Origin of the sequence: Streptomyces sp. NPDC057682 (assembly GCF_042799575.1) — a bacterium.
GTDB lineage: Bacteria > Actinomycetota > Actinomycetes > Streptomycetales > Streptomycetaceae > Streptomyces.
Genome location: NZ_JBHVIN010000012.1, coordinates 53,976 through 108,884 on the forward strand (window position 1 = coordinate 53,976; position 54,909 = coordinate 108,884).

At 72.5% G+C, this 54,909-nt stretch carries 56 protein-coding genes (2 of these 56 running past the window's edge); 32 read left to right on the forward strand and 24 right to left on the reverse strand.

What is annotated here, in order from left to right; translation table 11 throughout:
- Together ACFVDM_RS22245 and ACFVDM_RS22250 are read left to right on the forward strand one after the other, a co-directional pair.
- On the forward strand, nt 1–306 hold the final stretch of the coding sequence (locus ACFVDM_RS22245) for a WD40 repeat domain-containing protein (RefSeq protein ID WP_383642613.1). The gene continues 696 nt to the left of window position 1, outside the view; only the last 306 of its 1,002 coding nucleotides appear in the window; the start codon falls outside the window, past its left edge; its stop codon occupies nt 304–306.
- A gap of 28 nt (nt 307–334) precedes the next feature.
- Nucleotides 335–853, forward strand: a complete 519-nt coding sequence (locus ACFVDM_RS22250) for a GNAT family N-acetyltransferase (protein ID WP_383642616.1) — start codon at nt 335–337, stop codon at nt 851–853.
- Nucleotides 854–937: 84 nt separating this feature from the next.
- Here the strand turns inward: ACFVDM_RS22250 and ACFVDM_RS22255 are convergent, their stop codons facing one another.
- A complete protein-coding gene (locus ACFVDM_RS22255) occupies nt 938–1,819 on the reverse strand; it encodes a helix-turn-helix domain-containing protein (protein WP_383642619.1) in 882 nt (293 codons plus the stop codon).
- Between the two features lie 177 nt (nt 1,820–1,996).
- Here ACFVDM_RS22255 and ACFVDM_RS22260 point away from each other — a divergent pair, with 177 nt between their 5' ends.
- From ACFVDM_RS22260 to ACFVDM_RS22270, 3 genes are all read left to right on the forward strand, one after another.
- On the forward strand, nt 1,997–2,935 hold the full coding sequence (locus ACFVDM_RS22260) for an alpha/beta hydrolase (RefSeq protein WP_383642622.1): 939 nt from the start codon (nt 1,997–1,999) through the stop codon (nt 2,933–2,935).
- 50 nt (nt 2,936–2,985) lie between these two features.
- Complete coding sequence (locus ACFVDM_RS22265; protein ID WP_383642625.1) at nt 2,986–3,900, forward strand: alpha/beta hydrolase; 915 nt, start codon at nt 2,986–2,988, stop codon at nt 3,898–3,900.
- Nucleotides 3,901–3,973: 73 nt separating this feature from the next.
- Complete coding sequence (locus ACFVDM_RS22270; protein ID WP_383642628.1) at nt 3,974–4,354, forward strand: DUF2255 family protein; 381 nt, start codon at nt 3,974–3,976, stop codon at nt 4,352–4,354.
- A gap of 58 nt (nt 4,355–4,412) precedes the next feature.
- Here the strand turns inward: ACFVDM_RS22270 and ACFVDM_RS22275 are convergent, their stop codons facing one another.
- From ACFVDM_RS22275 to ACFVDM_RS22315, 9 genes are all read right to left on the reverse strand, one after another.
- Nucleotides 4,413–4,931 carry a DinB family protein gene (locus ACFVDM_RS22275; protein WP_383642631.1) on the reverse strand — a complete coding sequence of 173 codons (519 nt, stop codon included), beginning with the start codon at nt 4,929–4,931 and terminating at the stop codon, nt 4,413–4,415.
- A 47-nt stretch (nt 4,932–4,978) separates the two neighbouring features.
- Nucleotides 4,979–5,590 carry a Uma2 family endonuclease gene (locus tag ACFVDM_RS22280; RefSeq protein WP_383642634.1) on the reverse strand — a complete coding sequence of 204 codons (612 nt, stop codon included), beginning with the start codon at nt 5,588–5,590 and terminating at the stop codon, nt 4,979–4,981.
- 154 nt (nt 5,591–5,744) lie between these two features.
- Entirely contained in the window at nt 5,745–6,863 is a 1,119-nt protein-coding gene (gene serC, locus ACFVDM_RS22285) for a phosphoserine transaminase (protein WP_383642637.1), read from the reverse strand.
- 119 nt (nt 6,864–6,982) lie between these two features.
- A complete protein-coding gene (locus tag ACFVDM_RS22290; RefSeq protein WP_383642639.1) occupies nt 6,983–8,191 on the reverse strand; it encodes a cytochrome P450 in 1,209 nt (402 codons plus the stop codon).
- Nucleotides 8,188–9,429, reverse strand: a complete 1,242-nt coding sequence (locus ACFVDM_RS22295) for a cytochrome P450 (RefSeq protein ID WP_383642642.1) — start codon at nt 9,427–9,429, stop codon at nt 8,188–8,190. Before ACFVDM_RS22295 ends, ACFVDM_RS22290 begins: the two co-directional genes overlap by 4 nt.
- A complete protein-coding gene (locus ACFVDM_RS22300; RefSeq protein ID WP_383642644.1) occupies nt 9,426–10,070 on the reverse strand; it encodes an ATP/GTP-binding protein in 645 nt (214 codons plus the stop codon). The genes ACFVDM_RS22295 and ACFVDM_RS22300 overlap by 4 nt, the downstream gene beginning before the upstream one ends.
- Nucleotides 10,051–10,416 (reverse strand): DUF742 domain-containing protein, encoded by a 366-nt coding sequence (locus tag ACFVDM_RS22305; RefSeq protein ID WP_383642646.1) that lies wholly within the window; start codon nt 10,414–10,416, stop codon nt 10,051–10,053. Before ACFVDM_RS22305 ends, ACFVDM_RS22300 begins: the two co-directional genes overlap by 20 nt.
- On the reverse strand, nt 10,413–10,841 hold the full coding sequence (locus ACFVDM_RS22310) for a roadblock/LC7 domain-containing protein (protein ID WP_383642649.1): 429 nt from the start codon (nt 10,839–10,841) through the stop codon (nt 10,413–10,415). Before ACFVDM_RS22310 ends, ACFVDM_RS22305 begins: the two co-directional genes overlap by 4 nt.
- Nucleotides 10,838–12,349 (reverse strand): ATP-binding protein, encoded by a 1,512-nt coding sequence (locus tag ACFVDM_RS22315; RefSeq protein ID WP_383642652.1) that lies wholly within the window; start codon nt 12,347–12,349, stop codon nt 10,838–10,840. Before ACFVDM_RS22315 ends, ACFVDM_RS22310 begins: the two co-directional genes overlap by 4 nt.
- Before the next feature lie 284 nt (nt 12,350–12,633).
- Between ACFVDM_RS22315 and ACFVDM_RS22320 the strand changes: the two genes are divergently transcribed.
- Nucleotides 12,634–15,516, forward strand: coding sequence for an FAD-binding and (Fe-S)-binding domain-containing protein (locus ACFVDM_RS22320; RefSeq protein WP_383642655.1), 2,883 nt, complete (start codon nt 12,634–12,636; stop codon nt 15,514–15,516).
- Here ACFVDM_RS22320 and ACFVDM_RS22325 read toward each other — a convergent pair.
- Together ACFVDM_RS22325 and ACFVDM_RS22330 are read right to left on the reverse strand one after the other, a co-directional pair.
- The gene (locus ACFVDM_RS22325; protein WP_383642658.1) at nt 15,485–16,636 is read right to left on the reverse strand and encodes a serine hydrolase domain-containing protein; all 1,152 of its coding nucleotides are present in this window, start codon (nt 16,634–16,636) and stop codon (nt 15,485–15,487) included. The genes ACFVDM_RS22320 and ACFVDM_RS22325 overlap by 32 nt on opposite strands.
- 105 nt (nt 16,637–16,741) lie before the next feature.
- Nucleotides 16,742–17,698, reverse strand: a complete 957-nt coding sequence (locus tag ACFVDM_RS22330) for a LysR family transcriptional regulator (RefSeq protein WP_383642661.1) — start codon at nt 17,696–17,698, stop codon at nt 16,742–16,744.
- Between the two features lie 131 nt (nt 17,699–17,829).
- Between ACFVDM_RS22330 and ACFVDM_RS22335 the strand changes: the two genes are divergently transcribed.
- The gene (locus ACFVDM_RS22335) at nt 17,830–18,798 is read left to right on the forward strand and encodes a DMT family transporter (RefSeq protein ID WP_383642664.1); all 969 of its coding nucleotides are present in this window, start codon (nt 17,830–17,832) and stop codon (nt 18,796–18,798) included.
- A gap of 16 nt (nt 18,799–18,814) precedes the next feature.
- Here ACFVDM_RS22335 and ACFVDM_RS22340 read toward each other — a convergent pair whose 3' ends face one another.
- Complete coding sequence (locus ACFVDM_RS22340; RefSeq protein WP_383642667.1) at nt 18,815–19,243, reverse strand: nuclear transport factor 2 family protein; 429 nt, start codon at nt 19,241–19,243, stop codon at nt 18,815–18,817.
- Between the two features lie 88 nt (nt 19,244–19,331).
- Here ACFVDM_RS22340 and ACFVDM_RS22345 point away from each other — a divergent pair, with 88 nt between their 5' ends.
- On the forward strand, nt 19,332–20,105 hold the full coding sequence (locus tag ACFVDM_RS22345; RefSeq protein ID WP_383642669.1) for a helix-turn-helix domain-containing protein: 774 nt from the start codon (nt 19,332–19,334) through the stop codon (nt 20,103–20,105).
- A gap of 54 nt (nt 20,106–20,159) precedes the next feature.
- Here the strand turns inward: ACFVDM_RS22345 and ACFVDM_RS22350 are convergent, their stop codons facing one another.
- Entirely contained in the window at nt 20,160–20,801 is a 642-nt protein-coding gene (locus ACFVDM_RS22350) for a TetR/AcrR family transcriptional regulator (RefSeq protein WP_383642672.1), read from the reverse strand.
- 106 nt (nt 20,802–20,907) lie between these two features.
- Here ACFVDM_RS22350 and ACFVDM_RS22355 point away from each other — a divergent pair, with 106 nt between their 5' ends.
- The 9 genes from ACFVDM_RS22355 to ACFVDM_RS22395 all read left to right on the forward strand — a co-directional run bounded on the left by ACFVDM_RS22355 (nt 20,908) and on the right by ACFVDM_RS22395 (nt 33,661).
- Nucleotides 20,908–21,789, forward strand: coding sequence for an NmrA family NAD(P)-binding protein (locus ACFVDM_RS22355; protein WP_383642675.1), 882 nt, complete (start codon nt 20,908–20,910; stop codon nt 21,787–21,789).
- A gap of 141 nt (nt 21,790–21,930) precedes the next feature.
- Entirely contained in the window at nt 21,931–23,094 is a 1,164-nt protein-coding gene (locus tag ACFVDM_RS22360) for a DUF3103 family protein (RefSeq protein ID WP_383642678.1), read from the forward strand.
- Nucleotides 23,095–23,383: 289 nt separating this feature from the next.
- Nucleotides 23,384–23,902, forward strand: a complete 519-nt coding sequence (locus tag ACFVDM_RS22365; RefSeq protein ID WP_383642681.1) for a DinB family protein — start codon at nt 23,384–23,386, stop codon at nt 23,900–23,902.
- A gap of 197 nt (nt 23,903–24,099) precedes the next feature.
- Entirely contained in the window at nt 24,100–24,912 is an 813-nt protein-coding gene (locus ACFVDM_RS22370) for a TIGR03084 family metal-binding protein (protein ID WP_383642682.1), read from the forward strand.
- Nucleotides 24,913–25,034: 122 nt separating this feature from the next.
- Nucleotides 25,035–26,777: an acyclic terpene utilization AtuA family protein gene (locus ACFVDM_RS22375; RefSeq protein ID WP_383643229.1), complete on the forward strand. Its 1,743-nt coding sequence runs from the start codon at nt 25,035–25,037 to the stop codon at nt 26,775–26,777.
- Nucleotides 26,774–28,372, forward strand: coding sequence for an acyl-CoA carboxylase subunit beta (locus ACFVDM_RS22380; RefSeq protein WP_383642685.1), 1,599 nt, complete (start codon nt 26,774–26,776; stop codon nt 28,370–28,372). Before ACFVDM_RS22375 ends, ACFVDM_RS22380 begins: the two co-directional genes overlap by 4 nt.
- A 6-nt stretch (nt 28,373–28,378) precedes the next feature.
- Nucleotides 28,379–30,412 carry a biotin carboxylase N-terminal domain-containing protein gene (locus ACFVDM_RS22385; protein ID WP_383642688.1) on the forward strand — a complete coding sequence of 678 codons (2,034 nt, stop codon included), beginning with the start codon at nt 28,379–28,381 and terminating at the stop codon, nt 30,410–30,412.
- A 34-nt stretch (nt 30,413–30,446) separates the two neighbouring features.
- Nucleotides 30,447–31,643, forward strand: coding sequence for an acyl-CoA dehydrogenase family protein (locus ACFVDM_RS22390; protein WP_383642691.1), 1,197 nt, complete (start codon nt 30,447–30,449; stop codon nt 31,641–31,643).
- A gap of 425 nt (nt 31,644–32,068) precedes the next feature.
- Complete coding sequence (locus tag ACFVDM_RS22395; protein WP_383642694.1) at nt 32,069–33,661, forward strand: AMP-binding protein; 1,593 nt, start codon at nt 32,069–32,071, stop codon at nt 33,659–33,661.
- 58 nt (nt 33,662–33,719) lie between these two features.
- On the opposite strand, the gene ACFVDM_RS22400 is transcribed toward ACFVDM_RS22395, so the two are convergent.
- Entirely contained in the window at nt 33,720–34,094 is a 375-nt protein-coding gene (locus ACFVDM_RS22400) for a VOC family protein (protein ID WP_383642697.1), read from the reverse strand.
- 318 nt (nt 34,095–34,412) lie between these two features.
- Between ACFVDM_RS22400 and ACFVDM_RS22405 the strand changes: the two genes are divergently transcribed.
- From ACFVDM_RS22405 to ACFVDM_RS22435, 7 genes are all read left to right on the forward strand, one after another.
- Nucleotides 34,413–34,862, forward strand: coding sequence for a universal stress protein (locus ACFVDM_RS22405; protein ID WP_383642700.1), 450 nt, complete (start codon nt 34,413–34,415; stop codon nt 34,860–34,862).
- Nucleotides 34,859–35,947, forward strand: coding sequence for an adenylate cyclase regulatory domain-containing protein (locus tag ACFVDM_RS22410; protein WP_383642703.1), 1,089 nt, complete (start codon nt 34,859–34,861; stop codon nt 35,945–35,947). Before ACFVDM_RS22405 ends, ACFVDM_RS22410 begins: the two co-directional genes overlap by 4 nt.
- A gap of 152 nt (nt 35,948–36,099) precedes the next feature.
- Nucleotides 36,100–36,669 (forward strand): GNAT family N-acetyltransferase, encoded by a 570-nt coding sequence (locus ACFVDM_RS22415; RefSeq protein ID WP_383642706.1) that lies wholly within the window; start codon nt 36,100–36,102, stop codon nt 36,667–36,669.
- Nucleotides 36,670–36,766: 97 nt separating this feature from the next.
- Complete coding sequence (locus tag ACFVDM_RS22420) at nt 36,767–38,464, forward strand: hypothetical protein (protein WP_383642709.1); 1,698 nt, start codon at nt 36,767–36,769, stop codon at nt 38,462–38,464.
- A 159-nt stretch (nt 38,465–38,623) separates the two neighbouring features.
- Nucleotides 38,624–39,361, forward strand: coding sequence for an enoyl-CoA hydratase family protein (locus ACFVDM_RS22425; protein WP_383642712.1), 738 nt, complete (start codon nt 38,624–38,626; stop codon nt 39,359–39,361).
- Nucleotides 39,349–39,969, forward strand: coding sequence for a TetR/AcrR family transcriptional regulator (locus ACFVDM_RS22430; RefSeq protein WP_383642715.1), 621 nt, complete (start codon nt 39,349–39,351; stop codon nt 39,967–39,969). The genes ACFVDM_RS22425 and ACFVDM_RS22430 overlap by 13 nt, the downstream gene beginning before the upstream one ends.
- A gap of 63 nt (nt 39,970–40,032) precedes the next feature.
- Nucleotides 40,033–40,926: a DUF1963 domain-containing protein gene (locus ACFVDM_RS22435; protein ID WP_383642718.1), complete on the forward strand. Its 894-nt coding sequence runs from the start codon at nt 40,033–40,035 to the stop codon at nt 40,924–40,926.
- 37 nt (nt 40,927–40,963) lie between these two features.
- Here ACFVDM_RS22435 and ACFVDM_RS22440 read toward each other — a convergent pair whose 3' ends face one another.
- The 3 genes from ACFVDM_RS22440 to ACFVDM_RS22450 form a co-directional block, all read right to left on the reverse strand.
- Nucleotides 40,964–41,287, reverse strand: a complete 324-nt coding sequence (locus tag ACFVDM_RS22440) for a hypothetical protein (protein WP_383642721.1) — start codon at nt 41,285–41,287, stop codon at nt 40,964–40,966.
- Nucleotides 41,288–41,470: 183 nt separating this feature from the next.
- A complete protein-coding gene (locus tag ACFVDM_RS22445; RefSeq protein ID WP_383642723.1) occupies nt 41,471–42,754 on the reverse strand; it encodes a PQQ-binding-like beta-propeller repeat protein in 1,284 nt (427 codons plus the stop codon).
- A gap of 118 nt (nt 42,755–42,872) precedes the next feature.
- Nucleotides 42,873–43,871 carry a MarR family transcriptional regulator gene (locus ACFVDM_RS22450; protein WP_383642726.1) on the reverse strand — a complete coding sequence of 333 codons (999 nt, stop codon included), beginning with the start codon at nt 43,869–43,871 and terminating at the stop codon, nt 42,873–42,875.
- A 496-nt stretch (nt 43,872–44,367) separates the two neighbouring features.
- Between ACFVDM_RS22450 and ACFVDM_RS22455 the strand changes: the two genes are divergently transcribed.
- The 4 genes from ACFVDM_RS22455 to ACFVDM_RS22470 all read left to right on the forward strand — a co-directional run bounded on the left by ACFVDM_RS22455 (nt 44,368) and on the right by ACFVDM_RS22470 (nt 47,432).
- Nucleotides 44,368–45,153, forward strand: a complete 786-nt coding sequence (locus tag ACFVDM_RS22455) for a Scr1 family TA system antitoxin-like transcriptional regulator (RefSeq protein ID WP_383643232.1) — start codon at nt 44,368–44,370, stop codon at nt 45,151–45,153.
- Nucleotides 45,150–45,389, forward strand: coding sequence for a DUF397 domain-containing protein (locus tag ACFVDM_RS22460; protein ID WP_383642729.1), 240 nt, complete (start codon nt 45,150–45,152; stop codon nt 45,387–45,389). Before ACFVDM_RS22455 ends, ACFVDM_RS22460 begins: the two co-directional genes overlap by 4 nt.
- An 18-nt stretch (nt 45,390–45,407) precedes the next feature.
- Nucleotides 45,408–45,995, forward strand: coding sequence for a hypothetical protein (locus ACFVDM_RS22465; protein WP_383642732.1), 588 nt, complete (start codon nt 45,408–45,410; stop codon nt 45,993–45,995).
- Between the two features lie 75 nt (nt 45,996–46,070).
- The gene (locus ACFVDM_RS22470) at nt 46,071–47,432 is read left to right on the forward strand and encodes a tetratricopeptide repeat protein (protein WP_383642735.1); all 1,362 of its coding nucleotides are present in this window, start codon (nt 46,071–46,073) and stop codon (nt 47,430–47,432) included.
- A 112-nt stretch (nt 47,433–47,544) separates the two neighbouring features.
- Here the strand turns inward: ACFVDM_RS22470 and ACFVDM_RS22475 are convergent, their stop codons facing one another.
- Nucleotides 47,545–48,141: an RBBP9/YdeN family alpha/beta hydrolase gene (locus ACFVDM_RS22475; RefSeq protein WP_383642738.1), complete on the reverse strand. Its 597-nt coding sequence runs from the start codon at nt 48,139–48,141 to the stop codon at nt 47,545–47,547.
- A gap of 56 nt (nt 48,142–48,197) precedes the next feature.
- On the opposite strand from ACFVDM_RS22475, the gene ACFVDM_RS22480 reads away from it, so the two are divergent.
- The gene (locus ACFVDM_RS22480; protein ID WP_383642741.1) at nt 48,198–48,590 is read left to right on the forward strand and encodes a MerR family transcriptional regulator; all 393 of its coding nucleotides are present in this window, start codon (nt 48,198–48,200) and stop codon (nt 48,588–48,590) included.
- On the opposite strand, the gene ACFVDM_RS22485 is transcribed toward ACFVDM_RS22480, so the two are convergent.
- Nucleotides 48,550–49,146, reverse strand: coding sequence for a TIGR03086 family metal-binding protein (locus ACFVDM_RS22485; RefSeq protein ID WP_383642744.1), 597 nt, complete (start codon nt 49,144–49,146; stop codon nt 48,550–48,552). The genes ACFVDM_RS22480 and ACFVDM_RS22485 overlap by 41 nt on opposite strands.
- 72 nt (nt 49,147–49,218) lie before the next feature.
- A complete protein-coding gene (locus ACFVDM_RS22490; protein ID WP_383642747.1) occupies nt 49,219–50,022 on the reverse strand; it encodes a 2-phosphosulfolactate phosphatase in 804 nt (267 codons plus the stop codon).
- An 80-nt stretch (nt 50,023–50,102) separates the two neighbouring features.
- On the opposite strand from ACFVDM_RS22490, the gene ACFVDM_RS22495 reads away from it, so the two are divergent.
- Nucleotides 50,103–50,669 carry a GNAT family N-acetyltransferase gene (locus tag ACFVDM_RS22495; RefSeq protein WP_383642750.1) on the forward strand — a complete coding sequence of 189 codons (567 nt, stop codon included), beginning with the start codon at nt 50,103–50,105 and terminating at the stop codon, nt 50,667–50,669.
- 21 nt (nt 50,670–50,690) lie between these two features.
- Here ACFVDM_RS22495 and ACFVDM_RS22500 read toward each other — a convergent pair whose 3' ends face one another.
- The 3 genes from ACFVDM_RS22500 to ACFVDM_RS22510 form a co-directional block, all read right to left on the reverse strand.
- On the reverse strand, nt 50,691–51,005 hold the full coding sequence (locus tag ACFVDM_RS22500; protein WP_383642753.1) for a beta-Ig-H3/fasciclin: 315 nt from the start codon (nt 51,003–51,005) through the stop codon (nt 50,691–50,693).
- A gap of 223 nt (nt 51,006–51,228) precedes the next feature.
- Nucleotides 51,229–51,873, reverse strand: a complete 645-nt coding sequence (locus ACFVDM_RS22505; RefSeq protein ID WP_383642756.1) for a hypothetical protein — start codon at nt 51,871–51,873, stop codon at nt 51,229–51,231.
- A gap of 404 nt (nt 51,874–52,277) precedes the next feature.
- Complete coding sequence (locus tag ACFVDM_RS22510; RefSeq protein ID WP_383642759.1) at nt 52,278–53,387, reverse strand: citrate synthase 2; 1,110 nt, start codon at nt 53,385–53,387, stop codon at nt 52,278–52,280.
- A 220-nt stretch (nt 53,388–53,607) separates the two neighbouring features.
- On the opposite strand from ACFVDM_RS22510, the gene pdxH reads away from it, so the two are divergent.
- Nucleotides 53,608–54,249: a pyridoxamine 5'-phosphate oxidase gene (pdxH, locus tag ACFVDM_RS22515; RefSeq protein ID WP_383643235.1), complete on the forward strand. Its 642-nt coding sequence runs from the start codon at nt 53,608–53,610 to the stop codon at nt 54,247–54,249.
- A 464-nt stretch (nt 54,250–54,713) separates the two neighbouring features.
- Nucleotides 54,714–54,909, forward strand: partial view of a PAS domain-containing protein gene (locus ACFVDM_RS22520; protein WP_383642763.1) — the beginning only. It continues 1,142 nt past the right edge of the window; 196 of the gene's 1,338 nt are visible here — the first part of the coding sequence; the start codon lies at nt 54,714–54,716; the stop codon falls past the right edge of the window.

The following is a 54,909-nucleotide window of genomic DNA, read 5'->3' on the forward strand; positions in this document are numbered from 1 at the left end:
CTCGGCGAGGACTACGCGGTCGAGTCCCCGCTGCTCCCGCAGTCCGAGTCGGTGACGTACACCGCCGACGGCTCGGCGCTGATGTTCGGCTCCGAGGGCGAGCAGAGCGACGTCGTACGCGTCGACCTGAAGAAGAACGGCGACGGCACCGGGCGCGCCGGCGGGAAGTCCCCCTCCTCGGCCGGCGCGGGCGGCACGGCCGGTGACGACGGCCCCACCGTCCCGCGCACCACCCTCACGGGCGTCGCCGTCCTCGCGGGCATCGGGCTGCTGCTGTGGGTCGGCCGCAGGCGCCGGAAGGGGTGACGGACCGCCCGGGTAGGGTCCTCCCACGATGACCACGCCCCTCGCGGCCCGCCCCGCCCCCTTCGCCACCGCCCGCCTCGACGCCGTGCCCCTGAGCGTCGCCCACGCCGACGAGATGGCGGCCGTCCTCGCCGACCCGGCGCTCCACGCCTTCACCGGAGGCGCCCCGGACGGCCCCGACGCCCTGCGGGCGCGCTACGCCCGGCAGACCGCCGGGTCCCCGGACCCCGGCGAGCTGTGGTGGAACTGGGTGCTGCGCGTACGCGACGAGGGGCGGCTCGCCGGATACGTCCAGGCGACCGTCGGCACCGCCGCCGCGCGCGCCGAGATCGCCTGGGTCCTCGGCACGGCGTTCCAGGGCCGCGGCTACGCCAAGGAGGCCGCCACCGCCCTCGTCACCCACCTCCGCACCACCGGCGCCGCCCGCACCGTCGTCGCCCACATCCACCCCGACCACACGGCATCCGCGGCCGTCGCCGGGGCGGCCGGGCTGGCGCGGACGGGGGAGTGGGAGGACGGCGAGGAACGCTGGCGCCTCGCCCTCTGACTGAGGGTTCCAGAAGGAGGCGGCTGCGGCTCCTGCGCTCGACGAGCTCGGCCGCCGGGGCGTTCGGGGCAGCTCAGCGGTGATTCACGGGTGCGCCGACGCGGTTGTCGCCGCCCAGGCGGCCAGCAGTTGCAGACGCTCGGCGGTGGGGGAGGCGGGCTCGGCGATGTACGCGGACAAGGTGATGGAGGGAGAGGAGTCGAGGGTCAGTTCCTCGAAGCCCAGGACGAGCTCTCCGACCTGGTGGTGATGGAGGGTCTTCCGGCCCGCGCGGTGGACGCCGACATCGTGGGCGGCCCAGCGGGATCTGAAGTCGGTGCTTCGCGTGGACAGCTCGCCGACGAGCTGTATCAGCTGCTTGTCGTGCGGTGTCGCGCCGGCCTGGGCACGGAGGATGCGCACGCACGCGGCTGCCGCGTCGTCGAGGTCGTCGTAGAACCTGGCCGCGGCGGGGTCGAGGAAGACGACGGAGGCCAGGTTCGGCGGGGAGGCCGATGAGCGCCGGGTCGGGCTGGTGAAGGCCATGTCGAACAGGGCCCGGCCGAGGGCGTTCGACGCGAGGACGTCGAGCCTCCTGCTCAGGGCGATGACGGGGGTGGCGCTCATCGCGTCGATGAGCAGCTGCACCTGCTGCGGCACGCTCGCCGCGGCCTTCGGTTGTCTCCTCGCCCGCGAGGGGCGGCGCGCGGTGCGGGCGAGGTCGTAGAGGTAGGCGCTCTCGTCCTCGGTCAGCTGCAGGGCGCGGGCAAGGGCGTCGAGGACCTCGTCGGAGACCCCTGTCAGGTCGCCCTTCTCGATCCGGGTGTAGTAGTCGACCGAGACGCCGGAGAGGATCGCGACCTCCTCCCGGCGCAGGCCGGGCACGCGGCGCGCTCCGCCGCCCTTCGGGATGCCGGCCATGTCGGGGGTGATCTTCGCGCGGCGGGTGGTCAGGAAGTCCCGTACGCGCTCGTCCTTCGGTGCCATGACCTCACGCTATGGGCGATCGGGGCCGGGAGCCAGGTTGCGACAGACCCCCCTTCGGAGGGGGGTCTGTCGCAACCTTCCACCGTCGATCGAGGGCGACCACAGTTGAAGTCGTAAGAGCCCGACGGGCGCCTCACCGGCTCCCGGACGACGATGAGTGCGACAGCCGGAGGAATCATGACTGGACGGACCGAGCGCGTGAGCTTCCGATCCCGGGGGATGGCCTGGGATCTGGCGGGCATCCTTCACCTCCCCTCGGATTTCGACGAGAACGGCTCCTGTCCGGCGATCGTGAGCGTTCACCCGATCGGCAGCTGCAAGGAACAGACCGCCGGCAACGTGTACGCGAAGGCGCTGGCGGAGGCCGGCTACGTGGTGCTGGTCTTCGACGCCGGCTACCAGGGCGAGAGCGGCGGGCAGCCGCGTCTGATCGAGGATCCCGCGCAGCGCGTGGAGGACATCCGCGTCGCGGTCGACCACCTCGTGACGCTGCCGTACGTCGATGCGGACCGCATCGGCGGGATCGGGGTCTGCGGGGGTGGCGGCTACGTCATCAACGCGGCCATGACCGATCGCCGGATCAAGGCCGTCACCAGCATCACCGGCGTGAACTTCGGGCGTCTCAGCCGCGAGTCGTTCAGCGGCTACGACCCGATCGGCGCCCTGGAGCAGATGGCGGAGCAGCGCACCGCCGAGGCACGCGGCGCGGATCCGCGGACCGATGACCTCCTGCCTGCCTCGGTCGAGGCCGGACGGGAGGCCGGTCTGAGGGACATCGACGTGCTGGAGGCCACGGACTACTACAAGACCGGCCGGGGACAGAGCGCGGGCGGCACCACGAGCGCGGTGCTGTCGCGTCGCGCGGCGGCGATCGGCTGGGACGCGTTCTTCGGCGCCGAGCAGCTGCTCACCCGGCCGCTGCTGGTCGTGATCGGCGACAAGCCCGGCGGGTTCGGCGCCTACCGCGACGGCCAGGAGATCTACGGCCGCGCCGCCTCGAAGGACAAGCGGCTCCTCGTCGTGGAGGACACCTCGCACTACGACCTCTACGACCGGCCGGAGCCGACGCGCCAGGCCATCGAGGCCGCGACGGAGTTCTTCGGCACCCACCTGTGAACGCGTCCCCACCCGGAAACACCCATTCGGACATCAACCCGAGGAAAGTCATGAGCGAGAACATCAGCATCGAGACCCTCAACGGCTACGGCACCACCCTCGCCGCCGTGATCAACTTCCCGGAAGGCTTCGACGCGTCGAAGACCTACCCGGCGGTCGTCGTCTCCCATCCGGGCGGCGGCGTGAAGGAGCAGGCAGCCGGCCTGTACGCGGGCAAGCTCGCCGAGCACGGCTTCGTGACCGTCGCCTACGACGCCTCGTTCCAGGGCGCGAGCACCGGGGAGCCGCGACAGCTGGAGAACCCGCACATCCGCACCGAGGACGTCAGCGCCGTGGTCGACCACCTGACCACGCTCGACTACGTGGACAGCGACCGCATCGGCGCGATGGGCATCTGTGCCGGGGCCGGCTACACGGCGAACGCCGCGATCAACGACCCCCGCATCAAGGCCGTGGGCACCGTGAGCCTCGTCAATATCGGCCAGATGTTCCGCAACGGCTGGACGAACGACGTAGCCGACGCCGACGCCGCCCCTCTGCTCGCGATGGGCGCCGAGGCCCGCACCACCGATGCCCAGGGCAAGGACAACCCCTTCCCGCTCGCACCGATGCGCGAGGAAGACGCACCGAACGAGGAGCTGCGCCAGGCGTGGGAGTACTACCACACGCCGCGTTGCGAGCACCCCAACGCGCCGGGCTTCATGACCGCGCGCAGCCTGAGCCAGATCATCACCTACGACGCCTTCCACAAGGCCGAGGCCTTCCTCACACAGCCGCTGCTGGTCGTCGCGGGCAGCGAGGCCGGATCGAAGTGGATGAGCGATGACCTGTTCGCGCGCGCCGCGAGCAGGGACAAGTCCTTCCACGTCGTCGAGGGAGCGAACCACATGGAGCTCTACGACGGCGAGAAGGAGGTCGCCGAGGCCGTCGGCAAGCTCGGCCCCTTCTTCGCCGACACACTCTGACCCAGGCAGTCGCCGCCGCCCCGTACCGGTCGTGCGGGGCAGCATGACCGCAGACGCGAAAGGAAGACCGGCCATGGCCGTTTGGACCCCGGACGAGCTCGACCGCATCAACGCCGAGATCTACTTCACCGTCGGGGCGACCCTGCCCGACGGAACCACCCCCAAGACCGTCGACATCTGGTCCGTGCCCGTCGGGAACCGGATCTTCATCCGCTCCTACAACGGCACGCGGGGAAAGTGGTACGGGCCGGCCCTGAAGACCGGCCGGGGCCGGATCTCGGCAGGCGGGGTCGACAAGCCGGTGCGCTTCGTGCCCGTCGACCCCGACGACGAGGAGACCAACCAGGCCGTCGACGCCTCCTACCTGGAGAAGTACGCCGACAGCGAGTACTCGGTGACGATGTCGACCGAGCCCGTACGCCGCAACACCCTGGAAGTGGTCCCCGCGGAGTGAAGCCCGGATGCGTGCGGCGGTCCGGGGCGGGTGACGCCCCGGACCGCGACGTCTGTTCTCACCCCTGGCCGCGGACCTCCCCCGACGTGTCCGGGTGGGCGCCCGTCGCCCCGTCCAGCAGCTCCCGGACGATGTCCATGTGCCCCACGTGCCGGACGACGTCCTCCAGCATGTGGATCAGCACCCACCGCATCGACACGATGCGCCCGTCCCACGCCGTCCCCGTCGTCTCCAGGTCCGTCGCCGCGATGGCCCGGTCGGCGGCGGCGCGGGCGCGCGCGTAGAACGCCAGGATGTCCTCCGTCGACTCCTCCGGCGCGACCGCCATGTCCTCGGTCGCCGGGTCGAACCAGAGCTTCTCCACCTCGTACCCGAACGGGGAGCAGAACCAGCCGTACTCCACCGTCGCCAGATGCTTCACCAGCCCCAGCAGATTCGTCCCCGACCCCGTCATCGGCCGCCGTATCCGCTCGTCGTCCAGCCCCTCCAGCTTCCACAGCACCACATCCCGGTGCCGGTCGAGCGCGGCGTGCAGGGACTCCTTCTCACTGCCGGTGTACGGCACGGTCGTCGTCATCCCCCGACGCTACCGGCGGGGACTGACAACGGCCCCCGCCCGGCCCCTCAGCCCCGCGCGCGGCCCGACGCGATCAGCTCCGCCACATCCAGCTCCACCGCCGCGCCGATGGACGCGGGGAGCGGGGCCCGCTGGCCGGGCGCGTACACCTCGTGGCGGTCGTAGTTGCCGCCGCCCGGCTCCGTCAGGACGTGGACGCGGCTGTGCTTGCGGTCGAGGATCACGTAGACGGGGATCTTCGCCTCGGCGTACGCGGCGACCTTGTGCCGCAGATCGCTGTTGTAGTTGCTGGAGGTGACCTCCAGGGCGAGACGGAAGACGGCCGGGTCGTAGCAGTTGTTCTCGATGAGGTGTGCGTCGAAATCGGCGTCGACCAGTGCGAGGTCGGGGATGGCGTAGTCCTCGGGGCCGCCGGGCAGCCAGAGGCCGATGCCCTGGAGGACCTCCGTCTCCCCGCCGTCGAGTCCGGCCATGATGAAGGGCCTCATGAGCTTGGTCAGAGCACGGGCGTGCGGGCCGTCCGGGGGTGGAGCCACGGTGATGACGCCTCCGATGATCTCGACGCGATAGCCGGGATGCTGCTCGGCGAGCCGGTTGGCGGTGACGAGCAGGGGCTCCGGTCCATCGTCACAGGGGTGCTCGACTGCTGCTGCAGACATTGCGGGCCTCCTGGAATGGGCTGGTGTCGAGAGCATCATCGTAGGGCGGAACGGTCGCAGACCGTGTTTCTGGCATATGCCACTCGGGCGAGTGAAGCAGAAACGGCCCCGCACACCGTCAAGGTGCGCGGGGCCGTTCCCGGGGCGTGAGCCGTTACAGCTTCTCGATGACGTAGTCGATGCAGGCCGTCAGGGCCTGGACGTCCGACGGGTCGATGGCCGGGAACATCGCGACGCGGAGCTGGTTGCGGCCGAGCTTGCGGTAGGGCTCGGTGTCGACGATGCCGTTGGCGCGCAGGGCCTTGGCGATCGCGGAGGCGTCGATCTCGTCGGCGAAGTCGATGGTGCCGATGACCTGCGAGCGCTTGGCGGCGTCCGTGACGAACGGGGTGGCGTACTTGGACTCCTCGGCCCAGCCGTAGAGGTGGCCGGCGGAGGCGGCCGTGCGGCCGGTGGTGAAGTCCAGGCCGCCCTGGGAGTTCATCCAGGTCAGCTGCTCGTTGAGGAGGAACAGCGTGGCCAGGGCGGGGGTGTTGTACGTCTGGTTCTTCAGGGAGTTGTCGATCGCCGTGGGCAGCGAGAAGAACTCCGGGATGTGGCGGCCGGAGGCGTGGACGCGGGCCGCGCGCTCCAGGGCAGCCGGGGAGAAGACGCCGATCCACAGGCCGCCGTCGGAGGCGAAGGACTTCTGCGGGGCGAAGTAGTAGACGTCCGTCTCGGTGATGTCGACGGGCAGGCCGCCGGCGCCGGAGGTGGCGTCGACCAGGACGAGGGCGCCCTCGTCGGCACCCGCGACGCGCTTGATCGGGGCGGCGACACCCGTGGAGGTCTCGTTGTGGGTGAGGGCGTAGACGTCGACGCCCGCCTCGGCCTTCGGGTCCGGGTGGGTGCCCGGGTCGGAGGCGATGACGCTCGGGTCGGCCAGCCACGGGGCGAGCTTGGCGGCCTTGGCGAACTTCGAGGAGAACTCACCGAAGTTCAGGTGCTGGGACTTCGACTCGATCAGGCCGTGCGTCGCGATGTCCCAGAAGGCGGTGGAGCCGCCGTTGCCCAGGATCACCTCGTAGCCCTCGGGGAGGGAGAAGAGGTCGCGCACACCGTCGCGCACCGCGCCGACCAGGTTCTTCACCGGGGCCTGGCGGTGGGACGTACCGAGCAGAGAGGTTCCGGTGGCGGCCAGCGCGTCGAGCGCCTCCGTCCGCACCTTGGAAGGACCGGCGCCGAAGCGTCCGTCGGCGGGCTTGATGTCAGCGGGAATCTGGATGTCGGCCACGAGTCGGAGCGTAGCCGCTCGCTGCGGCTGCCGCGTATCCCGTCCGTCGGATGAGACAGGGATTCCGACTCGTGGCCGTTGGAGGTACGTCCGTACGAACGCCTCGGCGCCGTAGGGCGTCAGTCCAGGGTCACCGGGAGCTCGTACAGGTCGTTCTGGGTGACGATGGGCTTGTTGCGCAGTTCGTCCGCGGGGACGGCGAGGGCCAGCTCGGGGAAGCGCTCGTACAGCGCGGGGAGCGCGACGCCCGCCTCCAGCCGGGAGAGCGCCGCACCCGGGCAGACGTGCGGGCCGTGGCCGAACGCGATGTGCCGGTTGGGCGAGCGGGTCGCGTCGAACTCCCCGGCCGTCGGACCGTGCTGCGCCTCGTCGCGGCCCAGCGCGCCGAACGACACGATCAGCGCCTCGCCCCGGGGCAGGACCTTGTCACCGACCGGCACGTCCTCGGTGGCGAACCGGATCAGGACGTGCGAGGTCGGGGTGTTCCAGCGCAGCGTCTCCTCGATCACGTTCTCCCACGGGATCTCCCCGCCGAGCACCCGCTTGCGCTGCTCGGGGTGGGACTCCAGGGCGGCCACGGCGTTCACGATCAGGCTGATCGTCGTCTCGTGACCGGCCGCGATGATGAGCTGGAGGGTGTTGACGATCTCCTCGTCGGTGAGGTGGTCGCCGTCCTCGGAGGCCGCGATCAGGGCGCTGGTCAGATCGTCGCCCGGCTCGGCCCGCTTGCCGTCCACGATCTTCGTGAAGAGCGTGCCGAGGTCCGCCATCATCCGCGGGACCTCCTCCGGAGGCGTCTGCGTCGAGAAGAACTTCTCGAACAGCTCCTTCAGCCGCGGGTGGTCCGCCGCGTCCACGCCCATCAGCTCGCTGATCACGTTCATCGGCAGCGGGTAGGCGAACTCCGCCTTGAGGTCGACCTTCTCGCCCGCGGGCAGCGCGGCGAGGCGGTCCAGGCTCGCCGTCGTCAGGGCCTCGATGCCCGCGCGCAGCCGCTCCACCCGCTTCACCGTGAGGGCCTGGGCCACCAGCGTGCGCAGCCGGCGGTGGTCGGCGCCGTCGACGGTCAGCATCGAGCGGCCCGGGTTGGCGAGGCCGATCAGCGGCCAGTCCATCGGGATCTCGCCGCGCTGCCAGGCCCCCCAGACGTTGATGTCCTTCACGATCCGGGGATCGGTCAGCAGCCGGCGGGCCTCCGCGTGGTGGGTGACCGCGTAGCAGTGCACCCCGCCCGGCAGCTCCACCTCGGCGAGCGGACCGGCGGCGCGCAGTGCGGCGCTCTCGCCGTCGAGGTCGGCGACGAGGGGATCGAGGGCGATGCGGGTCATGCGCGGCCTCCTGTGGCGGGGGTGGGAGTGAAGGTGACGGGCAGGTCCGTCAGGCCCCGCAGCCAGGGGGAGGGGCGTCGGGTGAGCTGTTCGGCCGGGGTGTCCAGGTCGATGTCCGGGAGGCGGTCCAGCAGGACCTCGATGCCGGTACGGGCGATGACCTCGGCGGTCTCCTGCGCGGGGAAGGGGCAGCGGTGCTCGCCGTGGCCGAACGACAGGAAGGCGTTGTTCCCGCCGGTCAGCGAGGAGCCGTCGGTGCGCACCTGCGGGTCGGCGTTGGCGGCGGCGATGCCCAGGAGCAGCAGATCGCCGGACTGGATGTGGCGGCCCCCGAGGCGGGTGTCGCGCGAGGCCCAGCGGCCGGCGACGTTCTGGGTGGGGGTGTCCTCCCAGAGGACCTCGTTCATGGCCTCGGCGACGCTGTGCCGGCCGCCGGAGAGCGAGGCGGCGAACCGGTCGTCGGTGAGCATGAGCCGCAGCGAGTTGCCCATCCAGTCGGCGGTCGGCTGGTGGCCCGCGGCCATCATCACCATGAGGTCCTGGGCGACCTCCTCGTCCGTGAAGCCGCCCGGGTCGGCGAGCATCCGGCTGGCGACGTCGTCGCCGGGCTCCACGTGCTTCGCGGCGAGCAGGTCGAACATGGTCGTCGCGAGGTGCTGCTGTCCGGCGAGCGCGCGTTCCCGGCCGTCGATCATGTCGTTGATGGAGCCGACGAGCGCGTCGCCGGTCTCGTCGGACACGCCGTAGATCCGGGCCAGGACGCGGGCGGGGAGCAGCATCGCGTACGAGGCGATGATGTCGGTCGCGCCCGTGGTGCAGAACCGGTCGATCAGTTCGTCGGCGAACTCCTCCGCGTGCCGCTTGAGGACGAACGGGTCGACGGCCTCCAGGGCGTCGCTGATCATCCGGGCGCGTTCGACGTGGCGGGGGCCGACGGTGTAGAGGATCGACGGCTGCTTCCGGCCGATCATCGGCAGCAGCGGCCAGTCGTCGGGGATGTTCTCCCACTGGCTCCAGAGGTCGGAGTCGCGGCTGAAGAGCACCGGGTCGCCGGCGACCTGGTGCAGTTCGCGGTAGCCGAGGACCAGCCACGCCGGGATGCCGCCGTCCAGGACGACGGGGGCGACGGAGCCGTGGTCGCGGCGCATCTCCCGGTACAGCTGGGCCGGTTCGGTCTGGAACCGGGGGCCGGACAGCGGGACGGCGGCGGCCGTCTCCGCGTGGGGGCACTGGGTCACGGGGTGGGCTCCGGGGTCTTCTCCGGAGTCGGTTCCGGACGGGTGGTGGCGGGCACCTCGCCCCGGGAGAGGGCGTAGAGGTGTTCCACCAGGGTGATCAGCACGTATTTGCTGGAGGACCGGTCGCGGGCGTCGCACTCCACGAGCGGGACGTGGTCCGCGAGGTCGAGGGCCTCGCGGATCTGCTGCTCGGTGTGGAGCGGTCCGCCGAAGTCGTTGCACGCCACGATGAACGGCGTGCCGTGGTGCTCCAGGCGGTCGATGGCGTACCAGGAGTCGGCGAGGCGCCGGGTGTCGACGAGGACGACGGCGCCGAGCGTGCCGGAGAACAGCCGGTCCCAGAGGAACCAGAAGCGCTCCTGGCCGGGCGCGCCGAACAGGTACAGCACCGAGCGCTCGTCGAGCGAGATGCGGCCGAAGTCGAAGGCGACGGTCGTCGACGTCTTCGACTGCACGCCGTCGAGGTGGTCGACGGCCTCGCCCGCGCGGGTCATGGTCTCCTCCGTGTTGAGCGGACGGATCTCGCTCACGGATCGGACCATGGTGGTCTTGCCGACCCCGAAGCCGCCGACGACGACTATCTTCAGTCCGTTGTCGGCCGTGGCCTGCAGGGCGGCACGGTCAGAGGTTGCGGAGTCCAACGAGCACCTGTTCCAGGATGTCGGGGTCGGGGAGCCGGTCCGCGACACGGGCTGTACGGGGATGGCGGGCGCTGATCCGGCCGGTGTCGAGCAGATCGCACAGCAGGATGCGCACGATGCTGACGGGCAGGTTCAGCTCCGCGGCGATCTCCACGACGGCGGTGGGGCGTTCGCACATCCGCAGGATCGTGACGTGCTCCGACTGCATGCCGGGGGTGGGCTCGCATTCGGAGACGACGAGCGTCACCAGGTCGAAGGCGGCGGAGTCGGACCGGCTGCGGCCACCGGTGAGGGTGTACAGCCGGTCCGGGGCGTCGTCCCGGCCGGGACGGGGCCGGCGCGTCATACGCTCGCTGTTTCCGACGGATGCGCGGGCTCGCGCGGCGGGGCGACGAGGTGTTCGCCCAGCTGCTCGACGAGCTCGCTCATGTTGTGGCCGACGAGGCCGACGTCGGCCTGTTCGGAGGCGACGACGGCGAGGTGGGCGCCGTCACCGGCCTCCACGATGAAGAGCACGCCGCCGTAGAACTCGGCCATGGCGGAGCGCACCCCGCCGGAGCCGTTGCCGAACTCGACGGAGGCGCCGTGCGACAGGCTCTGGATGCCGGCGGAGATCGCGGCCAGCTGGTCGGCCTGGTCCACGGAGAGCTCGGGGGTGCGGCACAGCTTGAGGCCGTCCCTGGACAGCACGAGGGCGTGCCGGGTGCCGGGGGTGCGTTCCAGGAGCCCCTCCAGCAGCCAGTTCAGTCTCTCGTCGGTGGTCGCGGTCATCGGGTGTCGCCTTCCGGGTGCGGGGAGTTGGGCCGGACAGCCTGCCGGAAGCTGTTGAAGCGGGCTGCCTGGGCCTTGGGGTCGGCGGTACGGGGCCGGGGGGTGGACCCGTCCGCCTCGTCGGAGTCGGAAGCGGCGGCGGACGCGCGGGCGCGTGCCTCGGCCGCGGCAAGGGTGCGGCCGCGGGAGCGCTTGGGCAGGCCGCTCTCGCCGAACCGGGGGAGTCCGCCGGTGGTGTCGGAGCCGGACGTGCCGGACGTGCCGGACCCGCCCGCGTCGGAGCGGCTGGCGTCCTCGGCGCGGGCGGTCCCACCGGCGGGGACGGTGCCGGTGTCGGAGCGGTGGACCGGCTCGGGTTCCCGCGGTGCGGGGATCACGGGGGCGGCGACGGCCGGTGCGGGGGACGGGGCCGGTGCCGGGGTGCGGGTGATGATCTCCTGCGGCAGCATCATGAGCGCGCCGGTGCCGCCGCGGGCCGAGGGCCGGAAGGAGACGGTGAGTCCGTGCTTGCGGGCCAGCCGGCCGACGACGGCGAGCCCGAGACGGGTGCCGGACAGGGCGGTCAGGTCCTGGTCGGTGGCGGAGACGGCGTTCTCGGCGCGGCGCAGCTGCACCTCGTTCATGACGAGCCCGCTGTCCTCGACGGTCACCACGATGCCCGCCGGGACCTCCTCGACGTACACATGAACCTCGGCGGTGGGCGGCGAGAAGTTGGCCGCGTTGTCGAGGAGTTCGGCCAGGGCGTGCATGACGCCCTCGGCGGCGTGGCCGGCGACGGCGACGTCGCTGGTCGAGTGGAGGCGGATGCGCTGGTAGCCGCTGATCCGGCCCATGGCGCCGCGCAGGATGGACTCCATCACGATGGGCTTGGCCCAGCGCCGGCCGGAGCGGGCGCCGGTCAGCACGGCGATGGAGTCGGCCAGCCGGCCCGCCTGGGCGGTGCGGTGGTCCAGGTGGAGCAGGTCGCCGAGGACGTCCTCGGCGGTGTGCCGGTGCTCCATCTCGCGGAGGTCGGCGAGCATGCTGGTGGCCAGGGCCTGCATCCGGCCGGCCGCGTTGGCGCAGGCGGCGACGGCGGCGGAGCGCTCGGTCTCGCTGCGGGCGGCGCGGGCCTTGAGCCGGGCGTTCTCGGCGGTGAGCCGTTCGCTGCCGGCGGCGGACTCCGCGGCGACCCGGGCGTTCTCGGCGGCTGCCGCGGCCTTGATCCGGGCGGTCTCGGCGGTGAACCGCTGGGCGTCGGCGGCCGCGGCGGAGACCATGCGGGAGGTCTCGGCGGTGAACCGGCTGCTCTCGGCCGCGTGCAGTTCGCGCAGCCGGCGGATCGTGACGCGGGCGTGGACGGTCATGGCGACGGCGGCGCTGAGCAGGACCGCCGCCGCGCCCCCGCCCCAGGCCGCGGCCGTCCGGGCCGAGTCGGGGGCGGCGGCGACCGCCCACAGGCACAGGGATCCGGTGAGGGCCACGGTGACCAGCAGGGCCAGTGCGGTCGGCCGGGTTGAGGGGCGCAAGCGGAGTCCTTGGGGGGCGGACGGCGGGCGGACGGGACGATGGTCGTTCGGGTGATTCCGTACTGCAACGAGCAAATGCGACAACTGGAACAGACGATTCCCAGACAAGTCTCGGTCACTATATGAGAATTGACGATCTGTTTGGGAAGAACTTGTGGTGCTCTCTGTTCCCTTTGTGTTCCGGAGTCTGGCATTTCCGTACGCGGAAGCGTCATTCCGGGAAACCCGGGAGAACACGAGAGGCCCGCACCCGGTCCGGCGGGGCCGCGCGGCATGCTGGGGCGATGGCATCCGGAAACACTCCGAACCCCCGCGAATCCGGGGCACTCGCAGCCGCGCTGCGCGCCGCCGTCCGCGGCGACGTCGACCTCGGCCCCACCGCGCGGGCGCTCACCACGATGGACGCCTCCAACTACCGCCGCGTCCCGCTCGGCACCGTCGCCCCGCGCGACGCCGACGACATCGCCGCCGCACTCGCCGTCTGCCGCGAGCACGGCGTCCCCGTCGTCCCGCGCGGCGGCGGCACCTCCATCGCCGGACAGGCCACCGGCACCGGCGTCGTCCTCGACCTCACCCGCCATCTGCGCACGATCACCGCACTGGACCCGGAGGCCCGCACCGCCGTCGTCCGGCCCGGCGTGGTCCTCGACGACCTGCGGGCCGCCGCCGCCCCGTACGGCCTCACCTTCGGACCGGACCCCTCCACCCACAGCCGCTGCACCCTCGGCGGCATGATCGGCAACAACTCCTGCGGCGCCCACTCCGTCGCCTGGGGCACCACCGCCGACAACGTCCACGCCCTGACCGTCGCCCGCTACGGCGGCGGCACCCTGCGCCTGGAACCGGGCGCCGAGGGCCCGCCCGGCGTCCGCGAGCTCGTCGACGGCCACCTCGCCGCCCTGCGCACCCGCTTCCCCGAACTCCCGCGCCGCATCTCCGGATACGCGCTCGACGCCCTGCTCCCCGAACACGGCCGCGACCCCGTCCGCGCCTTCTGCGGCAGCGAGGGCACGCTCGGCGTCGTCACCGAGGCCGTCGTCCGGCTCGTCGACGCCCCCGCCGTCCGCGCCCTCGCCGTCCTCGGCTACGCCGACGAGACCGCCGCCGCCGAAGCCGCCCCCGGCCTCCTCCCGCACCACCCGCTCACCGTCGAGGGCATGGCCGCCGACCTCGTACCCGACCCGGCCGGACTGCCGCGCGGCGGCGCCTGGCTCTTCGCCGAGACCGGCGGCGCCACCCCCGCCGAGGCGCGCGCCCACGCCGAACGACTGGTGCGGGCCGCCGCGCCGGACACCGTCGACGCGGCCGTGGTCACCGACCCGGCCGGGCAGCGCGCCCTGTGGCGGATCCGGGAGGACGCGGCGGGCACCGCGACGCGCATGCCGGACGGCAGCGAAGCCTGGCCCGGCTGGGAGGACACCGCCGTCCCGCCCGCCCGGCTCGGCGGCTACCTCCGGGAGTTCCGCGCCCTGCTCGCCGCCCACGGACTGCGCGGCGCCCCGTACGGGCACTTCGGCGACGGCTGCATCCACGTCCGCATCGACTTCGACCTGCTCACCGCCCCCGGCGTGGCCCGCTTCCGCGCCTTCTCCGAGGACCTGGCCGACCTCGTCGTCGCCCACGGCGGCTCGCTCTCCGGCGAACACGGCGACGGCCAGGCCCGCGCCGAACTGCTCCCGAAGATGTACGGGGACGAACTCGTCGCCCTCTTCGCCCGGTTCAAGGACCTCTGGGACCCCGACGGCGGCATGAACCCGGGCATCCTCGCCCGCCCCGCCCGCCTGGACGACAACCTCCGCTTCGCCGTCCTGCCGCGCGAGCCCGTCGACGTCGCCTTCGGCTACCCGCACGACGGCGGCGACTTCTCCGCCGCCGTCCGCCGCTGCGTCGGCGTCGCCAAGTGCCGTACGGAGCAGGCCACCGGGCCCTCCGTGATGTGCCCCTCCTTCCGCGCCACCGGCGAGGAGGCCCACTCCACCCGGGGCCGGGCCCGGCTGCTCCACGAGATGCTGGCCGGGGACGCGGGCGGTGTGATCACGGACGGCTGGCGCTCCACCGAGGTGCGCGACGCGCTCGACCTCTGCCTCTCCTGCAAGGGCTGCCGCAGCGACTGCCCCGTGGGCGTCGACATGGCCACGTACAAAGCGGAGTTCCTGCACCACCACTACCGGGGACGGCTCCGCCCCGCCGCCCACTACGCCCTCGGCGGGCTGCCCCGCTGGCTGCGCCTCGCCGCACCCTTCGCGGGCCCGCTGAACGCGCTGGCCCGGATCCGCCCGCTCGCCGCCCTCGCCAAGCGGCTGGCCGGGATCGCGCCCGAGCGGGACATCCCGCCGCTGGCGAGGGAGACGTTCACGCGGTGGCTGAACCGGAAGTGGGGGAAGGGGACGTTCATCCTCTCCAACGACCAGGTCGCCTGGTTCTGGCCCGACACCTTCACCGAGCATCTGGCGCCGGAGGTCGGGCGGGCGGCGGTCCGGGTCGTGGAGGAGGCGACCGGCCGCCGGGTGATGACTGCCGCACGCGGGATGTGCTGCGGCCTCACCTACGTCTCGACGGGCCGGCTCGACCGGGCCCGCGCGGTGATGCGCCGCACCCTGGACCGGATGGAGCGCACCGTGGGCGACCCGATGGTCGTCCTGGAGCCGAGCTGCGCGGCGACGCTCCGCACCGACCTGCCCGAACTCCTCCCCGACGACCCGCGCGCCGCCGCGCTCGCCGCCACCGTTCACACCCTCGCCGAGTACCTGGAGAAGCACGCGCCCGACTGGGAGCCCCCGCGCCTGGACCGCCCGGTCACCGGCCAGACCCACTGCCACCAGCACGCCGTCCTCGGCGACGCCGCGGACCGGAGGCTGCGCGAACGGATGGGCCTGACCGGCGAACCGGAGGGCGGCTGCTGCGGACTCGCCGGCAACTTCGGCTTCGAGCGCGGCCACTGGGACATCTCCGTGGCCTGCGCCGAGGACCGTCTGCTGCCCGCCCTGCGCGCCGCGCCCCCGGACGCGGAGATCCTCGCGGACGGCATCTCCTGCCGGACCCAGCTGCACCAGTTGGCAGGGGTCCGGGCGAAGCACCTGGCGGAACTGCTGGCGGAGGGGCTGGAGGAGACGCCGGCGGGGGAGCCGGAGGGGCCTACGCGCGGGCCGCGTCCACCACGGCCCTGACCAGCCGGACGTTCTCGGGGGCCGAGCCGCCCGGATAGGTGTGGCGGCGCCGGGTGTAGCCGTACGCGATGCCGCTCGCCGGATCGGCGAACGCCTGCGCACCGGCCGCCCCGCAGTGCCCGTACGCGTCCGTGCCCAGCTCCGGATGGTCCTCGGAGGGGCGCTCGAAGCCCAGCCCGAAGTGGTCCGTCTGCTCGGTCACCAGATCGGTCCCGGTCAGTCCGGGCCGGGCGAACTCGGCGCGCGTCTCCGGCTTGAGGAGGGCGGGCAGCCCCGCGAACTCCCCGAGCGTGGCCGCGTACATCCCGGCCAGCCCGCGCGCCGAGGCGACCGCGCCCGCCGAGGCCTGGCCGAGCGCCCGGACGGCGGGCCGGTTGATCCACTCGGTCAGGTCGAGGTGCGCGTGGAAGGAGACCGCGCGCAGGCTCTCCGGATCGGCCGGCCTGGCGGCCATCTCGGCCGCCTGCGCGGGCGTCGGGTTCAGCGGGCGGACGGGCAGGAAGCGCGGCTCCAGCCCGGCCGGCTGCCCCAGAAAGACGTCAAGTCCGTACGGGGCGCGGACCCGCTCCTCGAACAGCTCCTGGAGCGTGCGCCCGGTGGCCCGCAGGACCACCTCGCCGGTCAGCGCGCCGATGACCAGCGCGTGGTACCCGTACGCCGCACCGGGCTCCCAGAACGGCGCCCGCCCCGCCAGCCGCGCCGCCAGCACCCGGTCGTCCGCCAGCTCCTCGGCCGTGAAGCCCTCCTTCACCCCGATCAGCCCGGCCCGGTGGCCCAGCAGCTCGCGCAGGGTCAGCCGGTCCTTGCCCTCCGCGGCGAACTCCGGCCAGTACGAGGCGACCGTACGGTCCAGTTCCAGGGTGCCGTCCTGCACCAGCAGCGCGACCACCAGATGCGCGGCCCCCTTCGTGCACGAGTACACGGCCGGCAGCGAATCGCCGTCCACCCCGTCCCCGGCCCACAGATCGACGACCGGCTCCCCGTCCTTGTACACGGCCAGCTGGCTCCCCGGCTCGTTGTGCTCCTCCGCGAGCACGGCCCGGAACTCCTCCCGCACACCCTCATAACCCTCGGCCACGGTGCCGTGCACGGTGATCCCGCCGGAATGCCCGTTCGTCATGGTGTCCCCCCTGTACGGCGCGTCCCTCGCGCAGTCTCCGGAGGGGGCAACGGCCGGGCGGGGCGGGGAAATTCCTTGATCGGCCCGTCCGCCCCGGCCCCGGTCTCAGCCGTCCCCGTCCTCCGCGACGATCTCCCGGGCCAGGGCGGCGAGGAGGGGGAGGGCGGGGTGGCCCGGGGCGTCGCGGCGGGCGAGGAGGACGGGGAGGGGCGGGGCGTCGGTCAGGGGGCGGAAGGCGACTCCGGGGCGGGGGTGCATGCCGGCCGTGGAGGCGGCGGAGACGCCGGTGCCGCGGCCGGCGGCGATGGCGGTCAGCCAGTCGTCGGTGTTGGCCACGGTGAGGGTGGCCCGGGGGCGGGCGGCCGGCGGCCACAGGCCGGGGGTGGTGGTGCCGGAGACGGTGTTGAGGACGACGGTGCCGGAGGCGAGGTCGGCGAGGCGGAGGGTGGTGCGGGCGGCGAGGGGGCCGTCCGCGGCGACGGCGGCCACGCGCTCCTCCTCGTACAGCAGCTCCGTGACGAGCCCGGGGGTCTCGACGGGGCCGCGCAGGACGGCGGCGTCGACCTCGCCGCGGGCGAGGCCGGCGGTGCGGTCGTCGACGCGGCGCAGTTCCAGCGGGATGCCGGGGTGGCGTTCCTGCCAGCGGCGCAGCAGCGGCGTGGTGTGGCGGCCGAACGCGGACCAGGCGTGGCCGATCCGCAGCGGGCGGCGGTGCGGGCCGCCCGGGTCGACGGCCTCGTCGAAGGCCGCGACCGCCGCGGTGGCCCGGTCACGGAAGGCGATGCCGTCGGGGGTGAGGGCGAGGTGGTGGGTGGAGCGGTCGACGAGCCGGAGGCCGAGGCGCTGCTCCAGGGCGGCGAGGGTGCGCGAGACGGCGGGCTGGGTGAGCCCGAGCCGGGCGGCGGCCCGGGTGATGCCGCCCTCGTCGGCCACGGCCAGGAAGGCGCGCAGATGACGGATCTCGATGGCGGAGGCGTTCCGTCCGCGCAGGGCCCCGGGGCCGGTGTTCTCCTCGTGCTGACCGCTCATGCGCGCGAAGCATAACGAGAGCGAGATCGGCATTTCACGTGCCGCGCGGTGGTGCCTACCTTGGAGGAACGTGCCGCACCGGCTGGGTGCAGTATCTTCAATGAGGTAGTGCACTATGTTGCACTGCTTCATCGACTCTGAGACCCCAGAAGGACAGGCCCCGGGTGAACGACCAGCGAACCGCCGCAGCACCGGCCCCGGACGTCGCCGCCCCCGAGGCGGTCACCGTCCCCGAGGCCGCCACCGCCCTCGACGGCGCCCCCCGCGCCACCGGGCGGCGCGCGGCCCTCGCGCCGGTGGCGCTGGTGGTCGCGGGCGGCCTCTCCGTCCAGTTCGGCTCGGCGATCGCGGTGCTGCTGATGCCGAGGGCCGGTGCGCTCGGCGTCGTCACGCTGCGGCTCGCCGCCGCCGCGCTCGTGCTCCTCGTCGTCTGCCGCCCCAGGCTGCGCGGCCACTCGCGGGCCGACTGGGGCACCGTGCTGGCCTTCGGCCTGGCCATGGCCGCCATGAACACGCTCTTCTACCAGGCCGCCGACCGCATCCCGCTGGGCGCCGCCGTCACCCTGGAGGTGCTGGGCCCGCTCGCCCTCTCGGTCGTCGCCTCCCGCCGTCTGGTCAACGTCGTCTGGGCCGGGCTCGCCCTGGCCGGAGTCGCCCTGCTGAGCGGCGGGGGCTTCGACCGGCTCGATCCGGCCGGTGCGGCGTTCGCCCTGGCCGCCGGTGCCATGTGGGCGGCGTACATCGTCTTCAGCGCCCGCACCGGACGCCGCTTCCCCCAGGCCGACGGACTGGCCCTGGCGATGGGCGTCGCCGCCGTCCTCACGGTGCCGCTCGGCGTCATCGAGTCCGGATCGAAGCTCCTGGTCCCCTCCACCCTCGGTCTGGGCGCCGCCGTCGCCCTCCTCAGCTCCGTCCTCCCGTACACCCTCGAACTCATCGCCCTGCGCCGCCTGCCCGCCCCCACCTTCGCGATCCTGATGAGCCTGGAACCCGCGATCGCGGCCACGGCGGGCTTCCTCGTCCTCGATCAGGCCCTGTCCACGACGGACGCCCTGGCCATCGCGCTCGTCATCGGGGCGAGCATGGGCGCGGTACGGAGCCAGGTGCGAGGGGCGCGGGCGCGGAAGGACTGAGGCCCCTCCCCGTACGTCAACGGAGCGGTTCGGGCTCCCACCAGCGCAGATGGGCCGCCGCCCGGTCCACCGGCTCGATCGTCTCCCAGCCCTCCGCGATCAGCCCCGCCTCGATCCGCCAGATGTCGACGACGGCGACGGCCGGACCGCCGGGCAGGGTGCGGTGCGAATGCACGACCACGTGGTCGCCGTCGGCCAGCAGATGACGCACCTCCACCCGCATTCCGGCGAGCGGGGCGAGGGCGGCGTCGACGGCGGCCAGCCATTGCGTCCTCGTCGAGTCGTGGCCGTCGGGCCGGTGGTGGACGAAGTCCTCGGCGAGCAGGGGCGCGAGCCCGTCGGAGCTGCCGGTCTCGACGAGGGCGGTGAGAGCCCGTGCGACGAGGTCCTTGTTCCGGTCGGTGGGGCGGGGGCCGGTGGCGGATGTGCTCTCTGTCGTCTCCATGGGAAAAGTCTTCGTCCGGCCGGGCGCGGATGTCGATGACATGGCATGTCATGGCCCGCGGCCGTGCGGGCCGGTACGGTCGCTGACCATGCACACCGTCGGGGAACTCCTGCGGCAGTGGCGCGGGCGCCGGGGACTCAGCCAGCTCGCCCTGGCGCTGGCGGCGGACGTCTCGCCCCGCCACGTCAGCCTGGTCGAGACGGGCCGGACCCGGCCGAGCGCGGCCATGGTCCTGCGGCTGGCCGAGCAGCTGGACGTACCGCTGCGGGACCGCAACCGGCTGCTGCTCGCGGCCGGCTTCGCACCCCGGTACGCGGAGCGCCCCCTCGACGACGCCGCGCTCGCGGCGGCCCGCCGGGCGGTCGACCGGGTGCTGCGCGCCCATGAGCCGTATCCGGCGCTGGCCTTCGACCGCCACTGGAACATCCTGCGGACCAACCGCGCGGTCGCCCCCTTCCTCGCGGGCGTCGATCCCGCGCTGCTGCGCCCGCCGGTCAACCTGATCCGCCTCGGCCTGGACCCGCGCGGCTTCGCCCCGCTCGTGGTCAACCTGGCCGATGTGCGCAAGGTCTTCCGCGCCCGCGTGGGCCGCCAACTGGCCGCGGCCCCCGACGCCGGTCTGGCCGCGCTGTACGAGGAGCTGCTGGCGCCGGGGAGCGAGGAGGCGGCCGAGGGTCCTTCGATCGCGGACGGCTGCGACGTCGTCATCCCGATGATCCTGCGTATCGGCGGTCGCGAACTGCGGCTCTTCTCGACGGTCACCACCTTCGGCACACCGATGGACATCACGCTCGACGAGGTCGCGATCGAGCTGTACTACCCGGCGGACGAGGAGAGCGCCGCGCAGTTCGGGGGCCGCTGAGCGCCGTACGCGGGTGCGGGCCGCGCGAGGAACGGCTCCCGGCCCTCCCCGTGATCAGGGACCTTCGCCGCGGTCCTGTCCCGCCGCCGCGGCCCTGCCCCGTGCCGGGGCATGGATGCCGTCCGGGACCGGCACGCAACCCGGGGTCAGCATGCCGTCCAGGGTCAGCGCGACGAGCCGGTCCGCCTGTGCGGGGCTCATGTGCTCACGGGTCCAGGCGGCGGCGTTCATCAGGGCGAACACGTCGGCGCCGGTCACGTCGCGGCGGAGGGCGCCGGCCGCGCGGGCGATCAGCCGCTCGCTCGTTTCGGTCATGCGCACGCAGGAGGCGTGGAGTTCGGACGCCTCGTCGTCCAGGCCGTCGGCCAGCACGGCGGCCAGCCCCTGGTACGCGGCGGCGTGCTCGACCACCAGATGCACCCACTGGATGAGCGCCTGCGGCGGGACCTCGGTGAGGAGCCGCTGCCCGCGTTCGAGAAGGGACCGGGTGCGGTCGCTCAGGAGCGCGGAGACGAGGGCGCGGCGGGTGGGGAAGTGGCCGTACAGCGTGCCGACCGCGACACCGGCGCGCCTCGCGATGCCTTCCAGCGACGCGTCCGTGCCCTGCTCGCGGAAGACGGCATCGGCCTCGGCCAGGAGGCGGTCGCGATTGCGCCGGGCGTCGGCGCGCGGCCTGCGGCGCGGGGGTTCGGTCATCCTCGGGCGCTCCTTGATAGATCGAGGGTGCCTCGGGTTAACTTTTCCCGAGGGCCCCTCAGGTTAGTCGCTCAGGGGTCGCCGCACGCGTTCGAGGGGGATGTACGTGATCTTGGTGACGGGGGCCACCGGCTCCATCGGCGCTTCGCTGGTACGGCAGTTGCGTGATTCCGGGACCGCGTTCCGTGCGCTGGTCCGCGACGGGAGCAAGGGGCGGGCGCTGGGGTGCGACTTCGCCGTCGGGGACTTCGACGACCCGGAGTCGATCGCGGTGGCGCTCGACGGGGTGGACCGGCTGTTCCTCAACGGCTCCGGCGTGGAACCGGTGGGCGGGAAGCGGGCCATGGTCCGCCGGCAGACAGCCGTGATCGACGCGGCGCGTGAGGCCGGTGTCGCGCACGTGGTGAAGGTGTCGGTCTGGCACGCGCGTCAAGGAGCACGGCTTTCCCAGGGGGCGCACGGGGAGGTCGACGCGTATCTGGAGGCGTCCGGCCCCGCCTGGTCGCTGCTGCGGCCCGCCGGTTTCATGCAGAACTTCCTCGCGCCGGGAGCGTATACGCCCGAGGGGGACCTGATCAGCAGTTACGGGGACACGCCGGTGTCCCACATCGACTGCCACGACATCGCGGCCTGTGCGGCCGCCCTGCTGACCGGGGAGGCGGGCCGTGGGGAGGCGTTCGTCCTCACCGGCCCGGAGGCGCTCACCGATGCCGAGGTCGCCGACAGGATCTCGGCCGCGCTGGGCCGGACCGTGGCCCGCGCGGAACTGCCCCCCGGCGCCCTGGTGGCGGCCATGACGGCGCAGGGGATGCCGCGCCGGTTCGCCGAGGACCTCGCCGTTCTGGTCGGGGAGGTCGTCTCCGGTTCCCAGTCCGGAGTCACCGCCTCGGTGCGCGAACTCACCGGCCGTCCGCCCCGTACGGTCGACGACTTCCTGGCGGCCAACCTTCCGGCGCTGAGGGCTGCGGCTGTCCCGCCGGTGGTCTGAGCCGGGCGCGGCCGGGGCGGCGTGTTTGGGGCGGGCTTGACGTGTACATGAATCTGGTCGGGGTCTACTCGCATAGATCAGCGAGTGGCCCGCCCCACGCAGTACCCCCCACGTGCTCCACTCATTCGACAGGAGATCGTCTTGAGTGCAACGACATCGCTGCGCGCGACCCTCATCGGGGTCGTGCTGTCCGCGACGGCCCTGATACCCCTCCAGGGAACCGCGTCCGCAGCACCGAACGGCCACGCCGGAACGACCGCGGTCCCGGCCGCCGCCACCGCCCCGGTCGCCGGCATCGAGGACGCGACCGCCCACGCCCTGGCGGGCTCCCTCGCGGACCCCGCCTGGCGGAGACAGGTGCGCAACGCCGTCCTTGCCGAGGACTCGGTGGACCTCCGGGCGCTCACCGGCGCCTCCGCCACTTCGGCCGGCAGGCGCCTGGCCGCCGGGGTCGCCGCGGCCGACCGGGACGCCGCCGCGGCCAAGGGGCTGGGCGCCGGGGCCGGTTCACTGCTGCGGGTGCGGCTGGCCGATCCGTCGATGGAGGCGCGGCTGGCAGGCGGGACCGCCCCGTGGGTGGCGGCGGCCCCGTCCGACGACGACGGCGCCGCGATCACCGCGTACGACAGTTCCGGCACCGCCCACGCGCTGTCCGCCGACGCCGTACCGGACCGCCCCGTCCTCGTGGTCGGCGTCGACGGGGCCAAGGCCGTCACCGAGGGGATGAAGGTCGTCGACAAGGCGCTGAAGGCCCGGGGACTCGCCGTCCCGGCCCCGGCGGCCGAGGTGGCCCCCACCGCGTCGGCGTCCGCGACGGGCATCGACACCACCCTGATCAACTCGGTCCGCGTCTCCGACGTCAAGGAGCCGTGGATCAAGGGCGACGCCGAGATCTTCACCCTCGTCACCGGCTTCGGGACCGACGGCAAACCGCGCGTGGACACCGTCGAGATGCCGTACCTGAACGACGAGGACACCACGTACTACCCGAACCAGGTCCTCGTGAACTGGTCGAACTACAAGTACGACATGGCCGACGCGGTCATGATGGAGGACGACGGGGACACCAACTACCAGGCCCTGGCCAAGGCCATCGTCACCGTCCTGCTCACCATCACCGACCAGGGCGCCTACATCCCGCTCGCCGATGCCCTCCTGGACGCCATTCCCGCCTCCTGGTGGACCGACGACCCGGACTACGTCGACTCCTGGTACACCCTGGCCAGGACCACCAGCGGCACGCGCAACGGCGCGGCGGCCAACGGCTGGATCAACGTCTCCCCGTACCACGTCCCGGCACTCTGACCCGGACCCGCTCCACCCGGGCCGGGGCGGCACCCGCACTCCGGTGCCCCGCCCCGGCCCGGTACCTCTCGATCCGGCACCCGCACTCCGTCGGCCGCCCCCCGGCCCGGCGCAGCACGTCTCGGCCCGGCCACTCTCGTCCCGCCCCGGCGCAGCACGTCTCGGCCCGTCCCGTCCCGGCCCGGCGACCGCGCCCCACCCCCTGACCGGCGGACCGGTCCCCCTGATCATCCGGCGGGCCTCCCTCCCCGAACCTAGGCTGGCGGAAGAGCCGACCTGGAGGGACCTCATGACGGAACGCGACGATCTGCTCGCGCTCATGACCGACCAGCGCACCAACTTCCTGTTCACCCTGGCCGACCTCGACGACGCCGGGGCCCGCGCCCGCACCACCGTCAGCGAACTGACCCTCGGCGGTCTCCTCAAACACCTCGGCCAGGTCCAGCGCACCTGGCTCGCCGTGGTCGACGGCACCGCTCCCGCCCGGGTGGAGTGGGCCGACCTCGACCCCGACGGCAACCGCATGACCGCCACCGACACCCTGCCCGCCCTGCGCACCGCCTTCGACGAGGCCGCCGCCGCCTTCGACCGCACCGTCCGCGACGAGCCCGACCTCGACCGCGAGGTGACCCTCCCGGCCTACCCCTGGTCCCCGCCCGTCCCCGTCGTCCGGACCGTCCGCCACGTCCTCTGGCACATCTTCCGCGAGATCGCCCACCACAGCGGCCACGCCGACATCGTCCGCGAGGCCCTGGACGGCGCGAGCACCACGGCGAAGATGGCGGAGGCAGCGTCGAAGGGGCGGTAGGGCCCGCATTCGTCGAGGGGGCCGTAGTCGCACGCTGTGCGGGTACGGCCCCTTTTCCGTGCCTGCTGCCCCGTCCGCAGGCTCCCCGTTCGCGAGCAGGGCGGCGGGAATCAGAAAACCATGCAAGCGCGCTTGCTTGTTTTCCGTGCCCCTGGCAGGCTCCGGTGCACACCGCACCGCCCCGAGGGGAGCGCACCGTGTCCGAAGTCGCAGCCGTGCTCGATGATCTGCGCAGGGAGAGCGAGGAACTCGATCTGCTGGTAGCGGAGTTGAGCGCGTCGCAATGGGCGGGGGAGACGCCCGCCGAGGGGTGGACGATCGCCCATCAAGTGGCGCATCTGAGCTGGACGGACGGGGTCGCGCTGAAGGCGGTCACCGATCCGGAGGGGTTCGGGGACGAGGTCGAGAAGGCGCTGGCGGATCCCGAGGGGTTCGTGGACCGGGCGGCCGAGGAGGTGCGCGCGGCGTATGCGCCGGAGGCGCTGCTCGTGCGCTGGCGGGAGGGGCGCGAGCGCTTGCAGGAGGTGTTGCGGGCGGCGCCGGAGGGGACGCGGTTCCCCTGGTACGGGCCGCCGATGAGCGTGGCGTCGATGGCGACCGGGCGGCTCATGGAGACCTGGGCCCACGGACAGGACATCGCCGACGCGCTCGGTGTCACCCGCGCCCCCACCCCCCGGCTGCGGCATGTCGCGCGCATCGGGGTCCGGGCCCGCGACTACGCCTTCCTCGTCCATGGGAAGCCCGCACCCGCCGAACCGTTCCGGGTCGAACTGATCGCCCCGGACGGCGCGTTGATCGCCTTCGGGCCCGAGGGCGCCGCCCAGCGCGTGACCGGGCCGCTCCACGACTTCTGCCTGCTCGTCACCCAGCGCGCCCACCGTGACGACCTCGCCGTCCGGGCCGAGGGGGCCGACGCCGACGCCTGGCTCGACATCGCGCAGTCCTTCGCCGGGCCCGCCGGGACGGGCCGCGCCCCCGGGTCCGGCAGCGCCTCCGGAGCCGGCCGGTGACGGGGGACGGTGCGGACAGCGGCACCGGTGCACCGCCCATTCCACCCCCGCCGCCCCCTGCGGCCTCGCCCCAGACGCCCCCGGCCCCCGCCTCCCCGCCCCCGACGCCCCCGCCCCTCCGTATCGGCAACGCCTCCGGTTTCTACGGCGACCGCTTCGACGCCCTGCGCGAGATGCTCACCGGCGGGCCGCTCGACGTGGTCACCGGTGACTATCTGGCCGAGCTGACCATGCTCATCCTCGGCCGCAGCCGGCTGAAGGACCCCGCGCGCGGGTACGCGACCACGTTTCTGCGGCAGTTGGAGGAGGGGCTGGGCCTCGCCCATGAGCGCGGCGTGCGGATCGTCGCCAATGCGGGCGGGCTCAACCCGGCCGGGCTGGCGGACGCGGTGCGGGAGCTGGCGGACAAGGTCGGGGTTCCGGTGCGCGTCGCGCATGTCGAGGGGGACGCCCTGCCCGTACCGGACGGCTACCTCACCGCCAACGCGTACCTCGGCGGCGCCGGCATCGCCGCCTGTCTGCGGGCCGGGGCCGATGTCGTCGTCACCGGCCGGGTCACCGACGCGGCCCTCGTCACCGGGCCCGCCGCCGCCCACTTCGGCTGGGGGCCCGGGGACCACGACGCGCTCGCCGGGGCCGTCGTCGCCGGACACGTCCTGGAGTGCGGGACACAGGCGACCGGCGGCAACTACTCCTTCTTCCGCGACCACGACGTGCGCCGCCCCGGCTTCCCCGTCGCCGAGATCCACGCCGACGGCAGCGCGGTCGTCACCAAGCACGAGGGGACCGGCGGCGTCGTCGACCTCGGCACGGTCACCGCGCAGCTCCTGTACGAGACCGGCGGCGCCCGGTACGCGGGCCCCGACGTCACCGCCCGGCTCGACACCGTACGGCTGACGCAGGACGGGCCGGACCGGGTCAGGATCTCCGGGGTGCGCGGCGAGGCCCCGCCGCCCACGCTCAAGGCCGGGCTCACCCGGCTCGGCGGCTGGCGCAACGAGGTCGTCTTCGTCCTCACCGGGCTCGGCATCGACGCCAAGGCGCGGCTGGTGAAGGACCAGTTCGCGGACGCCTTCGCGCGCGCCGGGCGACGGCCGGAGGAGGTGCGGTGGGAGCTGGCCCGCACCGACCGGCCCGACGCCGCCACCGAGGAGACCGCCAGCGCCCTGCTCCGGCTCGTCGTCCGCGACCGGGACCCCGACGCCGTCGGCCGCACCGTGTCCGGCGCCGCCGTCGAACTCGCCCTCGGCAGCTACCCCGGCTTCCACGTCACCGCCCCGCCCGGAAAGGGCGCGCCCTACGGGGTGTTCGAGGCCCGTTCCGTACCGGCGGGGGAGGTGGAGCACATCGCCGTGCTGCCCGACGGGACCCGGGAGGTCATCGAACCAGCCGTGCGGAACCGTGAGTTGGCCGAAGTCGAGGCGCCGCCCCTGCCCGCGCCGCCCGCCCCCGGGCCCACCCGCCGCGCCCCCCTCGGGTCCGTCGCCGGGGCCCGCAGCGGCGACAAGGGCGGGGACGCCAACGTCGGCGTCTGGGTGCGCGAGGACGCGGCCTGGCCGTGGCTGGCGCACACGCTGACCGTCGAGCGCTTCCGGGCTCTCCTCCCCGAGACCGCCGGGCTCGCCGTCGTACGCCACGTCCTGCCGAACCTGCGCGCGCTGAACTTCACCGTCCACGGACTCCTCGGCGAGGGCGTCGCCGCCCAGCACCGCTTCGACCCGCAGGCCAAGGCGGTCGGGGAGTGGCTGCGCGCCCGCGAGCTGGAGATACCCGTGACCCTGCTGGAACCGGAGGACCCGCCGGACGGCGCCCCACCCGCCGCACCGGACGGCCCGGCCGACACCGCACCGGAGGACCCCGTATGACCGTCCTGCCCACCGGGCTCGACACCGCGAGTCCCGACTACGCGGCGAACCGGGCCGCGATGCTCGACAAACTCGCCGAACTCGACGCCGCCCACGCCAAGGCACTGGAGGGCGGCGGCGAGAAGTACACCGAACGGCACCGCAAGCGCGGCAAGCTGCTCGCCCGCGAACGCATCGAGCTGCTGGTCGACCGCGACACCCCGTTCCTGGAGCTGTCTCCGCTCGCCGCCTGGGGGAGCGATTACGCGGTGGGCGCCTCACTCGTCACCGGGATCGGTGTCGTCGAGGGCGTGGAATGCCTGATCACGGCCAACGACCCGACCGTACGCGGCGGCGCCTCCAACCCGTGGACGCTGAAGAAGGCCCTGCGCGCCAATGAGATCGCCTTCGCCAACCGGCTGCCCGTGATCAGCCTGGTCGAGTCCGGCGGCGCCGATCTGCCGTCGCAGAAGGAGATCTTCATCCCCGGCGGGGCGCTCTTCCGCGATCTGACCCGGCTCTCCGCCGCCGGCATCCCCACCGTGGCCGTCGTCTTCGGCAACTCCACCGCCGGAGGCGCGTACGTCCCCGGCATGTCCGACCACACCGTCATGATCAAGGAGCGCTCCAAGGTCTTCCTCGGCGGCCCGCCCCTGGTCAAGATGGCCACCGGCGAGGAGAGCGACGACGAATCGCTCGGCGGCGCCGGGATGCACGCCCGCACCTCCGGCCTCGCCGACCACTTCGCCGTGGACGAACAGGACGCGCTGCGCCAGGCCCGCCGGATCGTCGCCCGGCTCAACCACCGCAAGGCGCACCCCGATCCGGGCCCCGCCGCACCGCCGAAGTACGACGAGGACGAGCTGATCGGCATCGTGCCCGGGGACCTCAAGATCCCCTTCGACCCGCGCGAGGTCATCGCCCGGCTCGTCGACGGCTCGGACTTCGACGCGTTCAAACCGCTGTACGGGACGAGCCTGGTCACCGGCTGGGCGCGGCTGCACGGCTACCCCGTCGGCATCCTCGCCAACGCCCAGGGCGTGCTGTTCAGCGAGGAGTCGCAGAAGGCCGCGCAGTTCATCCAGCTCGCCAACCAGCGCGACATCCCGCTGCTCTTCCTGCACAACACCACCGGTTACATGGTCGGCAGGGAGTACGAGCAGGGCGGCATCATCAAGCACGGCGCGATGATGATCAACGCGGTGTCCAACTCGAAGGTCCCGCACCTCTCGGTCCTCATGGGCGCCTCCTACGGCGCCGGGCACTACGGCATGTGCGGCCGGGCGTACGATCCGCGCTTCCTGTTCGCCTGGCCCGGCAGCAAGTCCGCCGTCATGGGCCCCCAGCAGCTCGCCGGGGTGCTCTCGCTGGTGGCCCGCGCCTCCGCCGCCGCGAAGGGGCGGCCGTACGACGACGACGCGGACGCCGCGCTGCGCGCCATGGTCGAGCAGCAGATCGAGTCCGAGTCGCTGCCGATGTTCCTGTCCGGGCGGCTGTACGACGACGGGGTCATCGACCCGCGTGACACCCGGACCGTCCTGGGGATGTGCCTGTCCGCCATCCACACCGCACCGGTCGAGGGCGCCCGTGGCGGCTTCGGCGTCTTCCGGATGTGAGCCGAGATGACCACCAGTTTCTCCAGTAACACCAGTTCCTCCAGCATCACCAGTTCCTTCAGCATCACTCGTCTGCTGGTCGCCAACCGGGGCGAGATCGCCGTCCGGATCTTCCGCACCTGCCGGGACCTCGGCATCGCCACCGTCGCCGTGTACTCCGACGCGGACGCCGGGGCCCTGCACGTCCGGGAGGCCGACACCGCCGTACGTCTGCCGGGCGCGGCCCCCGCCGACACCTATCTGCGCGCGGACCTCGTGGTGGCCGCCGCGCTCGCCGCCGGGGCCGACGCCGTGCACCCCGGCTACGGCTTCCTCTCCGAGAACGCCGCCTTCGCCGCCGCCGTCCAGGACGCCGGGCTCCTCTGGGTCGGGCCGCCGCCCAAGGCGATCGAACTCATGGCGTCCAAGACCCGGGCCAAGGAGCTGATGGCCGCCGCCGGCGTCCCGCTGCTCGCCCCCGTCGACCCGGCCGCCGTCACCGACGCCGATCTCCCGCTGCTGCTGAAGGCGGCGGCCGGGGGCGGCGGGCGCGGGATGCGGATCGTACGGGACCTGGCCGACCTGCCCGGTGAGCTGACCGCCGCACGGGCCGAGGCGCTGTCCGCGTTCGGGGACGACGAGGTGTTCGCCGAGCCGTACGTCGAGCGCGGCCGCCACGTCGAGGTCCAGATCATGGCCGACGCCCACGACACCGTGTGGGCGCTCGGCACCCGCGACTGCTCCCTCCAGCGCCGCCACCAGAAGGTCGTCGAGGAGGCCCCGGCCCCCGGACTCGACGACGCGCTGCGCGCACGGCTCCACGAGGCGGCGACCGCCGCCGCGCGGGCCGTCGACTACCGGGGCGCCGGAACCGTCGAGTTCCTCGTGACCGCCGACGGCCGGCCGTACTTCCTGGAGATGAACACCCGCCTCCAGGTCGAACACCCCGTCACCGAAGCCGTGTTCGGCGTCGATCTGGTAGCGCTGCAACTGCGGATCGCGGAGGGCACCCCGCTGCCCGCCCCCGTACCCCCGCAGCCCGCGGGGCACGCAGTCGAGGCCCGGCTCTATGCCGAGGACCCGTCCCGAGACTGGCAGCCACAAACCGGAGCACTGCTCTCGCTCGATGTGCCCGATCTTCCGGGGCTCCGCCTGGACACCGGATACACCAGGGGTGACACCATCGGCGTCCACTACGACCCGATGCTCGCCAAGGTCGTCGCCCACGCCCCGACCCGCCCCGAGGCCGTACGCCTGCTGGCCCGCGCCCTGGAACGCGCCCGCATCCACGGCCCGGTCACCAACCGCGCCCTGCTGGTCCGCTCCCTGCGCCACCCGGACTTCGCCGACGCCCGCCTCGACACGGGCTTCTACGACCGCCATCTGCCCGCCCTGACCCAGGAGGACGACGACTCCGGCGCCCGCCTCGCCGCGACCGCCGCCGCCCTCGCGGCCGCCGCCCGCACCGCCGCCACCGGGGGCGTGAGCCGCTTCGGCGGCTGGCGGAACGTGCCGGCCCAGCCGCAGCAGCGCACCTACCGGAGCGAGCCGGACGGCCGGGAGTACGCCGTCGCGTACCGCACCACCCGCACGGGCCCCACCCTCGGGACCGACGGCGCACCCCGCGTCGTCGCCGCCTCCCCGCATCGAGTGACCCTCGAAACCGGGGGCGTCACCCGTCACTTCGACATCACGGCGTACGGCGACGGGGTCCACGGGGATACCGCGTACGGCGACCGGGTGTACGTGGACACCGCGTCCGGCGCGTACGCCCTCACCGCCCTGCCGCGCTTCACCGACCCGGCCGAGCGCACCGAACCGGGCTCGCTGCTGGCCCCGATGCCCGGCACCGTCGTCCGCCTCGCGGACGGCCTGGCTCCCGGCGTGCCCGTCACCGCCGGGCAGCCGCTGATCTGGCTGGAGGCGATGAAGATGGAGCACCGCATCCTCGCGCCCGCCGCCGGCACCCTCACCGCCCTGCACGCGGCGCCCGGCCTCCAGGTCGAGGTGGGCGCCCTGCTCGCCGTCGTCACCGACGCACAGGCGGAACCGCACGCATGAGCACCGTTCTCGACGTACAGGAGGAACCGCACGCATGAGCACCGTCCTCGAAACCGAAGAGCACCAGGCCCTGCGCGCCGCTGTCGCCGCCCTCGGGAAGCGCTACGGCCGCGACTACATGACGGGCGTCGTCCGCGAGGGCGGCCACCCCCGCGAGCTGTGGGCCGAGGCCGCCAAACTCGGCTACCTCGGCGTGAACCTCCCCGAGGAGTACGGCGGCGGGGGCAGCGGGATGGCGGAACTCTCCATCGTCCTGGAGGAACTGGGCGCGGCCGGCTCCCCGCTCCTGATGATGGTCGTCTCGCCCGCGATCTGCGGCACGGTCATCGCCCGCTTCGGCACCGAGGAGCAGAAGCGCCAGTGGCTGCCGGGGCTCGCCGACGGCAGCCTCACCATGGCCTTCGGCATCACGGAGCCCGACGCCGGGTCCAACTCCCACCGGATCACCACCACCGCCCGCCGCGACGGCACGGACTGGGTCCTCACCGGCCGCAAGGTCTTCGTCTCCGGCGTCGACATCGCGGACGCCACCCTCATCGTGGGCCGCACCGAGGACGCCAGGACCGGCAAGCTGAAGGCCTGCCTGTTCATCGTCCCGCGCGAGTCGCCCGGCTTCCAGCGGTCGCGGATCGACATGGAACTCCAGGCCCCGGAGAAGCAGTTCGAACTCGTCCTGGACGACGTACGCCTCCCCGCCGACGCCCTGGTCGGAGGGGGCCCCTCCCGTTCGAGCGGGGCCGAGAATGGGGGAGAGGACGCGGGCCTCCTCCAGCTCTTCGCCGGACTCAACCCCGAACGCATCATGACCGCCGCGTTCGGCATCGGCATGGGCCGCTACGCGCTCGGCCGCGCCGTCGAGTACGCGAAGACCCGCCAGGTGTGGAAGGAGCCCATCGGCGCGCACCAGTCCATCGCCCACCCCCTCGCCCAGGCCCACATAGAACTGGAACTGGCCCGGCTGATGATGCAGAAGGCCGCCCGCCTGTACGACGACGGCGACGACATCGGCGCGGGCGAGGCCGCCAACATGGCGAAGTACGCGGCGGGCGAGGCGTGCGTCAAGGCGGTGGACCAGGCCGTGCACACCCTCGGCGGCAACGGCCTCACCCGCGAGTACGGCCTCGCGTCCCTGATCACGGCGGCCCGGGTGGCGCGGATCGCACCGGTCAGCCGGGAAATGATCCTCAACTACGTGTCCCACCAGTCCCTGGGACTCCCCAAGTCGTACTGACGGCTGCCGGGTCGTTGCGACGGTGCCGGGCCGTTGCGACGGGACTGGTTCGTTTCGACGGGACTGGTTCGTTGCGACGATGCCGGGCCGTTTCGACGGGACTGGTTCGTTGCGACGATGCCGGGCCGTTTCGACGGTACTGGTTCGTTTCGACGGTACTGGGCCGTTCCGACGGTACCGGTTCGTTTCGACGGCACCGGGCCGTACCGACGGCACCGGGCCCGCGAACCCCCACGGCCGGCATTTCCTCACCCCCGGGGTCTCCCCAAGGCGTACCGGGGGACGCCATCCTGTCCCTCCACACCGTGCGGGGGGAGCCCCGGCACGGCGGCAGCGCACGCCCACCTCCCACGCGTCGTACGGGACCGGCCGGCCCACCCCCATCCGGCCGGGACCCGCCCATCCGCACCGAAGGGACCCATCGCATGGCGCACGTGTTCCGGAGCGAGTACCCCGACGTCCAGCCCCTCGACACCGCGATCCACGAGGCGGTCCTCGGCCACGCCGCCGAGGAGTTCGGGGACACGGTCGCCCTGATCGACGGCACGGACGACACCCGGCGCCTCACGTACAAGCAGCTGGACGGCTTCCACCGCAGGATCGCCGCCGGGTTCGCCGCCGCCGGACTCGCGAAGGGCGACGTCCTGGCCCTGCACAGCCCCAACACGATCGCCTACCCGGCGGTGTTCTTCGCGGCGACCCGGGCCGGCGCGACCGTCACCACGGTCCATCCGCTGGCGACGGCGGAGGAGTTCGCCAAACAGCTCCGTGACTCCTCCGCCCGCTGGATCGTGACCGTCTCCCCGCTCCTGGCCACCGCCCGCCGGGCCGCCGAACTCGTGGGCGGCATCCGGGAGATCTTCGTCTGCGACCAGGCCGAGGGCCACGCCTCCGTCCTCGACATGCTCATCGGCGACGCCCCCGAGCCGATGATCGACATCGACCCCGCCGAGGACATCGCGGCCCTCCCGTACTCCTCGGGCACGACCGGCACCCCCAAGGGCGTGATGCTCACGCACCGGTCCATGGCGACGAACCTGGAACAGCTGACCCCGTTCATCCCCCTGGGCACGGGCCACCGCATCCTGGCAGTCCTGCCCTTCTTCCACATCTACGGGTTGACCGCCCTGATGAACGCCCCCCTGCGCACCGGCGCGACGGTGGTCGTCCTGCCGCGCTTCGACCTCGCCCCGTTCCTCGCCGCGATCGAGCACCACCGCATCAACGGCCTGTACGTGGCCCCGCCGATCGTGCTGGCCCTCGCCAAGCACCCGGTGGTCGACCGCTACGACCTCTCCTCCCTGGAGTACATCGTCAGCGCCGCCGCCCCCCTGGACGCGGACCTCGCCACCGCCTGCTCGCGCCGCCTCGGCCTCCCGCCGGTCCGCCAGGCCTACGGCATGACCGAACTGTCCCCGGGCACCCACGTCGTCCCCCTCGCCGCCGAGAACCCGCCCCCCGGCGCCGTCGGCACCCTCCTCCCCTCCACCGAGATGCGCATCGTCTCCCTCGACACCCCGGACCAGGACGCCGCCCCCGGCACCACCGGCGAGATCCTCATCCGGGGGCCCCAGGTCATGAAGGGCTACCTCGGCCGCCCCGACGCCACCGCCGCCATGATCGACCCCGACGGCTGGCTCCACACCGGCGACATCGGCCGCGTCGACGAGGACGGCTGGCTCTTCGTCGTCGACCGCGTCAAGGAACTCATCAAGTACAAGGGCTACCAGGTCGCCCCCGCCGAACTCGAAGCCCTCCTCCTCTCCCACGACGACGTTGCTGACGCCGCTGTCATCGGCGTCAACGACACCGAGGGCAACGAGATCCCGAAGGCCTACGTGGTCCGCGCCCCGTCCGCCGACGCCCTCACGGCGGAGGCCCTGATGACCTGGGTGGCCGGCCAGGTCGCCCCGTACAAGAAGGTCCGCGCGGTCGAGTTCATCGAGACCGTGCCGCGCGCGGTATCCGGGAAGATCCTGCGGAGGGAGCTGCGGGAGCGGGCCCAGGGGAAGGACTGACGGCTCCGGGGGCGGCCGGGCGCGCCCATGAGGGCGACCCGGCCGGGTTCCGTACGGGTTACAGATACGGCCGCGTGATCAGTTCGATCGCGTGCCCGGCGGGGTCCTTGAAGTAGACGCCCCGCCCGCCGTGTTCCGTGTTGATCTCGCCGGGTCGGTGCATCTGCGGATCGGCCCAGTGGGTGATCCCGCGCTCGCGCAGCCGCTGGTACGCGCGGTCGAAGAGCGCGTCGTCGAGCAGGAACGCGTAGTGCTGCATCTGGATGTCCACCGGCGGCTCGGCGAACGGGAGGAGCACGCCGTCGGCGAGCTGGACGTTGGTGAACGGGCCCCAGGACGGGGCTTCCGAGAGCTCCAGCAACTCCCGGAAGAAGCGGGCTGATTCGGTGCTGTTCCTGGCGGCGATGATGGTGTGGTTGAACGCGGCTGGCATACGGCTGACCTCATGGTGTGCGGCATGGACGGACGGACTCGCGGGTGCGCGAGTGCCGGGAGGTCCGCGTGCCGGGCCGGAGGGGTGCCTGCCGCGCACCCCGCGCGCGCTCAGCCCTCCACCGGGTAACCCGTCCGTGCGTGGCGTGATGCCGGTCCGGTGATCATGCGGTCAACGTTACGTGAGGGTCCGGCCCTGCCGCAGCCCCGCGAAGGACCCGATTCCGGTGGAGCGGGCGCGCCACCGAGTCTTGCCCGGCAACCGGCCCGCGCCGTACCTTACTTTCAAGTAAGTTTACTGCGGAGTAAGGAGATTGCCTTGGGCGCGTACCAGACGGTCCTCGTCGGAACGGACGGCTCGGAGTCCTCGTTCGTCGCGGTGGCGAGCGCGGCCCGCCTCGCCGCCGCCTGCGGGGCCGCACTCGTGATCGCCTGCGCGTACTCCCCGATGCGTGGGACCGATCTCGCGGCGGCGCAGGACCAGTTGGGCGCCGAGGCGTATCAGGTGGTGGGTTCGGCGCCGGCCGAGAGCACCCTGCGTGCCGCGAGCGACAGGGCCGGCGCGGAGGGGGCCGTGGAGATACGGACCGTCGCGGTGGAGGACGAGCCGGTCCCGGCCCTGGTACGGGTCGCCCGGGAGAGCGGGGCCGATCTGGTCGTCGTCGGCAACCGGGGGCTGCGCTCGCTCGCCGGCCGCATCCTCGGTTCGGTGCCCTCGGACATCGCGAGGAAGGCCGGGCTCGACGTGCTGATCGTGCACACCACATGAGTGCGGCGGAGGCGGAGACGGAGCCGGCCCCGGAGCCGGAGCGGGGGACCGCCGGGTCCTCCGGCGGGGACGAACTCGGCACGGCCGTCGAGGAACTGCTCCTCGGCGGCGGACGCCGCTGGACGCGACCGGAGATCGCCGAGCGGTCCGGTGTGCGGCCCGAGCGTTCGGCGCAGATCTGGCGCGCGCTCGGGTTCCCGGTGGTCGACGACGACGCGCGGGTCTTCACCGACGCCGATGTCGACGCGCTGCGGGCGGGCGAACGGCTCATCGCGGCCGGGATCATCACGGAGGAGAGCGAGACGATGATGGCCCGCGCCCTGGGCCACCATCTCTCCCGGCTCGCCGACTGGCAGACCCACACCCTCTGGAACTGGCTCGGCCGCGACCCGGACGGCGCGGGCGACGAAGCGGCCCTTATGGACCACGCCGCCGCTCTCCTGCCTGAACTGGAGCTGTTGCAACGGCACGTCTGGCGCCGCCACCTCGCGGCCCGCGCGGACCGGATGCTCGCCGAGAGGGCGCGCGAGGGCACGGCGGGAGACGTCGCGCACGAGGGTGCGGAGCCCCCGTACGAGGGCGCCGACGTCAGCCGTCTGGCCGTGGGTTTCACCGACATGGTCGGCTACACGCGGATGACCCGCGGCCTGGACAGCCGTGAACTCGGCGCGGTCCTCGACCAGTTCGAGAGCCTCATCGGTGACGTCGTCGCCGAGGGGCGCGGCAGGGTGGTGAAGACCATCGGCGACGAGGTGTTCTTCGTCTGCGAGTCGGCCTCCGCCGCCGCGGGCATCGCCCTGGAGCTGACCGCACGTGCCCGGCGCCGGCCGAGCCTGCCGCAGCTGCGTACCGGACTGGCACACGGCGCCGTCCTCAACCGGTTCGGGGACGTGTACGGAGCCCCCGTGAACATCGCGGCCCGCCTGACCGCGGTGGCCCGCCCCGACACCGTGCTGGTCGACAAGGCGTTCGCGGACGAGCTGGCGGGTACGGCCGCGTACGACCTCAAGGTGCTGCGCCCGGTGTCGGTGCGCGGCTACAGCAGGCTGCGCCCCGTACTGCTGCGGCCCGCACGGACGCGGTGAAGCCGGCGGCGGGGCCGCTGCTCGGTGACGGCTCGGCGGCGGGACGCTCGGCAATGGGGAAGGAAGGGAGGGCCATAACTGCGTGGCCGCCCGCCGCCCGCGATGCGAGGATCGCTCGACATCATGATCCCCCTCGCGCCCCGGAGGTCCGCATGGACATCGCCCCGCTGCTGCCGATGACCACACCCCGGTTGTCCCTGCGCCTGTTCACCCCCGGCGACGCCGACGCGCTGTACGCCTACCAGGGCCTGCCCAGCGTGGCCCGCTACCTCTACCGCCCTGCGCACACCCGCGAGCGCAGCGCCCAGGCCGCCGCCGAGCGGGCCGCGCAGACCGTCTGGAAGACCGACGGGGACAAGGTCTCGCTCGCCGTGTGCCTGCGCGACGAGCCCGGACTCCTCGGGGAGGTGAGCCTGTCCCTGGCCGACGCCCGAGCCGCCCAGGCCGAGATCGGCTGGACCGTCGACCCGCGCCACCAGGGGCACGGCTACGCCACCGAGGCCGCCGGGGCCCTGGCCCGGTTCGCCTTCGACACCCTGGGCGTGCACCGGCTCTACGCCCGGCTGGACGTGGAGAACGCCGGGTCCGTGGGCGTCTGCGAGCGCCTCGGTATGCGCCGGGAGGCCCACCTCGTGGAGAACGACCTCGACGGGGACCGCTGGGGCAGCGAGTACATCTACGCCGCGCTCGCGGCGGACCTCGTGGACCGTACGGGCGGCTGAGCCCGGGGCCGCGCGCGGTCGTCATGATCTTCCGTACGCGGGGGCCCGGTGGGACGATCGGGCCGGCCACATGGGGTGGCCCGAGGGAGGGGTGTACGTGTTCGGCAAGGTGGGACGCATCGTCAGACATCTGGAGGCGACCGGGGCCGGGCTGGTGCCCGATCACGCGCTCGTCGTCGACGCACCGCAGGAGCGCGCCGTCGAGGCGCTGGCGGGGGTGCGCCGGGGGGCGTACGTACCGGTCCGCGCGCTGCTCGCCGCCACGCGCGAGGAGGCGGACTGGACGCTGCGGGACGAGTGCGTGTGGAGCCTCGCCGAGAACGCGGTGGACGACGGGGCGTGGCTGGAGGCCTGGCTCACGGAGTCGCCGGACGACCCGGACGCGCTGGTCCTCGACGCGTGCCGGCGGATCAGGCAGGCGTGGAAGGTCCGCACGGGGGCGTTCGCGAAGGACGTGGGCGCGGAGCGGTTCCGTGCCTTCCACGCGCTGCTGGACGACGCGCTGCCCGTCATCGAGGCCGCCGTCGCGGCGTCCCCGGGCGACCCGGTCCCCTGGACCGCGGCCCTGACCCACTGCCTGGGGGCCGGGGCGCCTCGCGAGGTCTTCGACGCATGCCTGCGCCAGGCGCTGAGCCGCGCGCCCCACCACATGTCCACCCACAACAACGCCGTGCAGTTCCTGTCCGCCAAGTGGTACGGCAGCCACGAGGAGATGCTCGCCTACGCGGCCGGCGTCGCCGCCGACGCCCCGGAGGGCTCCGCACTCCGCGCCCTGGAGGTCGTCGCTCTGCTCGAAGTCGGCCTGGACGCGCAGCGGAGTACGCCCCGCGACCGGAACGGCGCCCCGGGCCCGGAGCAGGTCGACGCGATCATCGCCACGGCACTCGCGTACTCCGCGTCCCGCCCGCCCGAGGACCGCGAGGCCCGGCACGTCCGCAACCACCTCGTCTGGGAACTCAACCGCCTGGAGCGCTGGACCGAAGCGCTGGACGTCTACCGCTCCATCGGCCGGTACGTCACCGCGTTCCCCTGGGCGTACGCGGGGGACCCCCTGGAGAGCTTCGTCACCTTCCGGAACGAGACCCGGGCCGCGCTCGCCGCCTCCATCCCCCGCAACGGCACCGTCCCCGCCCCCACGGTCCCCCTGCCGGAGTCCGCGCAGCCCCAGGCGGCTCTGGAGATCGCGTACGTCCCCACCGGCCCGCAGCGCGCCTCGAAGGAACTGATGCTGTGCGGCGCGACGGTCCGCCTCGCCCCGGCCGGACGCTGGACGCTGATGGAGACGGCCCCCTCGCAGGAGACGCCCGGCAAACGCGGTCGCCGTGCCACGCTGCTGCGTCTCGAAGGACTGGCCCAGGTCGCCGAGACCGCCTTCGACGAGGCCGGACTGACCACCCTGGTCGCCCGGCGCGAGTCGTCCGAGGCGCACGGCCTCACCGTCGTCACCAAGGGGAAGACCACCGTCCGGCACCGGTGGGCGGGCCCCGGACAGACCCCGCCCCAGGAGACCGCGCAGACGCACGCCGAACTCCTCGTCGCGGCCGCCGGCGGCGGAGACGTACGCGAGGTGGCCCGCCTGCTGCGCGACCCGGGCGATCCCGGGGAACTGCTCGTCCGGACCCTGCACGCGCTCGGCCTCCCGCCCCTCCCGGCCGGCTTCGGTGAACGCCCCGAGATCCTGGCGGACGCCCGGGGCGCCACCGTCCACCAGGCCCGTTCCCTGTGGCAGGGCATGAAGGACTTCATGAAGGACGAGAACGAGCCGAACCCGCCGCTGGAGCTGGAGGGCAGGTAGCGGGCGGCCGAGGGCCGAGGGCCGAGGGCGTTCAAGAATCATGCAAGCACGCTTGATTGTTCTTCCCCCTGCTGCCACGCTCGGCGGGGCGCCCGCACGTAACAGGGAATCCGTACCAAGGAACCCGCGCCACGGAATCCGCACCAAGGAGAGTGATCCATGAGCCGGCTCGCCCCGCCCGCCCACGAGCGCGGGATCACCACCCTCACGCTGGACTCCCCGGCGAACCGCAACGCGCTGAGCGCGCCCCTGGTCGGCGAGCTGTCCGACGCGCTCGACGCCTGCGCGGCGGACGAGGCGGTCCGGGCGGTCGTCCTCACGCACACCGGGACGACGTTCTGCGCGGGGGCGGACCTGAAGGCACCGGCGGACCCGCACGACTTCGTCGCGCTGATGCGGCGGATCGTGACGCTGCCGAAGCCGGTGGTGGCCCGGGTCACCGGGCACGTCCGGGCCGGCGGGTTCGGGCTCCTCGCCGCGTGCGACATCTCCGTGGCGGGCCCGGAGGCGACCTTCGCGCTCACGGAGTCCCGTCTCGGCCTGGCCCCCGCCGTGATCTCGCTGCCCCTGCTGCCCCGCATGGACCCGCGCGCGGCGGCCCGCTACTACCTCACCGGTGAACGCTTCGACGCGGCCGAGGCCGCCAGGACCGGCCTGGTGACCCTGGCCGCCGATGACGTGGACCAGGCACTCGTCCCCGTACTCGACGGACTGCGCCGGGCCTCGCCCCAGGGGCTGGCCGCGTCGAAGGAGCTGGTCACGGCTACTGTGCGGAGGACTTTCGACCAGTACGCCGAAGACCTCATCGCCCGCTCAGCGGCACTCTTCGCCTCCGACGAGGCGAGGGAGGGCGTGACGGCCTTCCTGGAACGCAGGGATCCCGCATGGCTGCTGTGAGCCCCACGAACTCCACGAACCCCGCAGGTCCCCCGAACGCCAAGTCCCCCAAACAGGACCGCAGTCGGGCCACGCGGCTCCGCCTTCTGGAAGCGGCCGTCGCCTGTCTCGCCGAACACGGCTGGGCGGGCTCCACGGTCTCCGTCGTCGCCATGCGCGCGGGCGTCTCCCGGGGCGCGGCCCAGCACCATTTCCCCACGCGCGAGGACCTGTTCACCGCCGCCGTCGAGTACGTCGCCGAGGAACGTTCCGCCGCCCTGCGCGCCCTGCCCGTCCAGGACCGCGCCGACGTCGTCGCCGCCCTGGTCGACCTCTACACCGGCCCCCTCTTCCGCGCCGCCCTCCAGCTCTGGGTCGCCGCCTCCAACGAGGACCAGCTCCGCCCCCGCGTCACGGAACTCGAAGCCCGCGTCGGCCGCGAGACCCACCGCATCGCCCTCACCCTGCTCCGCGCCGACGAATCCCGCCCCGGCGTCCGCGAAACCGTGCAGGGCCTCCTCGACATGGCCCGCGGCCTCGGCCTCGCCAACGTCCTCACCGACGACACCGCCCGCCGCCGCCGCGTGGTCGCGCAGTGGGCGGCGCTGGTGGAGGGGGCGTTGGGCTGAGGGGCGTTGGCGTGAGAGGGGCGGCCCGGACCGTTGTCGGTGGCGGGGCCTATCTTCTCGGTCATGGATCACCAGGAAGAGTTCCGCCGGGCCGCCCTTGATGCGGGCATCCCGGACGACGAGATCAGCCGCTTCGCCCAGCACCTCCGCCTGACCATCGGACTGTCCGCGGGTGGCGCCGGCACCGTGGTGGGGCACCTCGGCGGCCTGCCCCGCCTGCCGGTGGACACGCCGTGGCCGTCCGCCGGGGACGCCCCGCTGCCGCTGCTCCTCTCCGTCGACTGCGCCGCGCTGCCGCGTATCGACGGCTTCCCCCTGCCGGCGGACGGAACGCTCCTCTTCTTCGTCGACCAGGAGAAGGACCACGAGGACACCTCCGGGAGCCACGCCCGCGTCGTACACGTACCCCACGGCACCGAAACCGTCCTCGCGGAAGCCCCCGATCCCTCCTGGGCCCGCGAACCCGCCGACGTCACCGCCGCACTCGGAGCCGAACTCCCCCTGTGGCTCCAGGAAGGCGACGAGGACGAGGACTGGCACGAGTTCTGGGAGGACCTGGAGTGGGACGACATGTCCCCCTTCCAGCAGCGGCTGGCCCAGTACATGGAGGACGAACTGCCCCACCTGGACGACCTCCGCACCCTCGCCCACGGCCTCTGGCCGTCCGGCGGCGGCATCGTCCTCGGCGGCTACGTGGACCACGAGGTCATCGGCCACCTCGCCGAGCAGACCCTCGCGGGACGCGAGAAGGAGGGCGAGATCCCGCCCATCCCGATTGCCCAGTGGCCCACCCACCTGGAGAAGGAGACCCACCGCCTCGCCACCGAGTGGATATCCCTCGCCGCTCAGGGCCGCTCCTACGAGGAGTACTGCACGAGCTTCGTGATCCGCCACGACGACCTGGCCGCCCTGCGCCTGGACAAGGCCCTGCCCATGACCCGCTTCGAGGCCCCCTGACCGGCCCGCCCCCCCGCCTTCCGTGACCGGGTGACGCCTACACGAACTCCGCCCATATGAACGCCGCCCGGTACGCCCGCCGCACCGCGTGACCGCCCCGGTCGCCATCCACCCGGGCCCGGACCAGGGCGGCCACGAACAGCAACAGCACCGCCCCGCCGACCACCCCCATCACCACGAACTGCCCGACCACGGCGAGCACGACCAGCACCACGGCCACGAGCCCCGCACCGAAATGCGCCTCCTTCAGCACCACCGGCGCCGCCAGCCGATGCGCCTTCCGCCGCGCCCTGCGCTCCGCCCGCTCAGCGGCGAGGCGCCGGTCGCGGACGTCCTGGGGCTCGTTCTCGTCGAAGTACATGGGTCCCCCTGACAGCCATGTGGTGGGTGAGGGACAGATTCTCACCAGCCGGTGAGCGGCGGAAGCGCGGTCACTGCGGGGGACCGCCGATGGCGAGCGCGAGCTTCCACATGCCTGTGGACGAGTTCGCTTCCCGTTCCTTGCCCTCCGGCGCCAGCAGCCGCGCCCGGCGGACCGCCTCGGTCACCCCGTCGCCGCGTTCACCTCCATGTCGATGTCCACCGACGCGTACTCGTTCATCACATACCCGCTCGCCCCCTCGTAGAGGCCGCGGTCCTTGCCCGTGCGGGCGTCGAGGATGACGCCGTCGATGCCCGCGGAGGCGTAGACGGCTCCGTGGAAGGCGTTGTTGACCTCGGGCTTCTTCCGGGAGGGGTCGTCTGCGGAGATGGTCCAGAGGACCTTGTGGGTCTGGGCGTCGATGCCGTGTACGGCTTCCTTGTTGTCGCAGACGACCACGGACTTCTGGTCGTAGTAGCAGTGGAAGAAGGAGCCGGATTCTCCGCCGGGGACGAGTGCGCCGGTACGGCTGTCGCGGAGCGATCCCGCGATGAAGAAGCCGCCGCCCACCTGATCGATGTCCACGCCGGAACGGCCGCCCTGCTTCCAGCGCTGGGCGCCGTCCGCGAGGTCCAGTCCGGCGAGGGCGAGGTCTTCGTTCTCGGAGTTCCAGCCGGTCAGCACCTGGAAGGTGGATTCGGGGCCGAGCTGGGCGCCGACGACGACACCGCTGTCCAGCGCACTGCCGGAGAAGCCCTCCTTCTGCCAGACGGTCCGGTGGGTCTTCAGGTCGACGGCGTACGTGGTGGCGCTCTCGCCGTCCTCGCTCGGGGTCGGGTTCGTGTCGGTGAAGACCCTGACGACCGCCGTACCGTCCTCGGCACCGATCACGGCCGGTTCCAGATAGCTGACGGTCGCGCCCTTGGGCGCGGGCAGGCGGGCCGTCCAGGAGACCTTGCCGGTGTCGGCGTCGACGGACCGCAGATAGACGTCGGTCCGGTCGGGCGTGGTGCCCGAGCCCTTCGTGTCGTCGGCGTACGCGAAGAGGACGCCGGTGTGCCCGTCCTGCTCGGCGAAGACCGGAGGGATGGTCTGGTCGTCGCTCGGCTGCCCCTCCTTGCCGGTGTAGTAGTCCTTGCGGCCGATGTCGGAGGACCAGAGCCTGCGCCCGGAGCCGGTGTCGTACGCGTCGAGGGCCGCGGAGGTCCGGTGGTAGAGCGTCGGCCCGCGCAGGGCGAAGCCCCAATCCTTGATGTCCTCGTCCACGGGCAGCTGTACGCTCTTCCCGAACTTGGTCGGCGGATCGTACGCCTTTGCCTTGACCGGCGGCTTCGCCGCCCCCGCTGCCCCGGGAGCCGCCGCGTCCGCATCCGCGTCCTTCCCGGACGATCCGCCGGAACAGCCGGCCAGGCCGATGCCCGCCAGCGCGATCGCGAGAGTCAGATGAACGGCATGCCGGTGCTTCACTCGCACAGTGGTCCTCCCCGTGTGGTCAATTCCGGGGAAGCCTAGTGGGGTTGTGGATGCTCGGTCCTGCGCATAAAGCCTCATGACGGCCCGTCAGCGTCTGCCGATCGCGCGGAACTCACCGGTTCCTGAGCATCCCCCGCAGCCCGTCCACGAGCGCGTGGACGTCCCGTTCCCCCTCCGCACCGCTCACCGTTTCGGGCGCCTCCGGCTCCCGGCACGGACGGCACAGGCCGTCGGGCAGGGCGTCGGCGGGACCGGGGACGCGGCAGGAGGTGCACTCCAGCATGGCGTACTCGGTGGCGGTGGCCGTGGCCACATCGGCGGGGGAGGGCTCCGACGGCGGCGCGGGCGGGATCTTCTTCAGCAGCCGGTCGCGGGTGAACCCCCGGGGCGACCCGACGCTGGCCGGAAGCCCGGCCGTCAGCGCCTGGACGAGGTACTCCGTGCTGACACCCCGCGCCAGCCACTGGGCGGCCAGCGGAGCCAGATACGCGCAGTCGTCCGCACTGAGCGGCAGCCGGGCGTCCAGACGGCCGAGCTGGGTGAGCGCCTGGTACGCGGGGGAGACCGGGGGCTCCTGGGGTGCGGGAGGCGCGATGGGCCTGCGCGGGGCGGGTACGGCTACGGCCTCGGCCTCCCGTACGGGCGCGCTCTCCGGGGCGTACGCATCCTCCGGCACCGCAACGGGCACTGCCTCCGGCACCGCCTCGGGCGTCGTCGTCGCGACCTGCCCCGCCCACCACTCGTTGTCGCGGGCCGTCCGGGACCAGTACGTACGGAACACCCATCGCACCTCGCCCCCCGTGCTCACCACACAACGCACGCGGCGCAGATGTCCGGCGACGGAGAGGGCCTTCAGGGCGGAGGCGATGGCCTGCTGGCCGTAGAGGGGGAGCTGTTTGGCGAGGCTCTTCACGCTCATCGACGCCCCCTCGGGCAGCCGCTCGATGAACCCGGCGATGTACCGCTCGCGCGCGGGGAGGAGGGCGAAATCGGTGGGGGATGAGGGGTGTTGATCAGGGGCGTCGCGCTTGCCGTAACCGGGAGTCGCCATCGGGTACGGGGCCGGTCCTGCGGGCGCGAGCGGGGCGGGGCTATCGTCGTGTGCAGCCATGAGATCGACTTTCTGAGATCGAGCGATCTTGGGTCAGGCCTCGGCGGGTGTGACTACACCTGTCGGGGCCGTCTTGGTTTGTGTTCTCGCACCGTAGACAGCCGCCACGTTCCGTCGCAAGCCGTCACCATTAGTCATACTTGCTCGCCGTTACGGGTAGGGGAGGCGGGGAGGGCTTCCCTTAAACCCCTGTATTTCCGGCCCAGTTAAAAAGCGGCGCTCGAACCTCGCGGCTCGCGCCTCGGAGCCCGTATCCCTAGATCCGAGCCCCGGGCCGACCTGCGGTCACGGTGCGGCCGGACGCGTACGGGCGGGGCCCGAAGCTCGGCACCCGGGACTCGGGTCCCGGGTGCCGAGCCCCGAGCTTCGGGGCGTCCCCCGGGCCTCCACCCGTACAGATTTCTTGTACGGGTCGGGCAGGCGTGAAGTACGGGTCGGCATGGGCAATGGGGACCGTATGCACCCCAGGAACTGGCAGCGCAAGAACGCGTCGGCCATGAAGCTCGTAGGCAAACTCGTCGCCCGCTTCCGCGTCGAGGCCCGACTGACCCAGGCACAACTGGCCGATCTCGTAGGCGTCCAGGTCGAAACCATCGCCTCGATCGAACAGGGCCGCCGCGCCCTCGTCCCCGACCTCGCGATCCGGCTGGACGAGCTGCTCTCCACCAAGGGCGCCCTCGAAACCGCCGTGAAGCACCTGCCCGAGATCGACCTCATCCCGGCCTGGGCCGAGCAGTACATGGACCTGGAACGAACAGCGCTGTCCCTCTCCTGGTTCGACAACCAGGTGCTGCCGGGGCTGCTCCAGACGGAGGCGTATGCGCGGGCGGTGTTCCGGAACCGGGTTCCGATCTTCAGCGAGGAGAAGATCGCCGACCAAACCGCTTCCCGGTTGGAGCGGCAGGAGATTCTGCGCAGGGCTTCTCCGCCGACCATCAGCTTCGTCATCTGGGAGCCGGTACTGATGCTCCAACTTCTCGACGACGAGCACCACAAGGAGCAGTTGCGCTACCTGCGTGCCTGCGCCGAGCTTCCTGGAGTGTGCCTTCAGGTTCTTCCGCTGAACTCACGCGTCCACGCGGGCCTCGCCGGACCCTTCACCTTGCTGGAGACTGCCGACTTTCAGCGGATCGCCTACTCCGAAACGCAGCGCGGGAGCATGCTGATCGCCGACCCGGATGAGATCAGCATCCTCGCCCAGAAATATGCGATGCTGCGAGCTCAGGCCCTCACTCCTGAGGAGACCCTGAGGCTGTTGGATCGTTTACTGGGAGACGCATGAACACTGCACGCGTGTGGTTCAAGTCCAGTTACAGCAGTGACGAGGGCGGGCAGTGCCTCGAAGTCGCGTACGACTGGCGGAAGTCCAGCCACAGCGCCGACGAGGGTGGCGCCTGCGTGGAGGTCGCCACCCACCCCTCCACCATCCATGTCCGTGACTCCAAGAACCCCGAGGGCCCCGAGCTGGGCATCGCGCCCGCCGCGTGGGCGGCGTTCACCGCGCACGTCGGGAACTGAGAGGGCGGCGGGGCTGACGTGGGGGACTACTTTCAGACCGTCGTGGACCTTGACGCCACCGAGGAGGAGGCCGCCGGTCTCGGCGCCCGCGCGCTCGACTGGCTGGTGGCCGAGGGGATCGTCGCCGCCGAGCGTACGGACTGCGTACTCGGCGGGGGCGGCTTCGGGCATGCCCCCGGGCCGCAGTACGCCCGTGCCGTCGACGATCCGGAGCCCGTGAACCTGTGGTCCAACGGGCTCCGCATCCAGACCGGGCGCACCGTCTTCGACAGCGGCCAAGGGGAACCGGAAGCCGCCCGGTGCCCGCTCTGCCGGACCGACGTCCGCTTCGTGGACGACAGCTGGAACGAGATCGACGGAGCCTGGGACCCGTTCAAAGGCACCTTCGAGGAGTGGAGCGAGGGCGGCGGCCCCGGCCTCGTCCACTGCCCCGCCTGCGAACGGCCCTCCGGGGTCGACCGCTGGACCTGGGAGGACGACTACTTCGTCTGCGGCACCCTCGGGTTCACCTTCTGGAACTGGGCCGAGCTGACCTTCGACTTCACCCGGGACCTCGGCCGCGCGCTGGGCGGACACCGGACGGTTGTGCTGCGGGGGAAGCTGTAGGCGAATCGGCTGTCGGACGGGGGGGGGACCACCCCTTCCGCGAGCGCCTCTGTCCTGGGGCTAGGGTGCGCTGTCGTGGACGCTGACGACCTCGACTACCGGACCCGCACGCTGACGGGCTGCATACCTCCCACTCTGGTCGCGAAGCTTCTGGAACGGGGCCACGAGCAAGAGGTGGAGTTCCAGGCCGGGCGCGCGGAATGGTTCTGCGCACAGGAATGGGCGCGGTTGCTCGGACAACGGGACTGTCAGGAACAGGCGTTGGAGGTGCTGGCTCCGTACGTCGCCTTGAAATGGTGGCCGGCGGTCCAGGGGCAGGCGGAACTGCTGGAGGACTGGGGCCGGGCCGAGGAGGCGATCGCGCTCGCGCGTCCGTACGCGGAAGCCGGTGACCGGCTGGCCCTGGAATTCCTCGGACGGCTCCTCGCCCGCCACGGAAGGAGCGGCGAGGCGTTCGCACTGCTGCGAACCGGAGTGCGGGACTGGTTCCTCGCCCGGTGCCTGGTCGATGTCGCCGAGGCGGCGGGCCTGGACGACGAGGCGGCCGCCCTGTTGGAAGTACGGCTGGACGCGACGGAGCCCGCCTGCGACGACCCCGACTGCGGCAACCTCCGGAGAGAACCGTTCAACGTGATCGACCTGCTCGCCACGATCAGGGAGCGCCAGGGCCGCACCGACGAGGCGATCGCGCTGCTCCGCACCCGCGAGACCACGTCCGTCAACAACCGCGACGAGCTCGCCGAACTGCTGGCCCGGCACGACCGGATCACGGAACTGCGCGCCTACGCGGCATCCGACGACCACGGCCACGGCGTGCAGCGCCTGGCCGAGGTGCTGGAGGAACGCGGCGACGTGGACGGTGCCGTCGCCGCCCTCCGGGCGTTCGGCGCGGCGAAGGGCATGTGGCAGGTGATCGCCCCACTGTCCGACCTTCTGAGCCGGAATGGACGGGGCGACGAAGCGATCACCGTGGTGCGCGCATTTGCCGATGGGCCGAACGGCGCGGAGGACTGGATCGTCGACATGCTCTGCACCCTGTACGCGGACCACGACCGGCCCCGGGAGGGCCTGGCCTTCCTCGATGCCCTCAAGGCCCGCAACGGCGGCCGGGAGGACTGGGACTTCTTCCGTATGCGGCTCCCGCTCATGGCCGAGTGCGGTCTGCTCGACGAGGCGGTCGAGCAGGCTCGGGCTCACCCGGAGGGTGACTCCCCGTACGCGGACTGGGCCCTGTCCGAGGTGCTTTCCGACGCCGGGCGCACCGAGGAAGCCGTCGCCCTGCTCGAACGGCACCCGAGGGAGAACAGCCACCGCCTCGCCGACCGTCTCATCGATCTCGGTCGCATCGAGGACGCCGTACGCGTTCTCCAGCGGACCTGGCCCAAGCCTCCCGTCCCTGTCTTCGACGGCTCGTACTCCACAGAGCCACCGTTCTGATCGTTCGGGCCCTCGCCTTTCGTTTGCTCTGTTCTTTCTTTCGTTTCGATCACTCTGATCGTTTCGATCGTTCCGGCTCTTTCGATCACTCGGGACGGTTCATGCCGCGTCCTCACTGCGGGCAGCGCACATCCCGCAGGGCTACGGCGTCGAGGGCCGCCGGGAGCGACGTCACCCCGTCGGACGCGAGGAAGTGACCCGCTCCGGGAACGATCCGGGCCGTGGTGCCCAGGAGAGCGGCGAGGCGGTCGGTGTGGGCCGGCGGGACATAGGGGTCCGCGTCCGAGCGGAGCACGGTGAGGCGGTCTACGTGGCCGGGTATCGCGCTCGGGTCCAGGGGATTGCCGATGTGGTCGATGTAGGAGTCCAGGGCCGGAAGGGCCGGCAGCGTGTCGGTGAACCCCGCGACGAGCACGAGCGCGCCGATACGCCACCGTCCCGTCAGGGCCGAGAGATGGCCGAGGGCCGTCACACAGCCAAGGCTGTGGGCGATCAGGACGGTGTCCTCGTCCGGAGTGCCGATCGCGTCCGCCACGGCGGCCCGCCAGCGGTCGGGGTCGGGCGCGCCGGGGTCGGGGAGGGCGGGGACGGTCGTGGGGATGCCACGGGCGTCCAGCCGCGCGGCCAGCCAGCCGAACCAGTGGTCCTCGGGCGTCGCCCCGTAGCCGTGGATGATCGCGGCCCGCTTGCGGGTTGTCATCGGTGTCATGGCGCTGGACGGTATGCCTTCACGTCGGCGTGAAGGTCAAATCACGGGAGGACCGGGTGCGCATCAGCAGGCTCGCCGTGCTGACAGGAGTGTCAGCACGGGCGCTGCGCCATTACGAGGACCGGGGACTCCTGGTCCCCGCGCGCGACCCCAACGGCTACCGCGCGTACGCCGAGACCGATGTCCTACGGGTGGCCCGCATCAGGACGATGATCGCCGCGGGGCTCGGAACGGCGGTCATCCACCGCTATCTCGACTGCGCCACTTCGGGCGAGGACGGTGTGGTCCTGGAGATGTGCCCGGGTCTCCGGGCCGAACTGGACGCCCTGGCGGAACGCCTCGACGCCGAGGAGACCCGGATCAGGAGGACGAGGCAGCGCCTTGCGGCGCTCGCCTCCGCCCGTACCGTCAGCTCTCCGGCCAGCCCGGTGACCGTCCGAGGAGCGTGAGGATCCGACCGAGCCGATCGGTCGTGTCCCCCGCTTCCCGTACGGGTCCGAACTGGGCGTCCTCGCGCTCCCGCGCGTCACCGGCGGGGACCTGTTCGGCGATCGGCAGCACGGCGTCCAGCAGCTCCGCGTCGAACTCGGCCCGGACCCCGATCGACGCGGCGACGTCCCAGCCGTGCACCACGTAGTCCAGGAAGTGAAAGCCGATCGCCTGCCGTGCCGGGAACATCTGACCGCCGCGGATCTCCGGGAGCCAGAACGAACGCTCCAGCACGCCCTCTTCGGCGAACGCGGCCGTCACCTCCGCCGCCGACGCCGCGAACGTCCCCGCGGGATCGTCGTCCACCGGCCGGTCGTCCCAGACACCGCGATCGCGGGTCTCTCCACGCGCCGCCGCGGCGAAACCGAAATTCTGACCCGTCATATGCGCCAGCAACTGCCGCAGCGTCCACTCCCCGCAGGGCGTCGGCCGGTCGAGCATGCCGGCGTTCACCTGGTGGACGAGGGATTCGGTGATCTTCAGCGCACGTGCGTCTAATTCACGTATGTCCGTCATGACGTCGATCGTAGCGATCACGAGTACGTGGACCATCTGTCAGGAACACGGGCCCCGCCGACCACCCCCCACTCATTCCCCCGCCGTGAACGCCCCGTCCACCAGCACCGGAACGATCCCGGACGCGTCCGTCTCCGTCGCGATCGCCACGTCCTCGGAGAAACCGCCCGCGCGGAGTTCGCGGCCGGACGCACAGTCCGCGACGGCCGTCGCGGGGTGCGGGGTCGCCTCGAAGCACGCGGCCGAGGCCGCGGCCTCGGGAGACAGCGGGCCGCCACCCGCGCGCCGCAGGGCCGACAGGACGGCACCGGCGCCGAGAAGGTCCTCCAGGGCGGGGCGCAGGCTGCCGTCGGGCCAGCGTTCGCCGGAGGCGATGACGGCGACCGGGCGGTCGGCGGTGCCGTAACCGTGCCGGACCAGATGGCGGGCCACGGCCGAGGCGTTGCGCAGACAGGCCGCGATCACCGTCGCACCGCCGGCCGCCGCCGCGATCGACGAACCGTTGGGGGAGGGGAGCACCAGGCGCGGCGCGAACGGGGCGGCCCGCAACGTCGCCGGGGACAGCGACCACGGGGACGCGGGCGTCGCCGCACGCCGGCCGACCGCCAGCGCGGCATCGCGCTCCTCCGCGTACGCGACGGCCGACGCGTCGCGCCACGCGTACGGGAAGACCCGCGTCCCCGCCTCCGCGGCCACCGTCACCGAAGTCGTGAACGACAGCACGTCGACCACGACCAGACAGGCGGCCCCCGCCGCCATCCGCCGCGCACCGATCGGCCCCCAGTCGAAACGGGCCCCGCCGCCCGCCTGCGCGAAACAGTCGTCCACCGCACCGTACGCACCGTAAGTCGCCGCACCGGGCGTGTGGTTCGTCATGACGGCCAACCCTGCCATCCCCACCCCCGTATGGGACGGCAGGGCCCCGGCACCGCACCCCGCCCCGCTACTGTTCCCCCATGACCAGCAGCAGCGCCGACACCTCCGCCTCGCCCCACCCCGCCTTCCCCGAGCACATCCGCCTCATGGGCGAGGGGCTCGTCCTGCGCGACTGGGACGAGACGGACCTCGGAGCCATGCCGGACCTCTTCGACCACCCCGACATCGCCCACTGGACCCCGATCGTCTCCCCCTTCGACGCCGGGGCCGCCCGCGCCCGCCTCACCAAGGCACGCGAACTGCGGGCCGCCGGCATCGCCGTCCTGCTCGCCATCACCCACGACGGCGGCGCCCCCCTCGGCGAGGTCATGCTCCGGCGTTCCCCGGAAGGCACCGAGATCGGCTACGCCGTCGGCCCGGCCCACCGTGGACAGGGGATCGCCGCCCGCGCGGTGCGGGTCATGGCCGCGTACGCGTTCGGTGAACTGGGCGCGCACCAGGTGATCCTGGAACTGGAGGCCGAGAACACCTCAAGCGTCGCCGTCGCCACGAAGACCGGCTTCCGGCTGCTGGACATCCCCCTCATCGAGGGCGAGGAGAAGGGCCGCGCCTTCGCCCTCCAGACCTGGGGACTCGACCGGCCCTGAGGCTCCCGAGGCCGAAGCGGATCAGCAGAGGACCGTCTTGTCGTAGTCACCGAGGCCGTCGTACGTCCACGAGCGGCTCGTACCGGGCTTCATCGTCCAGCACGACCCGTCGCTCCCCCAGGAGATGACGATCTTGACCTTCTTGGTCGTCGAGCACTTGTTGGTGAGCTGGATCCAGACATAGGCGTTGCTGGAGGGCCGCTGCACATTCCGCTTGATGCACGAGGGGGCGGTGTCTCCGACCGCCGCCTGTGCGGCGGGGGCGGTCGCCACCAGGGCGAGCGGGGCCGCGAGCACCGCGGCCACTGCGACGGCGGACTTCTTGATCAACGACATCGTTGCGTGCCTTCCCGTTGAGCGAGTACGGCCGCACACACGGCGGTGTGCGGTCACCAGCCATTCAACGAGCGCCCGCACCGGACGGGTACCTGCGAAGTCATAGGGTGACCGCCGGCCCGAACCGTGCTGCGCGCCGCCCGGACCGTGCACCGGACGACGAAAACCCCGGGCATCCCCGCCTGTGACGGGACGCCCGGGGCTTCGCACACCGGAACGGAACTCAGCTGGTCCAGAGGACCGGGCTGTCCCGGTACGTGTCACCCTCCTCGAACGACGCGGCCCCGATCGGGTCGGTCTTCGTCGCGCTGAGCGAGCAGGTCTCGTACGAGGCGCCCTTGGTGGTGAAGTCACGGGGAGCCGACTCGCTGTCGCACTTGCCCGCGAGGTCACCGATCAGGATGACGCCCGTGGGGCCGCCGTCCGCCAGCTTGCCGCGCAGCTTCAGCGACGAGTACGAGAGGTCGGTGCCACCGACGTTCTCGACCTTCATGCGGATGTAGTAGGGCGTCATGCCCTTCGCCTTGGCGCCGAACGGGGCCATGTCGGCCTCCGCGCCCTTCTCGATCGCCGTGACGGTGACGGCGATGGTGCCCTTCTTCTCGGTCCCGTACGAGAACGGAAGGACCGCCCGCTCGCCGACCTTGAGCTTCGTGCCCGGTGCGGCGACGTCGCCGGCCGGAGCGGGGGCCTCGTCGCTGGCCGCCGCGGACGGGCTCTCGCTCGCCGGCTCGGAGGGGGCGGGGGCGGAGGCCGACGGCGATTCCGGCGCCGCCGCCCCGTCGTCGCCGTCGTTGCAGGCCGTGAGTCCGAGTCCCATGGCGGTGACCGCGGCGGCAGCGAGGAAGATGCGTCCCTTGTGCGTCATGTTGCCCTAACTGGCTGTGGGCTGCCCTGTGCGACAGCCGGAGCGTTCAACAGCGGGGCGAGGCCCCCTCCCCGGCCGTGCGATGGGGCACGTCGAGCGGCACGGCGGCGGCACCATGTCAAAGAGGCGCGCCGCAATACCCCACTCATGCTCATGCAGAAATGACACAGGGCAGCCACAGGCGCGGCACAGCTGCGCGACGAATGAGGCTGGTGTGACCGCTCGGGCCTTTCGTTTTGCGCGGTTCGACTCGATCATCACGATCGTCGTGATCGTTTTGAGCGATTCGACCCGAGCCTTTCGATCATCACCACCACTTCGATCATTCGATCACCGGTTTCCTTGAAAGCGATCAAGTGATCAAGCGATCAAAGCGAACAAAACGATCGGCTCGGGCGGAACGATCAGTTCGCCAGATCCGCGAGCTGGTCGAACCCCGGGATCTCCCGCGGGCTGCGCGTCCCCGGACCCACGTAACGTGCCGACGGCCGCACCAGCCGCCCCGTCCGCTTCTGCTCCAGGATGTGCGCCGACCAGCCCGCCGTACGGGCGCAGGTGAACATCGACGTGAACATGTGCGCGGGGACCTCCGCGAAGTCCAGGACGATCGCCGCCCAGAACTCCACGTTCGTCGCCAGCACCCGGTCAGGCCGACGCGCGTGCAACTCCTCCAGAGCGGCCTTCTCCAGGGCCCGCGCCACCTCGAAGCGCGGGGCGCCCAACTCCTCGGCGGTGCGGCGCAGGACGCGGGCCCGAGGGTCCTCGGCCCGGTAGACGCGGTGGCCGAAGCCCATCAGCCGCTCACCGCGGTCCAGGGCCTGCTTCACGTACGCCGTGGCGTCGCCCGTCCGCTCGATCTCCTCGATCATGCCGAGGACACGGGAGGGGGCACCGCCGTGCAGCGGGCCGGACATGGCCCCGACCGCGCCGGAGAGCGCGGCGGCCACGTCGGCCCCGGTGGAGGCGATCACCCGGGCGGTGAACGTGGAGGCGTTCATGCCGTGCTCGGCGGCGGACGTCCAGTACGCGTCCACGGCCTTCACATGACGGGGATCGGGCTCGCCGCGCCAGCGGATCATGAACCGCTCGACGACGGAGTCCGCCTTGTCGATCTCCCGCTGGGGGACCATCGGCCGCCCCTGCCCGCGCGCCGACTGCGCGACGTACGACAGGGCCATGACGGCCGCGCGGGCCAGGTTGTCCCGGGCGCTCCGCGCGTCGATGTCCAGCAGCGGCTTGAGCCCCCACACCGGGGCGAGCATCGCCAGCGCGGACTGGACGTCGACCCGGATGTCCCCGGAGTGCACCGGGATCGGGAAGGGCTCCGCGGGCGGGAGCCCCGGGCTGAACGCCCCGTCCACCAGCAGACCCCAGACATTGCCGAACGAGACATGGCCGACGAGGTCCTCGATGTCGACCCCTCGGTAGCGGAGCGCACCGCCCTCCTTGTCGGGTTCGGCGATCTCCGTTTCGAACGCGACGACTCCCTCGAGTCCGGGTACGAAGTCGGACATCAGACGGCTCCCTCGGTCGACGGCTGCGGGCGGACCACGGTGGGCCCACCCAGATACTGGCGGGTAGGGACGTGACCGGGAAGCGTGATGTCGGGCACAGCCCCGGATTCCCGCGGTCGGATCGGCGGACCTCCTCGCCCGGTGGACGTGGCCGCTGCGGCAGGATGACTCCGTGCCCACCGCAGACTCCTCCTTCGATTCCACCACCGATCCGGCCGCGATGCGCGAGCAGTACCGTTCCGAGGCCTTCACCGAGGACTCCCTCGCGGCCGATCCGATGCGGCAGTTCGCCCACTGGTTCCGCCAGGTCGCCGCCGGCGGGGTGCTCCACGAGCCGAACGCGATGGTGGTGTCCACGGCGACCCCGGAGGGCCGCCCCTCCTCCCGTACGGTCCTGCTCAAGATGTACGACGCGCGCGGTTTCGTCTTCTTCACCAACTACGAGTCGCGCAAGGGCCGCGAACTCGCCGCCAACCCCCACGTCTCGCTGCTCTTCCCCTGGCACCCGCTGGCCCGCCAGGTCATCGTCACCGGCACCGCCGCCCGCGTCCCCCGCGAGGAGACGATCGCCTACTTCCGCACCCGCCCGCACGGCTCCCAGCTCGGCGCCTGGGCCAGCGACCAGTCCTCCGTGATCGCCTCCCGCGAGGAGCTGGTCCACCGCTACGAGGACCTGGAGGCCCGCTACCCCGAGGGCGAGAAGGTCCCCGCGCCCCCGCACTGGGGCGGCTTCCGCGTCGTCCCCGACACCATCGAGTTCTGGCAGGGCCACGAGAACCGGCTCCACGACCGCCTCCGCTACGTCCGCGACACCTCCGCCGGCCCCGACGCCCCCTGGCACGTCGAACGCCTCTGCCCGTAGGCCCGGTAGGGCTCGTAGGGCTCGCGGAACCGTCCCCCGGACACGCAGAAACCCGCAGGCTCTGGTCCCTCCTTGCGGAGGAGCCGGCCGGACTTACCGGCGAGCCTGCGGGTCGGTGACTGCGTGGTTTTCGGCAGACAGCCTGCCGAGGTGCACTGTGTGCGACGGCGGGCTGTCAGCCCGCAGCCACCTCACGAATCCGATAAGACTGCACTTTTCGGATCACCTCCTTTCAACGTGTACCCCCACCCTAGGAACGCGCTCCGGCCCGCACAACCGAATTAATCGCGCGATTGATCGCGCGCCTCCGCGCACCTCGGAACCCGCGATTCCGGGCATGATTCCGGGGATGATTTGAGGGAAGTCGCCCTGTGCCGCGCCCCGTTCGAGTTCAATGGGCCGAGTACGTCCGGCACGCGTCTGACGTGCGGCGACGGCGGACACGTTCGTGCAGGGGGTCCGGGATGAATGCTTCCACGAGCAGCGGTACGACCGACGCGCTCGGTCCCGATCCGATCCCCGGGGCGGAGCTGCTGGCCGCGCTGCTGGACGGGATGGACGCGGCGCTCTGCGCGTTCGACGCCGACGGGACCGTCACGCACTGGAACAGGGAGGCCGAGCGGATCCTCGGCTGGTCCGCGGAGGAGGCCGTCGGGCGGC

Bases quoted from the DNA above. Each gene is read 5' to 3' on its own strand.
- ACFVDM_RS22455 (WP_383643232.1), top strand. From the start codon at position 44,368: ATGAAGCTCGTAGGCAAACTCGTCGCCCGCTTCCGCGTCGAGGCCCGA.
- ACFVDM_RS22385 (WP_383642688.1), top strand. From the start codon at position 28,379: ATGACCACCAGTTTCTCCAGTAACACCAGTTCCTCCAGCATCACCAGT.
- ACFVDM_RS22320 (WP_383642655.1), top strand. From the start codon at position 12,634: ATGGCATCCGGAAACACTCCGAACCCCCGCGAATCCGGGGCACTCGCA.
- ACFVDM_RS22430 (WP_383642715.1), top strand. From the start codon at position 39,349: ATGGCTGCTGTGAGCCCCACGAACTCCACGAACCCCGCAGGTCCCCCG.
- ACFVDM_RS22250 (WP_383642616.1), top strand. From the start codon at position 335: ATGACCACGCCCCTCGCGGCCCGCCCCGCCCCCTTCGCCACCGCCCGC.
- ACFVDM_RS22505 (WP_383642756.1), bottom strand. From the start codon at position 51,873: ATGACGCACAAGGGACGCATCTTCCTCGCTGCCGCCGCGGTCACCGCC.
- ACFVDM_RS22390 (WP_383642691.1), top strand. From the start codon at position 30,447: ATGAGCACCGTCCTCGAAACCGAAGAGCACCAGGCCCTGCGCGCCGCT.
- ACFVDM_RS22265 (WP_383642625.1), top strand. From the start codon at position 2,986: ATGAGCGAGAACATCAGCATCGAGACCCTCAACGGCTACGGCACCACC.
- ACFVDM_RS22255 (WP_383642619.1), bottom strand. From the start codon at position 1,819: ATGGCACCGAAGGACGAGCGCGTACGGGACTTCCTGACCACCCGCCGC.
- ACFVDM_RS22270 (WP_383642628.1), top strand. From the start codon at position 3,974: ATGGCCGTTTGGACCCCGGACGAGCTCGACCGCATCAACGCCGAGATC.
- ACFVDM_RS22475 (WP_383642738.1), bottom strand. From the start codon at position 48,141: ATGACACCGATGACAACCCGCAAGCGGGCCGCGATCATCCACGGCTAC.
- pdxH (WP_383643235.1), top strand. From the start codon at position 53,608: ATGCGCGAGCAGTACCGTTCCGAGGCCTTCACCGAGGACTCCCTCGCG.
- ACFVDM_RS22495 (WP_383642750.1), top strand. From the start codon at position 50,103: ATGACCAGCAGCAGCGCCGACACCTCCGCCTCGCCCCACCCCGCCTTC.
- ACFVDM_RS22435 (WP_383642718.1), top strand. From the start codon at position 40,033: ATGGATCACCAGGAAGAGTTCCGCCGGGCCGCCCTTGATGCGGGCATC.
- ACFVDM_RS22340 (WP_383642667.1), bottom strand. From the start codon at position 19,243: ATGGAGACGACAGAGAGCACATCCGCCACCGGCCCCCGCCCCACCGAC.
- ACFVDM_RS22485 (WP_383642744.1), bottom strand. From the start codon at position 49,146: ATGACGGACATACGTGAATTAGACGCACGTGCGCTGAAGATCACCGAA.
- ACFVDM_RS22305 (WP_383642646.1), bottom strand. From the start codon at position 10,416: ATGACGCGCCGGCCCCGTCCCGGCCGGGACGACGCCCCGGACCGGCTG.
- ACFVDM_RS22380 (WP_383642685.1), top strand. From the start codon at position 26,774: ATGACCGTCCTGCCCACCGGGCTCGACACCGCGAGTCCCGACTACGCG.
- ACFVDM_RS22280 (WP_383642634.1), bottom strand. From the start codon at position 5,590: ATGTCTGCAGCAGCAGTCGAGCACCCCTGTGACGATGGACCGGAGCCC.
- ACFVDM_RS22275 (WP_383642631.1), bottom strand. From the start codon at position 4,931: ATGACGACGACCGTGCCGTACACCGGCAGTGAGAAGGAGTCCCTGCAC.
- ACFVDM_RS22400 (WP_383642697.1), bottom strand. From the start codon at position 34,094: ATGCCAGCCGCGTTCAACCACACCATCATCGCCGCCAGGAACAGCACC.
- ACFVDM_RS22365 (WP_383642681.1), top strand. From the start codon at position 23,384: ATGACGGAACGCGACGATCTGCTCGCGCTCATGACCGACCAGCGCACC.
- ACFVDM_RS22510 (WP_383642759.1), bottom strand. From the start codon at position 53,387: ATGTCCGACTTCGTACCCGGACTCGAGGGAGTCGTCGCGTTCGAAACG.
- ACFVDM_RS22310 (WP_383642649.1), bottom strand. From the start codon at position 10,841: ATGACCGCGACCACCGACGAGAGACTGAACTGGCTGCTGGAGGGGCTC.
- ACFVDM_RS22345 (WP_383642669.1), top strand. From the start codon at position 19,332: ATGCACACCGTCGGGGAACTCCTGCGGCAGTGGCGCGGGCGCCGGGGA.
- ACFVDM_RS22350 (WP_383642672.1), bottom strand. From the start codon at position 20,801: ATGACCGAACCCCCGCGCCGCAGGCCGCGCGCCGACGCCCGGCGCAAT.
- ACFVDM_RS22290 (WP_383642639.1), bottom strand. From the start codon at position 8,191: ATGACCCGCATCGCCCTCGATCCCCTCGTCGCCGACCTCGACGGCGAG.
- ACFVDM_RS22415 (WP_383642706.1), top strand. From the start codon at position 36,100: ATGGACATCGCCCCGCTGCTGCCGATGACCACACCCCGGTTGTCCCTG.
- ACFVDM_RS22460 (WP_383642729.1), top strand. From the start codon at position 45,150: ATGAACACTGCACGCGTGTGGTTCAAGTCCAGTTACAGCAGTGACGAG.
- ACFVDM_RS22260 (WP_383642622.1), top strand. From the start codon at position 1,997: ATGACTGGACGGACCGAGCGCGTGAGCTTCCGATCCCGGGGGATGGCC.
- ACFVDM_RS22500 (WP_383642753.1), bottom strand. From the start codon at position 51,005: ATGTCGTTGATCAAGAAGTCCGCCGTCGCAGTGGCCGCGGTGCTCGCG.
- ACFVDM_RS22410 (WP_383642703.1), top strand. From the start codon at position 34,859: ATGAGTGCGGCGGAGGCGGAGACGGAGCCGGCCCCGGAGCCGGAGCGG.
- ACFVDM_RS22330 (WP_383642661.1), bottom strand. From the start codon at position 17,698: ATGCCGATCTCGCTCTCGTTATGCTTCGCGCGCATGAGCGGTCAGCAC.
- ACFVDM_RS22450 (WP_383642726.1), bottom strand. From the start codon at position 43,871: ATGGCTGCACACGACGATAGCCCCGCCCCGCTCGCGCCCGCAGGACCG.
- ACFVDM_RS22440 (WP_383642721.1), bottom strand. From the start codon at position 41,287: ATGTACTTCGACGAGAACGAGCCCCAGGACGTCCGCGACCGGCGCCTC.
- ACFVDM_RS22395 (WP_383642694.1), top strand. From the start codon at position 32,069: ATGGCGCACGTGTTCCGGAGCGAGTACCCCGACGTCCAGCCCCTCGAC.
- ACFVDM_RS22425 (WP_383642712.1), top strand. From the start codon at position 38,624: ATGAGCCGGCTCGCCCCGCCCGCCCACGAGCGCGGGATCACCACCCTC.
- ACFVDM_RS22325 (WP_383642658.1), bottom strand. From the start codon at position 16,636: ATGACGAACGGGCATTCCGGCGGGATCACCGTGCACGGCACCGTGGCC.
- ACFVDM_RS22490 (WP_383642747.1), bottom strand. From the start codon at position 50,022: ATGACGAACCACACGCCCGGTGCGGCGACTTACGGTGCGTACGGTGCG.